Source organism: Sphingobium sp. IP1, assembly GCF_002708645.1.
GTDB lineage: Bacteria > Pseudomonadota > Alphaproteobacteria > Sphingomonadales > Sphingomonadaceae > Sphingobium > Sphingobium yanoikuyae.
The window spans coordinates 1-57,671 of the sequence record NZ_NOIW01000010.1; the positions used below are offsets into that span (position 1 = coordinate 1).

The window sequence follows — 57,671 nt, forward strand, 5'->3', positions numbered from 1 at the left end:
GCCTCACCCCATCGTAATACCAGATTGATCTGGCCCCCTACTCAAGGCGTCAATTCTAATGTTCAAAAGGCAGCTTTTGTCGAGAGCGGCCGTCGGGACTCATTTAACGAACAGCGTTAGTTGGTCGGGAGCAGGCGCCGCTGCTTGCCCAATTAAACGTCAGCTATAGCTACCCGCTGACCAAAAGCGGTCTGGGCAGCTAGCCACCCCTTCTTGCCGTTTCGCTTAGGGTGTCATTTCGCCCTCAGCCGGAACCGACCCCAGCCTGATGGCGGTTGCTACGACGGATTGCAGGTGGACCGCGTGAACCTGAACCAGGGTGCGGAGTCCATCCTTGCCTATCAGTTCGCCGCCCTGGCGATTGCGCGTATCCGCAGCGCTGCCGAGGGTTCAGAGAGAGGCAACGCGCGAGCCGCTGCTTCCGGAGGCGCCGCATGCCGCTGATCCAATCCAGCCTGCGGCTGCTGCCGAACCCAGATCGGGTCGTCGTACGGCCCCTTCATCTCGCTCCGAAGCCGCGGGACATCAACCCGGTCAATAATGATCGAGTGCGGCGGATCATTGCCGCGGTGCGCGCCATGGACGGCCGCACGACTCAAGCCGAGCTCGCCCTTGTGCTCGCGGATTTCGAAAGCCGCCATCGCGAGATACGCCGGGTGTTCGAGGAGCGGTACGATCAGGTGGCGAGCGAGATTGGCCTGGCTGATCCATTGGACCGCGCTCAGCGCCAACTCATCGGCGCCTATTTTTGCCACGAATACTCCTTCGGCGCCGCGGCGGTCATGAACCCGAGCATCGTTCCGCACCCCGACCAGACGGGGCTGACCGAGGGGGCGCTTCGATTCATCCTGTCGCTGCGGGCCGTGGGCGAGGGGCACATTTCCTCTGTGACCTTTCGACAAGGGATCGTTCGTGTCGACGGCACTATCGAGCTTGATCCGGCGCCCGATCTTGCGGTCGCCGCCAAGGCTGAGAGTCAGCCCGACGGTAGTGTCGTCTTTCGCCGGCATGACTGCAGCAACCGTCTCGACGAGATGGTCCTGTTCCCGTTCACGCCGGCCCAACGCAATGGCCTGGAGGATCTGCGTCTCGTCAGGTTCGAGGATGACGATGGGAACCGCGCCTATTACGGCACCTACACCGCCTACAGCGGCGCAGCGATAGCTTCGGAGATACTGCTGACCCGCGACTTCGAGGCTTTCGAGTTGCGGGCTTTGCAAGGGAGTGCCGCGCGCAACAAGGGCATGGCTCTATTTCCACGCAAGTTCGATGGCGATTATCTGATGGTCGGCCGGCAAGATGGCGAGAGCCTCTACCTGCTGCGTTCGCCAGACCTGTATCGATGGGAGCGCGGTGAACTTCTCGCCCGTCCTGAATATGCCTGGGAACTCATCCAAATCGGCAACTGCGGGGCGCCCATCGAGCTCGAGGAGGGCTGGCTCGTACTTACCCACGGCGTCGGCGCAATGCGCAAATATTCAATCGGCGCACTGTTGCTCGATCGAGAGGACCCATCCTGCATCATCGGTCGAACGGCGGTGCCGCTACTGTCGCCTTCCGATGAAGCTCGGGAGGGCTATGTTCCCAACGTCGTCTATACCTGCGGGGCACTGGCGCACGCCGGTCGGCTGATCATGCCCTACGGGGTGGCGGACAGCTCGGTGAGCTTTGCATCGATCGACCTGGCGGAACTACTGGCGATGCTTTGCCCGCCATCCGTCTCCCGTTCCTCGCTAATCCGTGATTTCGGGCAGGTGCGGGATCGAACGGATGCGTGATCGTCGGCAACGAGCATAAGCGCCGGTCCTGGCTTCGACGCGCAATCGGTCGGTTTCACCGCTCGGACCTGTGAAGAGCGAGCTCTGGCCAAGCCGCAATCTCATCAAGTCGACCGCATCCGAGAGTGGGCATCGGCTTCGGGCACCGCCTCAACGCAGCAGCCGACGATCGAAGGCGGACAGGTGGCCGTTAAAGGTAGCCCCGCTCATAACCTTACGACCTAATGCACAGTGGGCTTCAGCTCGACGCCAGCTTCAGCAATAACATACTCGTTCCCTTCCCCGGCAAAGAAGATCTCGACCCGCTCCTCCTCATCCTGCGGCGGAGGCTTGTTGGGGAATTGCTGCGTCCAGGCATCGTTGACGTAAGACAGGAGAAAGGACCAGGCAGTCGCGTGGCAGTGATGCGTCGACCAGAACACCTCGCCAAGATGCTCAATCATGAGAACGACTACGGCCATTCGTCTACCTCCGCGGACGTGATCTGCGAGACCCGTCGCTTGGCCAGGTGGCAAGGAGAGGATCAGGCCATCAAGGGCTTCCAGCCGGCTCGGAAGCTCGAATGCTCGACAGTATTTTCTGGACTTCGAAAGCATCTCGCGGTGTCTCGGCGCCTGGTTGACAGAGGCGGATCAACAGGCGCCCCTCGACGACGCGGTTCCCGATGCGCGAAACTGTGCCGAGGCCGAAATGGATACCCGGCGAGGCGAGTACATTCCTGTAGAGCCGCCAGTAGCGCCGCCACTCCGCTGCGCTCCCACTCGTCGAGATCGTCATGTGACCGGATCGAAGCGGCACGTACGATACATTGCGGTTCAGTTGTGCACGTTCGATGGCGAAGCAGTGTGCTCCGCGGCCGGCTGCGACCTGGGCGGCTTTCCGCAGCAGGCGGCTTCTCACCGGGCGATCGCCCCAACGAGGAGGGGCAAGGATCGCGACTTCAAAGGCGGTTTGATCTCCGCTCACGACCTCGCGAACGTCGTAGACCGGGAGCCGAGCGTCGGTTGTCGCGGGCGAGGGCCTTGCCTGCCCGGCCGAGATGCCGGTCACGCTCGCTAGCGCGGCAAGCCACCAGAGCAACCCGACCGGCCATACCTGCCCTCGCTGCATATCAGGCCGGTTCCGCTGCACCGGAAGAATGAGGGGCGATGGCGTCCCGATGCATCGCATCCGCCCTCCCGCTCAGCCTGCTGAAGATATCACGACGCGTGCGGGGCGGATGAGCCGGCTTCCGACTTTGTACCCCCGCTGCAGGGTCTCAAGCACCAGCCCCTCGGCGGTCTCGGGCTCGGATCGCGAGGCGATCGCATCATGTCTGTTAGGGTCGAACGCCTCCCCCTTCTGTGGGGAGATCCGTTCCACCCCCGCCTTTGCCAAACCATCCACGAACGCCCTGCTCGTCGCCCTGAGCCCGTCGAGCAGGGAATCGACGCTTGGTTGCGCCTCCTCCGTTCGAGATGCCGCCTCGATCGCCAGATCAAGGCTATCGAGCGCTGGAACGATCATCGAGGCTAGATCCGAGATGCCGGTTTCTCGACCCTCGGCGCGTGCGCGATCGCCCCGCTTTCTGGCGTTATCGGCATCAGCCAGCGCACGTAGGAGCCGCTCCCGCAGTTCCTCGACCTCCGATGCAGGAACTGCGCGGTCCGGCCCGGCGTCCTCGCTGCTCGCGCCTGGGGAAGGCACCGCCTCCCTTTCATCAGCAGTGTCGTCTTGGTTCATCTTGCCCAGCCTTCATGCCTCCGGGGGGGGGGCGGCAGGCGCCCCTCTGACCAATGAGCGCCAGCGCGCCGCGGCCCTCATTTCTTCGTGTCGTCCGCCTCCTCGAACTCGGCGTCCACGATCCCATCGTCCGCAGCGGATGCGGTGCCGCTCTCAGCACGCTGAGCATTGACGACCTGCTGGGTGGCGGCCTGCAGGTCCTCGCTTCTCTTGCGGATCTCCTCGATCTGCTCACCCTCCATGGCCGTCTTCAGCTTCGAGACGGCTTGTTCCACCGCCTCCCGATCGGCGGCAGCTACCCGGTCACCGGCATCCGACAGGGTTTTCTCGGACAGGAAAATCAGCGCATCGGACTGGTTCCGCGTCTCCGCGAGCTCGCGGCGCTTCCTGTCCTCGCTGGCGTGCTCCTCGGCGTCTCTGACCGCGCGCTTGATGTCCTCGTCGCTCAGGCCGCCCGACGACTGAATGGTGATCTTCTGTTCGCGCCCGGTGCCCTTGTCGGTGGCAGAGACGTTAACGATACCATTCGCGTCGATGTCGAATGTCACCTCGATCTGCGGCTCGCCACGGGGCGCCGGCGCTATGTTCTCGAGGTTGAACTGGCCGAGCAGCTTGTTGTCCTCGGCCATCTCCCGCTCTCCCTGGAAGACGCGGATGGTCACGGCGGGCTGGTTGTCCTCCGCTGTCGAGAAGGTCTGGCTCTTCTTGGTGGGGATGGTCGTGTTGCGATCGATCAGCTTGGTCATCACGCCGCCAAGCGTCTCGATGCCTAACGACAGCGGCGTGACGTCGAGCAAAAGCACGTCGTCAACTTGCCCCTTCAGCACGCCCGCCTGGATCGCTGCGCCCAACGCCACGACCTCGTCAGGATTGACGCCTTGGTGTGGCTCCCGTCCGAAGATGGACTTCACCGCCTCGACGACCTTCGGCATCCGCGTCATGCCGCCGACCAGCACGACTTCGTCGAGCTGATCGGCCTTCAGGCCGGCATCCTCGAGTGCAGCCTTGCAAGGGCCGACTGTCCGCGAGATGAGATCATCGACCAGCGCTTCGAGCTTCGCGCGGGTGAGACGGATGTCGAGATGCTTCGGGCCGGATTGGTCGGCGGTGATGAACGGCAGGTTCACGCTCGTCTGCGATGCCGAGCTGAGTTCGATCTTCGCCTTCTCAGCAGCTTCCTTCAGTCGCTGCAGGGCAAGCCGGTCCTGACGCAGGTCGATCCCCTGCTCCTTCTTGAACTCATCGGCGAGGAAGTCGATTATCCTCTTGTCGAAGTCCTCGCCGCCGAGGAACGTGTCTCCGTTCGTCGACTTGACCTCGAAAACACCGTCGCCGAGCTCCAGAACGGAGACGTCGAAGGTGCCGCCGCCGAGATCATAGACGGCGATCGTGCCGGTCTTCTTCTTCTCGAGGCCGTAGGCCAGCGCCGCAGCGGTCGGCTCGTTGATGATGCGCAGAACCTCGAGACCGGCAATGGTGCCTGCATCCTTGGTCGCCTGGCGCTGCGCATCGTTGAAATAGGCGGGCACCGTGATGACGGCCTCGGTGACCGGCTCACCCAGGTATTTTTCGGCCGTCTCCTTCATCTTGCGCAGGATGTGGGCGGAAATCTCGCTAGGGCTGGACTTCTTGCCGTTCACTTCGACCCATGCGTCACCGTTAGCGCCGGGGACGATCTTGTAGGGCACCATGCCCTTGTCCTTCTGGACGATGGGATCGTCGTATCTGCGGCCGATCAAACGCTTGATCGCGAACAGCGTCTGCTCCGGATTGGTGATGGCCTGGCGCTTCGCCGCGGCCCCGACCAGCACCTCTCCGTCAGGGCGAAAGGCCACCATCGAGGGGGTTGTCCGCGCCCCCTCGGCATTTTCGATAACCTTGGGCTCCTTGCCCTCCATCACGGCGACGCAGGAATTGGTGGTGCCGAGATCGATGCCGATTGCTTTCGCCATGCCAGCCTCCATGAGATATCGAATGCCGACGATGGAGAGTATCGGGCCGGTGAGTCCTGACCTAGATCAGTGGTGCTACCAGCAGTGCTAGCTTGGCCCTCGACAGAGCGGCGTACCCATTGCAAGCGGGGGTCAGCTTATCCGGGCAATCGAGCGGGCTGCACGACGTTCAACCCCCGCCCCGACCTTGGCATCGAAAAGCCAGGGGGTCACGGCAGGAACGCTTAGGCTCCCCTATTCTCCGACCGGTCGAACTTCAGCAGAATATGGAATCGCCATCCAGACATAACCGGTGCCGCTCCGAACGATATGCCCCAGCCCAGGGAAGGAGATGTGGGGCGCGGCGGCCGGCTCGTGCGTCCTGGCGAGCTCCGCGAGCGCGGCCGCTCTCGTCTTCGCCGCCAAAGCCTCGTCGGCATCGTAGTCGACCGTAATGTCGGGCCTGGGTAGCTGTACCTCGGCTGCATGGATGATGTCGCCGATTAGCCAGCCGCCATTAGCGATGCCGGAAGACGACCGCAGCAGTCACCAAAGAGGCGCCCCGCCCCTGCCTCGATCAGGATGCGACGCTCACCGGTGTCAATCAGGAAGCTGTTGATCGACGTCTCTCGATCAAGCGACTCGCCGGCTTTGCGGAATGCATCCGCCAGACTTTCCCTGGGGCGCCATGGATCAGGTCTCCGAACGGATCCGGTGTGGTACCGTCGGGGAGGACGGTGATCTTATAGTCACCGAGCGTCACTCGATAGTAACCGGGCGCCTGCACCGCAGGGGGCTTTATTGCGGTTGCAGCCGCCTTGCGAGGCCTGAGATGTATCGCTAGCTCTCCTACAGGAAGTACACACCTACGGGTAAGTAATGGAGAAAGTTGAGCCGTTTCGAGACCTGCAATGTGACGTCTTCCTGGCCGACTGTCCGGCGAGAAAGGTACTGGGCATCCTTGCGGAGAAGTGGACGCTGCTCGTCATCCACGCGCTCAGCGAGCGCACGTACCGCATGGCCTGGTAGCGCGCCGGAGCTATCCGGAAGTCCCGCCGCGCGTGGAATATTCGCTCACACCGCTGGGCTTCTCGCTCAGCAGTGTCGTGCGTGAGCTTGATCGCTGGGTTGAGGCCCACGCTATGGAGATCGCGGACTGGACCGCGCCGCCGCCGTCAACTGACTGACCCTTCCGCGCCACCGCTTCAGGGTCGCCACTCGCAGGAGCTCCCGGCACCGCGCGCCCTTACACTCCCATCGAAGCGCGCGGGTTCTCGTCGTGGTGCTTTGCCCAGGTGCGTGCGAGCTCCTCGAGCTCGGCGTCGCCGGACGGCAAGTGGACCATCAGGCGTACCAGCTGGTTGCCACGGCTGCCGTCCGCGCGATGAAAGCCCTTGCCCTTGATCCGTAGCGTGCGCCCCGAACTCGAGCCTTTGGGGACGGTCAGCAGCACCGGGCCATCAACGGTCGGTACCCGCACCTTGGCGCCGAGCACGGCTTCATCCCAGCGCACCGGCAACTCCACTCGCACATCGTCTCCTTCCCTTGTGAAGAAGCGGTGTGGCTCGATCTCGAGAATCACGATTGCATCACCGGCTCCGCCGGGGCCCTCCTCCCCCTGACCGCGCAGGCGCACCTGAGTCCCGGACTCAAAGCCGGCGGGCAGCTTCAGGTCGACTGCCTTTCCCCTTCCGAGCTCGATGTGCTGCGGACGCAGCGCCGCTGCATCTTCGAAGCTAATGTTCAGGCGGTAGGCGACGTCCGCTCCCCGGGGACGGTAAGACCGTCGACGGCCGCCTCCAGCGGCCTCTGCTCGGCCAAACATGTCGCCGAAGATGCTGGCGAAATCGGCTTCGTCCCCGGTGAACTCGAAGGTCGTCGTGCCTCCATCGGCCCCGGCGCGGAAGCCGCCGCGGCGCGCAAAAGGACCGGCGCCGTTGAAATCGGAGAAGCCGTAGGGTGCCTTCGGATTGCCATCCTCATCGATCTCGCCGCGATCGTAGCGCGCGCGCTTCTCCTTGTCGGTGAGCAGGTCATAGGCGGCCGTAATCGCGGAGAAGCGCTCCGCCGCTCCCGGCTTATCCGCGTTGCGGTCCGGATGATATTCCTTGGCGAGCTTTCGATAAGCCTTCTTGATCGCCGCCTCGTCCGCATCGCGCGGCACGTTCAAGGTCTGGTACGGATCGGCCATTTCTGTTCAGTCCCTGTGTCGGTCCCTCATCGTCTGCCGTTGCGTATGGTCGAAGATGAGATGACCAATCTTGTTGTCATAAACACCGCGCCTGGTTCTCGATCCGAAGCTTGCGCCATCGGCATGCAACTTCGCGGCGGGTCCCATGGCGAGATCATGCCTCAAGCCACAGGGTGAGAGCATGAAGGATGCTCTTCGTCTCCTGCACGTCGCGGACGGCGTGGCACCGCCCGCACTTGGCCGTGAGCTGCTGACGATCCGTGGGCACCGCGTTGGTCGCATCGCAATGCGGACAGACGACCCGGATCTTCTCGGGCATCGATCATTTCTCCAATTTCTTCGGTCATCGCGGCAGACATTCGCTGCCGCGATGGACCAACTCATGCCGCCTCGGCTTCAGCAGGCTGTTCCGCGCGCGTCTTGAACACCAGTTCGCTGTCGCCCTCGTCGATCGTGACGGTCGAGCCATCCGGCACCTCGCCCCGCAGCAGGAGGTCTGCCAGAGGATCCTGAAGATATCTCTGGATCGCACGCTTCAGCGGGCGAGCGCCATAGACCGGATCGTAGCCGACGCGGCCAAGCCACGCCCGTGCGCGATCGGTGAGGTCGAGACGGATCTTGCGGTCCTTGAGCAGGTTCTGGACACGCGTGACCTGGATATCGACGATCGGCCCCATGTCGGCCTGGCCGAGGCGATGGAACAGGATGATCTCGTCGAGTCGGTTCAGGAACTCCGGCCGGAAATGGGCGCGGACCACCTCCATTACCTGTGGCTCGACGCTTTCGACAGTCTGTCCTTCAGCCAGGTTCGAGAGGAACTGGCTGCCGAGATTGGAGGTCAGGATGATCAAGGTATTCTTGAAGTCGACCGTGCGGCCCTGCCCGTCAGTCAGGCGGCCATCGTCGAGCACCTGCAGGAGCACGTTGAAGACATCGTTGTGCGCCTTCTCGACCTCGTCGAACAGGATAACCTGATAGGGCCGCCGCCGGACCGCCTCGGTTAGAACGCCGCCCTCCTCATATCCGACATAGCCCGGTGGCGCCCCGATCAACCGGGAGACGGAGTGCTTCTCCATGAACTCCGACATATCGATACGGACCATCGCCGCGTCGTCGTCGAACAGGAAGCCGGCGAGCGCCTTGGTCAGCTCGGTCTTGCCGACGCCGGTCGGACCGAGGAACAGGAAGGAGCCCATCGGGCGATCGGGATCCTGCAGCCCGGCTCGGGCCCGGCGAATGGCCCGACTGACCGCTGCGACAGCCTGCTTCTGGCCGATGACGCGCTTGCCAAGCGCTTCCTCCATGTGGATCAGCTTCTCGCGCTCGCCCTCGAGCATCTTGTCGACCGGGATGCCGGTCCAGCGCGACACGACTGATGCGATGTCCTGGGCGGTCACCTCCTCGCGCAGCATGGCTCCCTGGCTCGCCTGCTGGGCATCGGCGAGCTGCTTCTCGAGCTGCGGGATGCGACCGTAGGCGAGCTCGCCGGCCTTGGCCAGGTCGCCGCTGCGTTGCGCTTGGTCGAGCTCGAGGCGGGCTTGATCGAGCTGCTCCTTGAGCTTGGCTTCGGCCTGGATCTTCTCCCGCTCAGCCTGCCACCGCTGGGTGAGCTCCGCCGATTCCTGCTCCAGCTGCGCAAGATCGTGCTCGAGGTGCGTCAGACGGTCCTTGGACGCTGCATCCGACTCTTTCCTGAGCGCCTCTCGCTCGATCTTCAGTTGGATGATGCGTCGATCGAGGGTTTCGATCTCCTCCGGCTTCGATTCGACTTCCATTCGGATCCGGCTTGCCGCCTCGTCCATCAGGTCAATCGCCTTGTCCGGAAGGAAGCGGTCGGTGATATAGCGGTTGGAAAGCGTGGCGGCCGCGACAATGGCGCCGTCGGTGATGCGCACCCCGTGGTGCAGTTCATATTTTTCCTTGAGCCCGCGCAGGATCGAGATCGTGTCTTCGACCGTCGGCTCGCCGACGAAGACCGGCTGGAAGCGCCGCTGCAGCGCTGCGTCCTTCTCGACATATTTCCGGTACTCGTCGAGCGTGGTCGCGCCGATGCAGTGGAGCTCACCGCGGGCAAGCGCCGGCTTCAGCAGGTTGCCGGCATCCATCGCGCCCTCGGTCTTGCCCGCCCCGATCAGCGTATGCATCTCGTCGATGAAGAGGATGATGTCGCCCTCGCCTGCCTTGACCTCATCGAGGACGCCCTTCAGCCGCTCCTCGAACTCACCGCGATATTTCGCGCCGGCGATAAGGCTGCCCATGTCGAGCGACATCAGCTTCCGGTCCTTGAGCGTGTCGGGAACGTCGCCGTTGGCGATTCGGAGCGCCAGCCCCTCGACGATGGCCGTCTTGCCGACACCCGGATCGCCGATCAGCACGGGATTGTTCTTGGTGCGGCGTGCGAGGATCTGGACCGTGCGGCGGATCTCCTCGTCGCGGCCGATCACCGGATCGAGCTTGCCGTCCTTGGCGGCCTGCGTGAGGTCCCGAGCGAACTTCTTCAGCGCGTCGTAGCGGTCCTCCGCGCTCGCAGTATCCGCGCTGCGCCCACCGCGCAGCTGATTGATCGCCGTGTTGAGTGCCTCAGCAGTCAGGCCCGCGCGAGCGAGCGCCTTGCCGGCCGCCGCGTTGGAAGCGAGGGTGAGTGCCAGAAGCAGCCGCTCGACCGTGACATAGCTGTCCCCCGCCTTCTGAGCGATCTGCTCCGCCTGATCGAGAAGGCGGACGGCATCATTGTCTAGCCCCGGCGGCTGGGACGCTCCGCTTCCCGTGACCGATGGAAGCTTGGAGAGGGCCGTATCGACTTCGCTGGTCGCCAAGTCCGGATTGCCGCCGGCAGCGCGGATCAGGCCCGATGCCATGCCCTGCTCGTCCTCGAGCAGGGCCTTGAGGATATGCTCCGGTGTGATCCGCTGGTGGTTGAGCCGAATTGCGACGGTCTGCGCAGCCTGGAGAAATCCCTTTGCGCGATCCGTATACTTTTCAAGATTCATCCCATTTCCTCCTGTTCCACGAACCAGACCGGCGAAAGTGCGGAGCGAGCGGAGGCATCGCGCGCTGACATTCCGTCGGCGGATCGATCGGCAGGTCACTTCCGCGTTGAAGCGGAGGGACCGTCGGCCGCATGGTCCAACACTCAAGGCGCAAAGAAGTGCCGGGAACCTGTTCTCCTGCCCGCCTCACGATCAGGAGCGCCCCGTCAACTCGATGCCGACTAACCGCGCCGGCGCCGAGCCGCGCTTGACCAGCAGCAACACTTGCTTGCGCCCCGCCTTCCGCGCGGCCGCAATCAAGCCCAAGGCATCTTGCGCGCTGCGCACGGGTTGCTGGTTGATCGAGAGGATGATGTCTCCTTCGCTGAGTCTTTTGGCCGCGGCGTCGCTGGAGGGGGCGATCCCGACGATGACGAGGCCCTGCGTTGCTGGATCGACCCGGAGCTCGTCGGCCAAGGCGGGGTTAAGGGGCCTGACAGACAAGCCGAGCCCGGCCGATGCGCTCGGCTGCCCGCTGCCATCGTCGTCGAGGTCGAACTCCTCATCCTGCCCATCAAGCTTCGCCGCGGCCGGCCGTTCAGCGACGACTGCCGTCAGCGTCTTCCGTGCGCCCTGACGGGGCACCTCGAGCGTCACCCGGGACCCGCCCGGCGCGGCGGCAACCAGGCGGGCGAGAGAGCTATCCGGGGTGATCTCGGTTCCGTTCACGCGCAGGATGATATCGCCCTGCTGGAGGCCCGCACGCGCCGCCGGGAGATTCGGCTGCACCTCCGCGACGATCTCACCGTGGTTTTTCTGCAGGCCAAGCGCTGCGGCGACATCCTCGGTAACAGGCTGCAGAAGGAGCCCGAGGTAACCACGCTGAACGCGGCCACCGGTTCTCAAAGTCTCCACGACCGGCTTGGCGATCTCCGCAGGTATGGCGAAGCCAAGGCCGACATTGCCGCCCGTTGGCGAGATGATGGCCGAGTTGATACCGATGACATTGCCCTGCATGTCAAAGAGCGGACCGCCGGAATTTCCCGAGTTGATCGAGGCATCCGTCTGAATGAAGCTGTCATAGGGTCCGGCTCGCAGGTCGCGATGCAGGGCGGACACGATGCCCGCGGTCACAGTCCCTCCCAGCCCGTAGGGATTTCCGATCGCGAGAACCCAGTCACCGGTGCGCGCACTGGATGAGTCGCCGAACCGGACGAACGGCAGGTTCTTGGTCTCGATCTTCGGGACGGCGATGTCGGAGGCCTCGTCCCGGCCGACCACGCGCGCTGGAAACTCCTGCCCTCCTGTCAGCGTGACCTTGATTGCCTGGACCTGTACGCCTGCGCCGCGACCGGCAACGACATGGTTGTTGGTCACCACATAGCCGTCCGCCGAGATGAGAAAGCCCGACCCGAGCGACGTCGCATTGCGCGGCATGGGTGGTCCGCCCAGTCCCGGGAAGGGGAATAGCTCGCCGAAAGGGAAGTCCCCCGGAATGTTCGGCATCTTGCGGGCCTTGATGCGCGAGGTCGTCGAGATATTCACGACAGCCGGGGAGAGACGTGCCGCCAGGTCCGCGAAGCTCGCGGGAGCGCCGCGTGGGGACTCTTGGCGCTGACCTGCGCCCTGCGCGTTGAGCGGCGCTGGCTGTGCGTGTCGCAGACGACTGCAAGCAACAACGCTGGAACGAGAACGAAGCTTCGCATCCAGGATCTCCTGTCAATCAGCTCGAGCAGCCGCCCGGCAATCCTCGGCGAGCCGTTCGAGCACCAAGACGGGCGCAAGCTAGCAGGCCGACCCGCTGAAACGCTGATCTTTGTCAGTTCTTGCGCGAAGCCGGCGTCGAGGTGCTTCTGGGGCTCCGAAGTCCACGGACGCCCGCGTTAATTCGACCTTGGCGTGCCCCGCGCCGCGCACGTCCGTGGCTGCCGTCCGGATATGCGCCCTTTCGCCCCTGAAGAGCCGCGGGCTACAGACGCGCCGGACCTCGAGCGAACCCTTAGCGGCTCCAGAAGAGGTCTGGCCGGCAACGCGCGCGCGCCATGACGATGCCGAGCGGCATCTGCGACTCTTCGCCCTCGTCGAGCGCTCGCTTGATCACCTCAAGCTTGTCTCGACCGCTGCCGGAAATGAGCAGTCGCTTGGCACCGAGGATCGCGCTCAGGGTCAATGTCACTCTTGGCACGGGTGCCTCGGCCGGCAGCGGTTCGGGCCTGATGCCGGCGATGCGCCGCCAGTCAGGGACACGCAGCGCGTTGTCCAGATCTGGCCCTGGCAGGAGCGAGCCGACATGCCCGTCCAGGCCGAACCCCAGCCAGACAAGGTCGAGCGGCCAGGGGAGATCCGAAAGCCTCAGTTCGGAGGCGTCCGCGACCGCTGCGGGATCGTCGAATGGCGGCCTCGCGATAGGAAGCAACTGCGCCTCCCCACCCGCGAAGAACCTCTCCAGCAAACCAAAATTGGAGAGTGGGTCGCCCGGCGGCACCAAGCGATCGTCGGTGGGAATGATGGTGACCCCGGACCATCCGCTGCTGCGTGGCCCGAGGAACTCAAACGCGCGGACGGGCGATCGCCCGCCGGGGAACGCGACGAGCGCGGCTCCTCTCGCGTGCACCGCATCCGCGATGATGCCGGCCGCTTCCCGGACCAGGCTTTCAGCCATATGATCCGGAGTAGCAAAGCCGTGCCAAAGCGGATCCGGCGGGCCGAAGACGTCCGAATCGAGCGTCACGACTGAGGGCGTCGCCGATGGTGTTCGTACCAGAAGCGATGATACGGATAGGGCCTGTAGATCCAGTGCCCGCCATACCAGACCCAGGGATCATACCAGGGTGGCGCAACATAAACGACGTGCGGGTGGACCGGCGGCAGATAGAAGGGTTCGGGCGCTGGCTTGATCACGTATCCGGGCGGGCAATCCGGGCTGGCGTTCCTAGCTGTCTGGTTGCGACACATCATTGGCATAATATAGGACGTCGTCGACTTTGGCCATAAGATCGTCTGGCGCCGTGGGCTTGTAAAGAGGATTGGCGAGCGCGGGTGCCTGCGCGATCTGTTCCTCCACCTTCTAGCGTGGTGAGTTGCCTTGGAGCACGCGCTGTCGTCGTCGATTGTAGGCGCGGTTGAAGCCGGCCAGCAGGATTTCGAGATCCGCGTGGCCGGCGACGTTGATGCCCAGCACCTCGCTGGCGATGCGGCCGTTGAAGCGCTCGACCATGCCATTGGTCTGGGGTGTATAGGGTCTTGTCTTGCGATGACTGACCTTGATCTTGGCGCAAGTGCGTTCAAAATCGTCGGCGGTGAAGCAGGATCCCCGGTCGGTCAGGACATGGGTGATGCGGAAAGGGAATGCCTTCCTGTCGGCATTAAGAAAGGTGATAGCGTTGGCGGCATTCTCGGCGTCATAGACGTTGAGATGGACGAACCGTGAGCAACGATCGATGGTCACATAGAGGAAGCGCTTGCGGATCTCACCGTCCGCGGTGCGCAGCTTGGGCAGATGTTTTACGTCGATGTGGACGAAGCCCAGATCATAGTCCTTGAAGCGGCCTTGCCCTTTGCGCGGCTGCGTCGTGGGTTTGGGTGGGCGGCGGTTGAGACCCTCGGCCTTAAGCACTCGATAGATGCTGTCGCGATTGAGGTGTGGCAGGAAGTGCCGGAGCACGAAGGTGAGATCATCCAGGGCGAAGCCAGTCGACCTGCGCACAGCGCAGATGATGGCGCGCTCTTCCTCGGTCATGCACCAAGCCAGGCGCTTAGGCCGGCTTGAGCAATCCTGGACCGCCTGCTCGCCACGTCTGCGCCACTTGCGGACGGTTTCGTCGCTGATGCCATAGCGCTTTGCGAGAACCCTGGCGGGCTCGCCAGAACGAGCGATTTCCGCCCGCACAACAGGCGTGGTTCGGGCCTGGGGATGTATCTGCACCATCACGAAACCTCATCAGCAAGAGCGGCAAAGCGCCACGCGTGATCCGCGATAGCGCTACTTACCATGTCCCAATGATGTGTCGCAACCAGACAGCTAGCGAGCCATCCTGAGACGAAGCCGCCGATATGCGCCCACCAGGCAACCCCGCCGGTGGCCGTATCTCCGAGCGACATCAGACCGGGGATGAGCTGCATGACGAACCAGATCATCGCGAACGCCAGCGCGCTGATCTCAAAGAACAACGGGATGACCAGGATCGGCACGATCACGACCAGCCGCGCCGCCGGAAACATCCGCGCATAGCACCCGATCACTCCCGCGATCGCGCCTGATGCTCCGAGGGCAGGCACGACCGAGTCGGGGTTGGCGAGGGCATGCGCCAGCCCAGCGGCCAGGCCGCAGAACAGATAGAACAGTGCGAACCGCACCGGCCCTAGCCGGTCTTCGACCGCTGGGCCCAAGATCCAGAGCGTCCACATGTTGAGGATGAGATGAAGCCATCCCGCGTGCAGGAAGATGTTTATCAGGAACGGCGTCCAATCGGACGGGGCGATGAGACGGAGCTGACCGAAGACGCGCGACGGCACCAGCGCGAAGTCGAACGGGAACCGGTTGAGCGCACGCGGCGGCAGGCCGCTCTGGTAGAGGAAAGCGAGAAGGCTGATCCCGCGACTGACCAGACGGCCACGGGGGGGTATCTGCGAGCAACGGTATCGGCCCATGGAAACATCTCATTTCCCCGAGCGCATGCAGCTGGCCGTCATCACGTCGTCTTTCTTGCAATTGTCACACCCGTCCACGCCGGAGGATCAGAGGCGGGGAAGGATTCGAGCGAGGCTTCGAGGACCGGATCGAAACTCTCCCTGTCGCTGGTAGACGGGTCGGCCGTGCTCTCATGCTGGACGCCTCTTGAGAGGCGGCGATCGGGGCGGAACGGGACCCGGAAGGCTCCCAGGGCATCGACGCCCCTGTGCAGCCGGTGGCGCGTCTCACCCGCCCAAGGGTTCGCCATCCGGGCTCCCCCAGCGTCCTCGCGCACGACATAATGCCAGTCCCGCCGCTCTGCGAAGTCCACGGCGCTGTCGCGATCTGGAAACTTCAGCCGGATCGGACGATAGGGATCGCCTGGACGTGTATCCCATCAGCGGCTCGATCTGCGGCGGCCGGGACGGCTCGAACTCGAGGACCCAGTAGTTGGGCCGAGGCGCCGATGTCATCGCGGAACGGGCAGGACGGTAGATGATTGCCGTCGGCACGTCCCAAGATGGCCGATCGGTTCCGGGAATTTTCGGCGGGAATGGTTGGCGATTATGGCCGCGCATATCAGTTCTCCCGGGTGTCGGTGGATACGAGAAGGTGACGTTCGAGATCGTCGAGTTTTTCCATTCGTCTCGAATTCAGGCGAACGGCGCGTTCGGTGTTCTGCGAAGGAAAGGCAGCAGCGTGCAGGACGTCCGACCGCATCGCTATCGTGAGATCGGCGACGGCATCCATCACGCCCTCTCCGTCCCCGTCCGAGAGCGAGCCGTCAGCAAAACCGGACTGCAAGCTCTCCAGTACCTGCTCGAAGCTGGACACGACCCCTGCACTCGCGACCACAGCCAGCTTGTGGCTGAGAACACGCAGTTCATCGATCAGCTTCGCATCGTGCCTTGCGGTTTCCACGATCTCTGCGACCTTCTCGATACAGGCCATGTAAATGTCGCATTGCTGCTGGAGGATGATGACCCTTCCTTCCTTGCGAAGCTCGAGATCGGTCTGGCGATTGAGAAGCGCCGCGGTCAGAATGATCGTCACGACAGCGCCGAGGAAGATGAGCGTCATCTCCTGCGCGAAAGGCAGTATGTCTTCGGCAAGATACATCGAACGAAAAACGAAAACGATGCCGATGCCCAAAGCAGCGGCCGCAGCAGCAAATGCCAAGTCAGGCAGGCGGTTCGACATCAGCACCTCGCATTTTGGTGTCAGGTGGCATGCACGGCTTTGCATCGGCGTCCGGCGCCTCTGCGTCCCGGTGCCGCAGGAAGATTGGCGTCGGACCGCTGCCGAACGGATTGAAGCCGGTGCTCAGGCAACGGTCGAAGATCGTTTCGTCCCATCGGGTGAAATCGTGCTCCTCGCCGGCAAGTCGCCCGTCATCCACCACAGGGCACCTCACGCCTTTGCCGATGGGGGAGCGTCATCGAAGGCCGCACCGTCCGAACGATCCGCCTTGCGAAGCCGTAGCCCGAGGAGGATCATCATCACCCCGAAGACCGCGGCGTAGAAGCCGATCAGCCAGCCGAGCGCGAGGAAGCTTTCGACCGGGCGCGTCAGCAGCATCCAGGTCACGACGACACCGAGAACGACCGAGAGAACGCCGCTCAGGATCAGCCAGATTTCGCCGTTGATTTCCTTTCGCAGGCGGATCGCTGCCGCGATCTCGAGGGCACCCGAGAACACGGACCAGAAGGCAATACTGGCCCAAAGGTACGTCGCTAGGACAAGTGTGGCAACGAAGGGCGAGATCACGATGACGATTCCCGTGGCGATGCCGAGCAGGCCGCTCACCATGAGCCAACCCCACCGCCGGCCCTTCCGGATGTTGCGAATGGCGGAGATCAGGCCTAACACGCCATCGGCGAAGGAAAAGGTGCCGAATACCAGCGTCAGAGCCAGGAGCGATTCAGCCGGCATCAGGAACGCAAGCGCGGCGATGATCAGCGCCAGCACGCCGCGCAGGATGAACAGCCACCAGTTGCGCGTCAGCGTGCAGAGCATGTCTTCGATGTCCCGGGCCGGGTTGAGCGAGTTGATGTTCATTCGATGCGTCCTCCTGGATGATCGGGTGAGCTTTCGGCATGCGACAGGATAGCCGCCTCGCCGTGCATCGCAATGACGATCCGCTGCCGTTCGAGGATCGGTTGGGGCAGGCGCGCCGTGCGGGCGATTTCCTGTTCCAGGTTCGCGGTTTCGCCCGCGAACCCGGCCTCGATCAGTTTCGCGCGAAGAAAGGCGGCCGCGGACAGGGCGATCCGGTCGACCTCGGCCGGATCCAGGCCGAGCGCCGCGGCGGCCTCGGCCGGCGTGCTGTCGGCAAGGTGGATCCGCTCCAGCACGCGGCGCCAGAGCGCCGGAAGCTGGGCCATCGCGCGATGCAGCGACTGCGCCAGTTCATGCCGCTCAGCTTCTCTCTCGGGATCGGTCACGCTGTCGTCCGCGACGAGATCCTCGAGCCGCAACACGTCGTCGGGCTGGTGGAATTCGGACAATTCCTGATCGGTTTCGGTCGGATCCTCTGCGGGCTTCTCTGGCTCGGCGTCGAGCGAGGCGGCGTCCTCGGGCAGGGCCCGGCGGGCCGCACGTCCCTCCTCCTCAATGGTCTCGTGGGCCAGCCGCAAGAGCCAATCGCCGACCGAGAATTCCGTCGGCCGCGTCTCGAACCGTTCGAGCCCCTTCAGAACCATCGCATCGACCAGGTCGTCGACCCCGAGCCTGCCCGGCGGCACCGATCCGCCGGCTTCGAGATAGGTCAGTTCGCGCCGGACGGCGTCATGGACCCGGTCCAGATGATCCTCGATCAGGTCGAAATACATCGCCCGCCGGTTCGACTCGGCCGCATCGCGTGCCGGGGGCAGAAGCGCGCCGATGCGGCGGCGGCGGGCCGGGCGCTTCCAGTCCGGTTCATGCCTGATGCGCGCCACATGCCGGTCGAGCCTGTGGCGCAGGTCGGCAAAGGCTTTGCGCAGCACAGGCTCGACCTCGAATCCCTCTTCCTGCGCCGCGATCACCCCTGAGGGCAGTTGAAGGCGCAGGCTGACATGGATGCGCTTCTTGCCCTTCGTCTGCGAGACGGTCGCCTCGAGTCGCACGAGATCGTCGCGAAAGCGCTTCAGGTGCGACGCGAGCTGGCGGGCCTCCTCCTCGATCACTTCAGGGGCGCGGTGCTGGCCATGACGGTCTAGGTTACGGAATGCCTTCAGGATTTTCATGGGTCGCGTGCCTTTCGTGGAAGACCGGGCGCGAGATTGCGTCGCGCCCGGTCTGGGTGGCTGGCTCAGTCCGCCGTCTTTTCGTCCGCTGCGCCCTGCGGTGCATCCGCGCCGGCCATGCTGGAGGGTGCAGACTTCTCGGCAGCGCCGTCAGGCACTCCGGCCTGATCGGCCTGGCTGTCCTCGTCGGCACCCTTCGTGAACGTCTCGAGCGCCCTATGCTGCTGAGCTCGTCGGCGAGGCGATCGTAGTCAGCCTTGGTGGCCATGATCGTCATGCGCCGGCGGCGGCCGCCTTCGAGGCGTTCAATCAATACCTCTTGCCGGTGCTTCGACATATCGCTGGCTACCAGCACGGCGTCGGCGGGGGTAGAACTGCGCTTGGTCATGGTCGGTCCGTCTCCAAAGGGTTGAGTCGACAACTTCACTTTAGAGACCTGCTGGCCGGTCATGGCCGCCTTCCAAGGAGCCGCTTCCCAATGTGCTACGGCACGGAGATGACCAGTCGGGCGATGCTCGAGTGACCGCGCCAGCGGCGACGTTGCTGCGACGGTCAGCAACACAGTTTGCCGCTGCCCAGCGCTCGGCCGCGCGGCTGTAGCGATCATCCTCCTCACGCTCCCGGTCGGCTTGCACGAAGCGACCCGTGGGCGGTTTGTAGCCTGGGGGCGGCGGCACGTTGTACTGGTCATGCGGGCGTGTGCGATCGCTGTCGCCGGAGGGCGAGCCGGTCGAGGTCTGCGCTATCGCGGCATCCGCGCCCGCAAGAAGCAACGTGGCGACAATGGCACTGCGGAGCGGGCGTGCACGCATATGAGAGCTCTTCCGTTCGATGGGCCGACGCGACCGAGATCACTCGCTCCGCTAGGCTCGCGCTTGCTCCCCAACACTGATCTAGCTCACCTTGCGAGGTAATCCTGCGGGACCGGCTGACGGGTTGGCGAGCGACGACGGTCTCTCCACGGGCAGAGTGTACGCCGCGCACACAACCTATCCGACAAGCGGATGCTGCACCGCCGCTCGAGCCGACCTCAGCGATCAGGCGATCAGCTGCTCGTGCACGTTGCCGCCGGAATAAGCGACGAGCAGCTCGCACGAGCCGGGCAAGCTGACGTCTACCTGCTCGGTGACGATCCAGACGCCGCCGTGCCCGATCGGCTGCGATCCCACCAAGGCCTCGGCTCGCAGCGGGATCAGCCAGACTGGCTCACCTTGGCGCGGCGACAGAACGCCCGAACATGCAAAGGACCAGCGCTCCACAACGAAAGGCCCGTCGGCGGCGAGAACGCGCCTGCCTGGTGCGACATCGAACGGGAGAAACGGCGCGACATAGGGAACCGGGCTCGCTGCCTCGATTGCCTCGTCCAGATGCAGCTGCCGTCCGCTACCATAGTCATAGAGGCGATAGGTTACGTCGACATTTTGCTGGATCTCGAGCAGGCTGAGACCGGCGCCGATAGCGTGGATCGTGCCGGCAGGCGCGTACCAGAAGTCGCCAGCCTTGACCCTCTTCCAGTCTAGCAGGGAGACAATGGAGCCGTCTTCTGCAGCAGCGCGCAGGTCCTCCCTGGTCACCGGTTCGACAAGCCCCATGGCGATGCTCGCGAACGGTTCGGCCTCCAGGATGTGCCACGCCTCGCTTTTGCCCCGCGGCAGGCCATGCGCGCGCGCAATCTCGTCATCAGGATGCACCTGGACCGACAGTCGCTCGCTTGTGAACAAGCGCTTCACCAGGATCGCGGGGTCCACGATACCGCTGTTCGCCGGAGCCTGGAACCAGATCTCGCCGATGGGCTCTTCACCATCGGAAACCGTATCGAACCCTGGTCCGAGCACTCGTCGACCCCAGGGCTTCCTCACGACCTTCGTCTCCATGCGGACAACCTGCACGACGGGCTCCTTCACCTAGAAGTCGGTGCGGCAGCGGCGGGCGTGATGCACCCCCCTGAGAAAGCCGCGCCTTGCATAGCCGGCATCGATGGCGGCGTTCAGGCGGCGCTGCGCTGGTGCCGCGCCGGTAATCTCGCGCACGATGCCCCGGAAGGGGATCAAGGCGTTGACGACTGACCGACCACCAGCCTCCGCGATCTTTCCGGCCCGGTTTTCTCGGCGTTGGCGCGCGGTCGTGAAGTCGGGACCGAGGACGTCATTCAGCTCCCGGATGGCTGCAGTCAGGGCGGTGCAATTGCCAAGCCCCTCGATGCCGTAAGGGTCATCCGCAGCCTTGAGGAGCAACGGCGGGATTTCAGTCTTGGCGACACCCACATCGTGCGCAGGCTGGGCGACGATCTTGCCCGCTCGGTTCAGCGTCTCTGCCGCAGGGCTCTGAGGCTCCCGATCCTGGCCTGTCGCGGAGGTGCTGGCCACCGTCGCAATCAGCGCTAGCGCAATGGAACGCGTGCGCGGTTGAGGGCCGTTCGACACCTTCCTCGACTCCTATCCTGGGTGCTGAAGCGGACCTTCGCCGCGCTGAACACCCGCACAGGCTATAGGGCCCACCATCGGGATAACTGATCCATGTCAGCCTGAAACAGGCGTCTTGCTGTCGTATCGAGATGGGCGACACCTGCCCGAACGAGACCTTCCAAGCTGGGCTAGGATCGACACCAGTGCGTTGGTTATGGTGCTTTGGTTCATGGGTGGCAACGAACAAGAGACGGCAGCACATGCGGCTGAAAATGGCACTGGTTTTAGCCATCTTCGGTGGCCACTGCTTGCGGCAAAAGCGATGAGGGGGGAAACCTGGTCAACCAGACGAGCGCCGTGGCTGGCGCCAGGAGGGACGTTGGCGGGGCTCAATCTGGAGCAATTCCCTCGCCGGCCAGGCCGTCAACAGCTCGCGCGCAATCAGAGGTGGAACCATCGATGCGGCTCTCATGCTCGGCCGAGATCGGTGCTGCGGCCGCCGCGAAGAAGGTGGCATTGTGCCGCAACGTTTCGCCGGCCACCCATCCGCCCTGCAATGCGGCAAACAGTTGCGCCCTCATCGAGGATAAAATCGCACGCGGCTGCGCGTTCCTGGCGAGTGGCGATCGCCCGCTGCCAGCCAGTTGCAGCCCTGATCCCAGGAGCCCTGAGGCAGCTGCAGACGTTGTTCGCCGCTATTATGCCGCTATCAACGCCCACGACTACGAGACCGCATGGTCGCAGTGGGGCGCGGACGGCCCTCGCGGCCAGACTTTCGCGGCCTTCCAGGAAGGATTCGCACGCACCAGAGAGGCAGGCGTCGCAATTGGAGAGCTGGGGCCGAGCGAAGGCGCGGCCGGCACAATATATCAGTCCGTGCCGGTCACCGTGGATGCCACTTTGGTGGACGGCACACGGCAACGCTTCCAGGGACGGTTCGTCATACGGCGGGCGAACAATGTCGACGGGGTCGTCGAGCCGCGCTGGCGGATCGATTCCGCTCAATTGCAGCCCGTAGGACCGTGAACGCCACTTGCGCCCAGCATGAGGGGCACGGACGAGCACGAGCCGATAGGCTCCAGAGAACCGGCTGCTACTCCATTGCTGCCAGGAGGGCATCGAGGCTCAGAGTCGAAAAGGCTGTGAAGCTGTCTGCGACACCATAAGGCAGCAGTATCTCGTTGCCACTGAGCAGCGCCCCACAACTGTAGACCACGTTTGGAACGTAGCCGTCCCGTTCTTCAGGTGAGGGTCGTAGCAGCGGCTCGCGTGTGCGGGCGATCACGCGGCTCGGATCCGACCGGTCGAGCAGGCATGCGCCGATGCAATATTCCCGCATCGCGCCGACGCCATGCGTGAAGACGAGCCAGCCATGCGCAGTCTCTATCGGCGACCCGCAATTCCCCAGCTGGGTGAATTCCCACGTCCATCGGGGATCGACAATCCTGACGCCGCCGTCCCACCGATGAAGGTCATCGGAACGCAGGAGCCAGATGTTCTCGTTGTCGTGACGACCGAGCATCGCATAACGGCTCTCGATGAGACGCGGGAACAGCGCCATTCCCTTCGAGGCGGCGATCGGCCCCTCCAGCCGATGCATCTTGAAATCTACGAAGTTGCTTGTCGTGAGGAGCTCCTGCGCGATCCCGTGACCCCCGACGGCCGTATAGGTCCCGGCGAACAGCATCGAACCGTCCTCCCGGTGCAGCCTGGTGAGCCGGAGGTCTTCGATACCGCCGCGCTGCCGCTCCAGTATGGGAAAGAGGACGGTTTCGGACAGGTCATGACTATCTTCGCAATGGAGGTGCACGACGCCGTCCTCCGTCTCCGGGAACTCGATACGGGGCGTCGCCGATAGCCGGCTCGCGGCGTCGAGGACAATGTCGCCGCCCGGACGCCAGCTTCCGGTTCGGAACGCAATCGAGGAGAGGTGTCCTTCGCCGATTGCGCGTAGCGACAGAATGAATCGCAAAGACCCGGGGGCACAGCCGAACTGCTCGGGGTGCATCACGATGCGTGGATTGAACAAAGCAGCGGACTGGTAGGAATACTCCTCGCTGAAATAGGCACCGATAAGCCTGGCGCGCGTTCCGCTCGCCAAGCAGCTCTCGCGTGTTCTCGTATCGTTGGAGGAAGACCTTCTCGAGTTCTCGATGGCGGCCACAGAGGACGGTCGGCAGCCGGGAATACTCCACCGAAAGATCATCTTCGGGCAGGCTGAGGACGCGTGCGATGATGCGCTGAGCACGGGTTTGTTCTGCCTCGATCGCATTGGGCGAGTCCCCCGGCATGAACGTCCGAACGACCGTTCTACGATGATCGGGGCGGATGAAGTGCGGACTCCGTCGAACCGGAACATCCGCACTCATCCCTCAGGGCGCTCCCCGCGGAAGCGTCACTTCTTCTGCGGTGGCTGGCTCGACTCGCCTGCCTTCTTGAAGAGGCCGCGGATCTTGTCAAAGATGCTGGTCGCCGCGCCTTTGTTCTTGGTGCCGTCCTCGATCTCGTCGACCTTTTTCAGCAGCTCCTTCATTTCGCTCTTGCTTGCATAGCCGAGCGCCTGGCCGAGCCGTAGCTGTTCACGCGCCGTCGTCAGCAACTGCTGGATCTTCGTGTCGTCGCCGGCACCGCGCTTTGCGTTCGCCGCCAGCTTCCGGGCCTCCTCGATAGCCGCGCTGGCACGGGCGAGTGGCAGCGGGTGAATCACTTCGCGAATGACGATCGTGCTGAGCGCCGCCTCGAGTGCCGCCTTCGCTTCCTCCAGCTTGTTCTGCGAAACGAGAACCGCGGCCGCCTTGATTGCATCGGGGTAGGTTGCCAGCGGGAGATTGCCGAGCCGCACAACGGTTTCGCTGGCAAGCCCATCGATCAGGTGGCGTGCCTCCTGTACGCGCCCATCTTCGAGTGCGTCTTCGGCGGACTTGCGCAGGGCGTTCACAGCGTCGACCGAGCCGAGAACGTCGTAGGTGACGACGCTGACGTCGACGGGCGCAAGCGCAAGATTGGGATTGCGCGCGAGAACGATTTCCAGCTTGCCGGTGGCGCGCTCGAGTGCCGCCGTCGCCGCCTTGCCGTCCTTCTTGTCGAGGGCGGCCAGCGCATTCTCGGTCTCCTGCAGCGCTGCGACAGCGTCCTGCAGAAGTTCTTCGCGATCGACCGGCGGCGGCGCTGTCACATTCGCCGTCGTGGTCGGCTCCGCCGTCGCATTCGTCGCGGCGGCCTGGTTCTCGTTGTCCTGTTTGGAGCAGCCCGCAACCAGGATCAGTGCCGAGGCTGCGGTCGCGGCGAATAGACTGCGTTTCATGATCATCCCTTTGTTGGTTGAGAGTACAGGCTCATTGGTCAGGGCCCGGCAGCGCGAGTGGCCGCTTCAGCTTGATGAGGTGGTTGGTCCCGTCCCGGTCGATCACGGCGATCGCGGAGAGACCATCGGGCGAGGCCTCGACATAGATCGATTGCGGGTGCCGAATCATGTGATCCAGCCCTTCGAGGGTTACTCCCACCAGGTCATCCTTATGATCGTAGAAGATGCCGGTAATCGGGAGGTATTGCGCCTCGATCTGGTCCCCGAGCTCGAGCGATGTGACTTCGATCTCGGCTCTTAGGCCGATCATGGCTCGAGAAGCGCGGTTCAGATATTCCGACCATTCCGCTTTAGGAACGACGTTCACTGTTCGACTCCTGTAAGTTGGCAAGAGACTTCTCGCCGATGTTTCCATCTGGCCGAGAATAAGGCCGACCAAGCCTTGTTCCTCCGTCCGAAGTGGCTCGACGCATGGAGCGTTCGCGAGCATTCGGCAGGAAGTCCGAGATCGTTGTTCCGGTTCTGTGCAGCCCATGTGGGATCGGCAGCCCGCGGCACAGGAAGCCCGTGACAGGCGAGTTAGCGATCCTGGCCGTTTTCCAGCTCAACGCGCTCATCGAGATACTCCAGGTCGCACCTAGAATCGCAGGGCTCGCCGCGGCCTGCGCTGACATACCTCAGATTCTGAGCGGTCGGACTGTGACTCCACGGCCTTAGAGATTGCCTTATGCCGTGACATATGTTACGTGCACTGACACGCTGGCCGCTGATGGTCAGGCATGGGCAGGGAGACGAGCGCGATGAATCGCGGGAGAAATGTCGTTCCTCCGCCTCTTGGGAACGGCTTCAACTCCAAGCTCATTATTCTGAAGGACCGGCAGGAATTGCCGGCACGGCCCGAGTCGGACGGCCTGTACTGGGTCCTCTCCGGAGCGCTCCAGACCAGCATCATCTCGGAGGACGGCCGGCGCTGGATCGGCGGCTTCTACCTGCCGGGAGAATTCATTCTTCTCGAGCGCGACGAGGTGCGCAGCCAGTTCGCGCAGGCTCTGTGCCCGACGTCGCTGATCATGACCGACCGAAGCGTGCTCGAGGGCCTGTCGCAATTTGATCACTTCACCCGCGCTACGATCACGACGTGGTTTCTTCGGACGTACCGCGTTGCCCTTCGCACGGGCTTTCTCCTGGGCCGATCGAACGCCATGGAAAGGCTGGCGTTCTTCCTGCTCGACCTCATGCAGAGGCTCGATGGACGCCGGCACTTCCATTTGCTCATGTCCAGGGCCGATATCGGCGATCACCTGGGGCTCACGAGCGAGACTGTCACGCGGACGTTCACGCTTCTCCAGCGGCACAGCTACGTGCAGGTGAATGGTCGTCACCTGGAGATCCTGGATCCGGCCGGTCTGGCCCGCCTGGCCTCCGCAGTGATCACAACCTGAGCTCCTCTCAGCCGAGCGCCGATTGTGTGACATGTGTGCCTGCCTCTGCTATAGCGCACTCGCTATGCAGAAGGGGTCAGGACACGAATGAAATTCATACCGTGTGAAGACTGCGCGCTTCGCCGGTTGGCGCTGTTCAAGCAATTTACAGCGCCCGAGTTAGGCTTTGTGCGAGCGCTCAAGAGCAACCAGGTGGATGTTCCCGCCCGGCGCGTCATCATCGAGCCCGGTCGCTTCGGCGGGCAACTCTACACGCTCTATGCTGGCTGGGCTTATCGTTACAAGCTGACACCGAACGGCCAGCGACAGATCGTTGACGTCCTGCTCCCCGGCAGCCTGATCGGGCTTCAGCAGCTGATGCTGGGCGATTCCGAAAGCGGCGTCGAAAGCCTGACACCGGTGACGCTCTGCGTGTTGACCGGGCGGCATATCGACGAGCTGTTCCACCAGCACAGCCAACTCTCCGAGGCGATGGTCTTCGCGCTCATGGAGGATCAGCGCCGCGCCGATCGGCGCATGGCGCTGGTCGCCAAGCAGAACGGCCCGGAACGTCTCGCCTACTTCCTGCTTGAGCTCGTCGACCGATTAGCGGCGCTTGGGCTTGGCCACGACGCGATGTCCTACTTCCCGCTGCAGCGCCGTCACCTGGCCGATCTGCTTGGACTGTCCGAGACGCATGTCAGTCGCTCGATGCAGGAACTGCGCCGCGATGATCTCGCGGCAATCGCCTCGAACTCGCTCATCATCCGTAACCGATCGGTCATGACCACCTTGTCGGGCTATACGCTGGCCACCCGACAGCACCCTCGCCTCCTGCTCTGAGCATCGCAAGAAGCTGGGCGACTTGACCCAGTTCCGCGGCCCGAACGCCGCGATCGGCGTGACCCGCCCGCAGGGCCCTCCCCACGGGCGGGCAGTCGTCATGCCGCAGGCGCGTTGACCGGGATACGACGAACGTTCTCGCTCGCCGCTGCGGCCTTCGGCACCGTGACGGTGAGGACGCCGTTCTTGAACGTCGCACTGGTCTTTTCCTGCTCGATGTCCCGAGGCAGGCCGATGCGCCGCTCGAAACGCCCATAGCTGCGCTCGGAGTAGCCGCGGTCCTTGTCCTCGACCTCCGACTTCTTCTCGCCGCGCAGCGTGAGGACGCCCTCCTCCACGATCACTTCAACGTCCTTCTCGTCGAGCCCGGGGAGTTCGGCGGTCACGCGGATTTCCTTGTCGGTCTCGGCAAGCTCAACACTTGGAGCGAGCACGCCACGGCCGGCGCCGGCGAGCGCGGGCACGCCGAAGCCGCGGAAAACGTCGTCGAACAGTCGATTCACCTCCCGGTGCAACGAAAATAGCGGGTCGCTGACGTCGCCCGCAGCGCTGACCTGCGCGGGAACGCGGGTCTCCTGACGGCTCCAGGGGATCAGATCACGAATGGCCATGAATCCTAACTCCTTCTCACAACGTCTTCATGTGAAGGCCGCTCGAGCGCTTCCTTGGCGGCCTCAGGTGCCCTCACCGGCGCGAGACTGCCCCTTCCAAGCATTTGGACTGAGAACTTCAGGCCTCACCTTCAAAGCCTCTGCTTTTCAGCAACGCGGTCGGTTGAGACAGCCATTCCTAAGCTGGCGCCTCATGCTCTCACTGATCTAGCTCAGTCCAAGATCGTCAGCGGTTGCGATATCCTGCAACGTAAGAGCGCGACCGTAGTTCGGAAGCAGCGGCCATCGAAGGAGTGGTCATGGACATCGCAGTCGTCTTGAACAGTACCCCCGATCCATTCGTCGGTGAGTCGGACATGGTGATGCGCGGCATGGCGCAGGATCTCGACAACATGCTGGCGGTGATCGCCTCCGGGCTGGTCTCGATCGAACGAGGGGCTGATCCGCAGCAGCTGTCGCGGCTGCTGGCCGGAATGAGGCGCGCGATACGAAATGCCGCCTCTATGAGCGACGATATAGCGGAACTCAGTGTCGGTCCGGTAATGACGCGCGAGCAGGTTTCGCTGGCCGTGGCCCTGCGGGAGTTGGAGGACAGAGCCCGTGCCATTCTGGGAGAGGGCGTCGATCTTCGCACGGAGATCGCACGGGACCTGTGGAGGGTTCATGTCGTGCCGAGCTACCTCCGCTTTGCCCTGTGTAATCTCCTTGCGAATGCCGCCGACGCGATGCCCAAGGGCGGCGCTCTCGTCGTTCGGGCCTTCAACACGTTCCGCCGTGCCCCCACCGCCGCCGGAGGGGCCGCCGGCGACTTCGTCCGGATCGAAATCATCGATTCCGGCGAAGGGATTGCACCGGATGTCCTGAGCCGCGTCTTCGATCCCTTCTTCACGACCCGACAATCGCTTGGCCGGACCGGCCTTGGCCTCCGCCAGGTTCAGCGGTTCGCACGTCAATTCGGCGGCGACGTCGTAATCGAAAGTGATCTCGGATCTGGAACGCGGGTCATCCTCCTGCTACCTCGAGCAGCGTCTCGTACTTGAAAGCGCAGCCCTTGAGCGCCTGCTCCGCACACTGGACCTGAAACCAAGACGAACGCTGCCCACCGTCCTCATGGCGCCTACTTCGGATCAAGGTGCTCCCCTCACAGCCAGATCTTGGACCCCCGCCTGTGTCACTCGGGAAGCCTTCGTGCGCTGATCAGGCGATCAACCGGCTCCACGATCCATAGCGCCCCACAATCGCCCCTCTCCTGACGCTCAGTCCGATCAATGCCAGGCCCAGCAGCACATCATAGACGGCGTGCGTAGCCCCTGCGCCGAAGACGAACGGCGTGACGCAAAGCGCCGCTCCGATGGGGATGAGCAGGACGCGCACGGGTCGAGCGACCTCGGCAGCCGCTATCGAGATCAGCGTCAACGCGAGCGATCCGAGAAGATGATCCCAATCAGCGATCGGCGGCTCCGCGCCGAATGTGAGCCGCGTGAACAGAAGCGATGCCGCCAGCGCCGCCGCGATTGCCAGGTTCCACGGTAGGCTAACGCCCCCGATCGCCACATCCTTCATGATCACGCGGGCCGGTCGGTCGAACTCATCAGGCACATCCCGGCTGTCGCCTTCATCGGTGTCTCCGAACAGGAACACGCGAAGCACATTCTTCCCCGCTCGTGCGCGTCGGCGGAGGAACTGGCCGACGGCCACCATCTCGTCCAGGGAGTAGGGTATCTGGATCAGCATCGCCGCGGCACCGATCAGCGCAAGCGTGCTCCAGGTCCCGATCCAGATGGGCTGGATGATGATGAAGAAAATCGAGACCACGCCGAGCGGAGCGATCATCAGTCCGAACAGAAGGACGAGCCATGGCATCGTTCTCCAGCGCGCACGCGAACCGACGATCCCCGTGAGGATCTCCAGGGCATAAGTGTAGCCCCCGAGTGCCGCATCCGAAACTGGCCATGCCTCGGAGACGTCACTCGTGATGATCTCCTCGGTGCCGTTCCGCGGGTCATCGGTTCTGCCCTGGAAGAACGGCTCCCAGACGTCCTCGACATAACCAAGCTGGTAAGCCGCGAGGTAGCGCGAGACATAAAGACCAACCAGTGCGAGGCCGATGATCGGGATGCGCTGGGTCCAGCTCGAGGGGTTGTACGACCACCCGGGAGGAACTTCGGGTCCGTTCACGCGCGCCAGCGCAGACGGTCCGACCTCGGGCTTCGTTCCGACCGCGAAGCCGAAGATCAACATTCCGACCAGCGTGTCGGACAGATAGGCGGTCGAATTGCCTGTCCACAGCACAAAGGGAGCCGCCATGACCACAGCGCCGATTGCGGCCGAGATCCAGCGCGCCCATCCCGCATGCCAACTCAGTGACAGCGCTGCGACCGCAATCAGCAGCAATCCCGAGCCGATCTCCGTCCACCGCAGCATGGGCTCGACCACGCCGATCAGTGGCGGTTGCGTGACCAACCAGGTTCCCAACATGATGTTGACGAAGTGGGCCCAGCGCGTCTCGCTATGCTCCTTGCGGTAGCGCTCGTCGCTTGCGCGCCTGACTTCCTCGGGATGGCTACCCAGCGCGGCCGCATCTACGAGGTCCTGGGGTGGCTGCAGACCGTTTCTGCGATACCAGGAAAGGGGGTCGCGCTTTAGTGCCTCGATCAGTTTCGGAAGCTCATCCTTCAACCGGTGGCGCGGTCGCCAGCCCAGGAGCTTCTCCGCGCGGCCGATAGCGAGCGCGTAATGGTCATCGGCGAGGCGGATCATGAAGGGTTTGATGAACGGCTTCTCGCCCTGATCGATCGCATCCGGCACGACCGGCTCGAGCTTGTCCTGTGCCCATACTCCGACGGCCGCGATGGGCTTCGGAACGCGGAGCGTCGGCCAGTCCTGGATACCGTGGATGAGGTATCCAATCTCATCCTGCAGCGCGTCATATCCTAGCGACTCCGGCTCGCCGATCAGGATCTCGGTCTGCGGAGGCAGCTCGCCGCGACGTTCGACCGTAAGGCGGACCGCCTCGACAAGATCCTCGCGGTGCACCATCGACTGCCCAACCAGGGGCGAGCCCGAATAGAAGAAGCTCTCGAACTCCCGCTCATAGATGCGGGCGATCTGATTGACGAGGGTGGGGACAGCCGTCTCCTCGTCATACACGCCAGCAAAGCGCAAGATCGCATACGGGATCGAACCATGCTCTTCACGAATCACCTGCTCGGCCTGCGCTTTCGACTTCGGATACGCCCAGCCCGGCGCGATCGGCCAGCTCTCGTCGATCCGATCGCCTGGCGAGCAAGGCGCGTGCACGAGCATGGTGCTCGAGTATACGAACTGTTCGACCTCGAACTCCTGCAACCCGCGGATCAGCCGGCGAGTCCCCTCCACGTTTACCGACCGGTAAAGCGGGTGCTCCTCCCCCGTGAAGTCGAAGTAGGCAGCCAGATGGATGACCGACGCGATGCGATCGCCATAGGTTGCGCGAATGGTCGAGAGGACGTCGCGGACTGACTCGTCCGACCCCAGGTCCACCTTCATTACCGGAAAGGCCAGCGCATCTTCCCGCCGGTCGAGGCCGACGATCCGGTAATCCGACGATAGCGCAGCAGCGACCGAGCGGCCGAGATTGCCTGTGGCGCCGGTTACGATGACAAGAGGCTTCTCCATGTGAACGCTTCCCGATCTGTCGCGCGTTTCCTGCCTGGCCAGACCGTCCCGACCGAAAGGTCGAAGCGGCGGTGGCGCGGTCACGCTGGCATGAAGAACCAGTATCATGCAGGAGCGCCAAGCTGGAGCTGGCGCGATCATCGCATCCGCCCCGACCCCGCGCAGCGCATCACGACCTTGCTCCGGCCCTTCATCCCCAAGAAGCTTCGTGCTTGCGGTTCCGAAGGGGCCGGCATGGATCCCATGCCAATCGTTCGGGCACTTGGTCCTGAGCTATGTCAGGGCGGCTCCATAACCGTCGTGAGACTCCTTGGCGCTTTTCCGGAGGCGACGATGAGAGAGCTGATGCCGATGAGCGCCACCTGGGCATTCGGACGCTCGCAGCCAGGCCTCCTCACCGGCGATTCCGGCAGACGCGCCTGAGTCCGCACCGTGCAGAGCGCACCACCACTCTCCTCAGCTTACGCTGCGCTGCGCTCAAGCGGACGGCCGCATTCAGCGAGCATCGTGCGACAGCGGCCCGGCGCAGGGCTAGTCGGCCGCCTCCGGGCTTTTATGTCGCCCGGTGCAGGGTGTTGATTGTGGCTCCGGCTCTCGAATGGTTACTCGCCGGAGCGCCTTGGGCCATTCGCATCGGTGCCTTGATCGTTGTTCCGTTTAGGCGATCGCCGGCGGCAACGCAGAGCTGGCTTCTTCTTTTCTTCGTCGCCCCTTGGGCAGCGCTCGTTCTGTACCTCGTGATCGGCCGTCCGACCCACCCTCGTTGGCGTCGGGAGCGAGTGGCGCAACTCTGGCCGATCATCGGCAGGGCAGTCGGCAGTATCGATCGGGTGGCCCTACCCGTCGATCTGCCGCTCGTCCAAGCCTCCACAGCGTCCCTCGTGAGCGGCATCGGCCGAATGCCGCCACTACCGGGCAACGCGATCGAGTTCCTGACGGACTACGAAGCGACCGTGGACCGGCTCGTTCAGGATATCGATGCCGCCACCAGCCACGTTCACCTCCTCTTCTACATCTTCGCTACGGACGACACCGGGTGGAAGATCATGGCCGCTCTCAAGCGAGCGGCTTCACGAGCGGTGGAGTGCAGGGTCCTGGTCGATGCGATCGGGTCGCGTGCCTGGGCCGAGCGCCTCGCCCGCGAGTTGCGGACAGCTGAGGTGGAGGTTGATGAGATCCTACCGCTCAGGGTGCTCGGCCGCACGACGCGCTTCGACCTTCGCAACCACCGCAAAATCGCCGTGATCGACGGTCGCATCGGCTATACCGGCTCCCAGAACATCATTGATGCCGATCACGGTTGGGGCTGGCCGAACCGCGAAGTGATGGCGCGAGTTAAAGGTCCCGTTGTTGGGGAACTGCAGGCCGTGTTCGTGGCCGACTGGTTCCTTGAGACCGAAATCGAACTCGCTGACGGCTACCTCTATCCCTCCATCGAGGATGCCGGCGCCAGCCTCGCCCAGGTTCTACCGAGCGGCCCCGATCTCGAACATGGCGGCATCGACGAGCTCTTCGTTGCGCTGATCCATTCGGCCCGGGAGCGCGTCCTCATCACGACTCCCTACTTCATCCCCAGCGAGCCGCTGCTGCAAGCCCTGCAGATTGCCATCCTGCGAGGAGTCGAAGTCCATCTGCTGCTGTCCGGCCGCTCCGATCATCCGCTCGTGCACCTCGCCCAGCAGTCCTACTACTCCGAGCTGCTGTCGGCAGGCGCGGTGATCCACCTGTTCCAGCCGGGCTTTCTGCACGCCAAGCACATGAGCGTCGATGAGGCAGTCGCCGTCGTCGGATCGAGCAACGTTGACATGCGATCATTTGCCCTAAATTCGGAGATCAGCCTAGTCCTTTACGACCGCGAGGCGACACTTATCTTGCGCCAGATCGAGCGCTCAAGGCTGGAACAATCCGTCCCGCTGAGCGCAAGCGACTGGGAGCGCCGCAATCTCGCGCGCAAGTGTGCCGAGAACGCCGCGCGGCTCTTCAGCCCGTTGCTGTGATCTGCTCAGGCCAGCTGAGCCGGAGAGAGAACGAGACTTTGCTTTTGATGGAATGACCATGCACCATGACGCACCATTGATCGCCACGATTGTCGCCGGCCTTGTCGCTGCTTTCATCGCAGGGACCTTGGCGCATCGGCTCAAGATATCCCCGATCGCGGGCTATCTGCTCGCTGGTGTCTTCGTCGGGCCGTCGATGCCCGGCTTCGCGGCGGACCCGAAAGTAGCATCGCAGCTTGCCGAGATCGGTGTCATTCTCCTGATGTTCGGCGTCGGCCTGCACTTCTCGCTGCGGGATCTCCTGTCAGTGAAGAAGATCGCGATCCCTGGTGCCTTGATCCAGATCGTTGTCGCGACGCTATTGGGCATCGTGCTGGCCTGGGCGCTCGGGTGGCGCGCTGGCGAGGCCCTGGTTTTCGGTCTCGCGTTATCCGTTGCGAGCACCGTCGTGCTGGTGCGGGCTCTTCAGGTCCACAACCTCGTACAGACCGATCAAGGCCGTCTCGCGGTCGGCTGGTTGGTCGTCGAGGATCTGGTGATGGTGCTGGCGCTGGTGCTTTTGCCGTCCGTCGCCGCGATCCTGGCGGGCACCTCTGCGAATGCGGGCACTGCGGCCGTGAGCGCCGTGACCACCACACTCCTGAAGGTAGCAGGGTTCATAGCGCTGATGCTCCTCGTCGGCCGCCGCGCGATACCGGCACTCCTTCACTGGGTGGCTGATACCGGATCCCGGGAGCTGTTCCGCCTGGCAGTGCTCGCAATTGCCCTCGGCGTCGCCTTCGGCGCCGCGTTCGTCTTCGACGTCTCGTTCGCTCTCGGCGCCTTCTTCGCCGGCATGATCCTGGGCGAGACCCAGCTCAGCCGGCTTGCGACCGAGGAGATCCTTCCGTTCCGAGACGCCTTTTCCGTCCTGTTCTTTGTTTCCGCTGGCATGCTGTTCGAACCAGCGGTGATCCTCGAGCAGCCGGGGGCGTTGCTGGCGACGCTCGCCATCATTCTGGTGGGGAAGTCCGCGGCTGCCTATGCCATCGTCCGATCGTTCGGATATCGGGACCAAACCGCAATTATGATTTCGGCGAGCCTGGCTCAGATAGGCGAGTTCTCGTTCATACTTGCCGGCCTTGGCGTAAGCGCCGGCATCCTGCCTCCAGAAGGACGGGACCTGATCCTCGCCGCCGCTATGATCTCAATCTTCCTCAATCCCCTGCTCTTTTCGTTCGTAACCAGACAGGGGATCCGGCCGCTTCGGCACACCGGCCCCGCGGAAGGTTCTTCAGAAGAGCCAGAGCCGGGGCAGGGCTCGCCACCTGGGCATGCCGTTATCGTGGGCTATGGCCGGGTAGGCCGCTTCATCGCTGCAACGCTCGGGGCCTCGGGGTACGCGCTGAGCATAGTCGAGAACAGCAGAGAGGCCGTGCAAGCAGCGCAAGCCGAAGGACTGCGCGTGGTCCTGGGTAACGCGACCGAAGCTTCCATCCTCACGCGGGCCGGCATCACCGGGGCATCGACGCTGCTAATCGCGATTCCTGAGGGGTTCGAAGCCGCGATCATAGCGAAACGTGCCCGCGGCATGAACCCGGACTTGCGCATCATCGCGCGTGCCCATTCAGAGGCGGAGGTGGATCACCTGCAGGCGATGGGTGCTGACGAGATCGTCCTGGCGGAACAGGCGGCAGCAGCCAAGATGGCGGCGCTGGTCTCTGAAGGGGGATCGGAGGACGTCGACGAACTCGTTCACATGATGGAGAGGTGATCGACCATGACTCCGTCGCGGAACCCCGCCGTCTTGCAAAGCAAATACCGGCGACGGGTCAGATCGTGCGCAAAGCCCGAAGCTCCGGATTGAGGCGGAGGCGGATCGCCCGGACGCGGGCGAGCGCCTCTTCCGGAGAGACACCAAGCGCGACGAAGGTCTGCACGGCCAGCCCCAAGCCCGCAGCCAAGTTCTCCGGGAAGATGTAGGTCGCGCCGGCCTTGGCGATGGATGCCAGACCTCGATTGTCTCTTGTGCTGACAAGGACTGGCACCGCCGGATTGAGTTGCCGGACCTGGCGTACCAGCTGCTCCAGCCTTGGCTGGCTGTTCAGAAGGGCGACCACCACTGCCGCTGTATCGATGTTGGCTGCCTCAAGCACGCCGCGGCGTGTTGCGTCACCGAAAATGACCTGATGCCCCTCGCGATGGGCAATCCGAAGCCGGTCAACGTCGCGCTCGATCGCGATATAGGGTATCCCGCTCGCCTTCAGAACCGTACCCACCAGCCGTCCGACAGGGCCGCACCCCGCCAGGATGACGTGATCGCGTAGATCGCCCGCTGAGCCGTCGATGATGTCGTCTGGTTCAGCGACCAGCTGAGGCGTCGACAAGACCTCGGCCGAGATGCGACGATTGAACTGGATGAGGAACGGAGCCAGGAAAATGCTCACGGCCGTCCCTGCGAGCGCCGTTTGCGCCACAACTTCGGGCAGCAGGCCGCCACCGATCGCCTGGGTCAGGATGAGCAGGGAGATCTCGCCGCTGTGCGCCAGGACCAGCGCGGTCTGCAATGCCGCATTGGTTGCAATGCCGCTGAATCGCGCGAGAGCGAAGATGATCGCGAGCTTCACGAGGACGAGGATAGCCACAGCGCCGGCCGTCGCTGCCGGCTCGGTGAGAACGATCGACCAATCGACGCTCATACCGATCGTCAGGAAAAAGAGACCGAGGAAGATATCCCGCAGCGGCCGGAGCTCGTCTGCGAGGTGATGGCGGTAGTTGCTCTCGGCGACGACCATGCCGACGATGAAGGCTGCCACCGCCAGGGAGAGTCCGATCAGCTCTGCGAGAAACGCGACGCCTGCGACCAACGCGAGCCCGGCAAGCATCAGCGGCTCGTTGGATCCGGTTCGCGCGATCCAATCGAAGATACGGCCGATCGTCTTGCGCGCGAAGAGCGCGGCACCCGTGAAGACAAGCACGGCTGCGCCCAACCGCAACATCAGGCCGGCAAGGTCCTCCTCAGCGCCTGAGGCGACAGCGCCAACCAGGAGCAGGACAGGCAGGGCGGCCAGATCCTGGAAGAGGAGGATACCCGTCGTTGCTATGCCATGACTGGTCGTCACCTCGTCCTGGTCCAGCAGCTGTTTGTGAACGATGGCGCTCGACGAATGCGCAAGCGCAAAGCCCAGGATCAATGATGCGGTCAGGGACAGTCCCGCGAGGAGGGCGACTCCGGCTACGAGCAATGCGGTGACGACGACCTGAAGCGTGCCCAGCACAAACACCAATCGACGGGCCGCGACAATGCGTGGCCAGGAGAATTCAAAGCCAATGACAAACATCAGCGCGGCGATGCCGAGCTCACCAAGGAAGCGGGTTCCCTCATTCGCTGAGACGAGGTGAAGTCCATAGGGGCCGACGACCGACCCGGCGACGAGATATCCTGCAATTGAAGAGAGGCGGAACTTCGTGAAAAGCGCGACAAACGCCAGGGAGGCAAAAATCAGGATCACCGCATCGGCGAGAAAATGGTGAAGCATAAACCGGGACGCCTCTCGCGGGGATCAAGTGCTTTCCGCCGAGGGCGGCGGGTCGGGGCTGCTCAGCGAGCCGTGGGATGCAGCGACGCTCGGGCGTGGAGAGATAATCGGTTGAAGCGGCCTTCCCACGTTCGCCGATGGCTGTGAGCACCGGCACTCAGCGCCCAGGATCGATCACGCCCGCGCGCGGTAGCGCTGGAAGGACGTCGTCGAGCCTCGTCCCTTCGATCGGTGCCAACCGCCGCGCCCCCCACGGTCTTCGGGCTCTGAGCTGGCAGCACTCGTCACCTCCGTCTTGGGCAAGTCACCAAGCAATCGCTCAGGTCGAGAGGACGCACACTGACATACCTCAGCCGGGTTCTGTCCTGCTGCGTCAAGCGCCTCTTCAGCTTTTCGACGGCGGCTGCGACAGCTCCAGGGTGAGCGCGATCCTGGAGCCGTCGGTTCGGCTGAGCGGACGTCAACAGCGCCCTAACCGTACCGCAGCGTCGCTTCGCTATGCTCCGGGTATCTCAAGGCACTCGACGACCTCGACCGCTTCGCCCGGAAAGATCGTGAAATGAGGATGGTTCTCGAAAAGGCGAGCGGCAGCCTCGTGCGTGTCGGCTTCGACGATGATGTAGCCGGTGAGGCTATTTCGTGCCGCCTCGACGCCCGACGAGGACACCCGCATGGTCCGGCCGAGCGGGCCGCCAGCATCCTTTATGTATTCAGCGTTCTTGCCCATCCACGCCCCCCAAGCAGCCATCCCCTCTGACTGCTTGTCAGGACTTATCGGTGACGCGGCTTTTTCCGCGTCCGTTGCTGATCCGATGTACAACGCCAGGAACTTTGCCATGCCAGATCCTTCGCCTCGCTCGCTCCATCCAGTTAGCAGAAGTATCGCGTGCGCCCGCCATCAGATAGCGTCGACAAAGGCAGCTTCTAGCGGTGTCCGACTAGCTCTTCGAGATCGTTGGTGGTGCATGTTCTCCTTCCGGCCCGGACCTCCGGCGCGAGAGCGCCCGCCGCCAATGTTCAAAGCGTCCAACTCGGCGGATCGCTTGCGGGAAAAGACTCTACGATCGCTTCGTCGACTGGGTCGAGCTCCGTTCCCTCCTGCTCTTCCTTGGCCACGCTCTCATCAGGCGCCAGATCCGGCTTCTTGTCCTTGTCAGGATTCATCGACGCTTTGGGGTCCGTCATCTTTTCATCCTCCATTAAAGTGAGCGCGCTGCACCTGTGCATCCGCGCGAACCGACTGAACATTCTGCCTGTCGGGAACGACTAGGCCCTGATTCAGATCAGCGCCGCTCGGCTTGTCTCAAGCGGTCGCCGACAAGGTCATGCGCGCGTCGTTCCGGACGGACCACGGCCACAGCCTCAAGGCCGCGATAGAGCGCCTGCAGCGATCTACGCCGGTTCGCCCGTCCTTTCGATGAGGCCTGCCCAAACGGCCAGGAGAAGCGCGGCCAGCGCTGCGAACCAGAGGCCGTCGACACCCAATCGGTGAAAGCTAAGCGCGCCTATGATCGCACCTGTGACGAGGCTCGACCACAGCAACAAGTGTGGGAGCCAGTCCCATCTGGGTCCGCCCAGCAGTGCCATGCCGATCCGCTGCCCCGCCTTCACGACCGCACCGGTCATATAGGTGAGGCCGATGCTCACTTCGCCATCGCGCTGGAAAACAAGATTCTCCGCTCCCATCGCAGCGGCCATGAGCAGCGGTGCAAATGCGCCTGCGCCGACGTGCGCGAGCGTAGCGCTCGAGGCGAGCAGCAATGACACTAGTGCCAGAACAGCGGACTTGCGGCGCTTCTGAACCCGGGCGGCCACGAGCGTGGCGGCGACCACTCCCGTGAGGAAAGCACCAATCAACCCCAGCGCGAGCAACGCCGTCACCGACCCTTCGGCCGCGCCGATGGCGAGCCGTGTGGAGTTGCCGCTCATGAACGACACAAACATCCCGCCTGCGGCCAGGAAGCCCAGCCCGTCGACGTAGCCCGCCAGCCCAGCAAGACAGAAGGCGAGCCACTTTCGTCGCCGTCCAAGCACGCCGATCATTGAACCTACATACTCCTGCTGCACGCACCTGATGCCCGTGCGAGGAGGTTGCTTCCACTCCGCATCGCCAGACTGCGCCAGCGTTAGAGGGTTCATCAGGCGGATCGCCAGCCACACAGGCGCCGGGCGCAAGCTCCCTAGGCTTTGCGACCGGGCCGATGCAATGTGAGTGTCTCGCAGGCGGCACAGCGCCTGCTGCTGGAACCGGTCGGCAGGGAACGCCGAACGCTTCCCTGCCGCCTTAGCGAGACTGCTGCGACCTCAGCCGATCGCGATGCGCCGGCTATCAAGCCCGGCGAAGCTTGAACCCGAGCCCGAGAAGCACAACGCCAGTGATAATCGCGTACGTTCCGATCACCCAGGCGGCAGACGGCAAGGTCGTGAGCGGATCGATGACCAGCAGGACGACGATCATGATCCCCAGAGCGACCGATAAAGCGCCAGACAGGCCCATCAGCCATTCGCCGCGGATCACCTTGCGCAACGTCACTGCCGCGCCGATTTCGAGGGCACCGGTGACGATCGCCCAGACCGCCAGCATGATAAGCGTAACCAGGGCGTATCCCGCGGTCATGGCTGCGGGCATCAGCACGAACAGGACCGCTGTTGCGATGCCGATGATCCCGCGGAGCACATAGGTCCACCAGCGCTCCTCCTTGCGGCGCGCGCCGCGAACCGCGGCGACCAGGGACAAGATCCCGTCCACGCCCGCATAAGCTGCGAAAACGGTGGCAAAGGCGAACAGCGCGCTGACAGGAAACAGGAACGACACCACGCCGAGCGCGAGCGCGAGCGCGCCGCGGATGACGATCCAGCCCCAGTTCCGGCGCAAGGTCCCCAGCATCGGCAGACCGCCGGATTCCTGCTCGTCGGATGCAGCATTGATTTTGACTCGAACCACGAATGCCTCCCTTCTCTGCCGCGCGCCAATCGGCAGCGCGACGTCGCTATGCCCTTTGCCGCTCGCCGGTGAGATTCAGCAGCAGCTGGAACAGGTTGATGAGATCAAGGTAGAGGGACAAAGCCCCCAGCACGGCGAGCTTTTCCAGCGACTGAGTGCCGGCGTAGGCAACGTACTGGCTTTTCAGTCGCTGGCTGTCCCAGGCCGTAAGGGCGGTGAACACCAGAACCCCGATGATCGAACCGGTAAACTGCAGGGTGTCCGAGGCGAGAAACAGGTTGATCAGGCTGGCGACGACCAGACCGACAAGACCGACCATCAGGAACGTCGACCAGCGTGAAAGATCGACCTTGGTCGTGTAGCCCCATAAGCACATCGTCGCGAACAAGGCTGCGGCGGAAAAGAAGGCCAGGGCTATGCTGGTGCCGGTGAACACCAGAAAGATGCTGGCCAGCGACAGTCCCATGACGGCGGAGAATGCATAGAAGCTGATCCGCGCCGTCGCGACGCTCATGTGCTCGACGCGGAAGGAGAAGAACAGCACGAACGCGAGCGGAGCAAGAATAACCAGCCACTTGAGGGGCGTGTTGAAGATGGGCTGATAGAGCCCGGGCGTGCTGGCAACGATCAGGGCGACGATCCCCGTCACCCCAAGACCCAGAGCCATCGTTCGATAAATGCCAAGCAAATACTTGCGAAGGCCCTGATCAAATGCGGCGGCAGGCACGGCTGAGCTGCGCAGCCCAGCACCCGGACTTCCAAGTGGCGTGTTCATCTGCGCTCCTCCGATCGAAGTTGCAGCGATCCAGCCAGACCGCTCCGGTCAGGGCCTTGGCAGTTGCGTAGCGAATCGCTGGCGTGAGGCTGCTGATCTAAATCACCCCGGACGGGCGACTCCTGAGGCAATTTGCGCGTCGTGCGATGCGCAACGCCGCATCCGCACGCAATGCGAGTGATCTCAGCACCAACCAGGTTTGGCAGCACTCTTGATGGTCGAAAATCATCTTCCTAACTCTGCCGAAACCGACCGTTCCACGCGAACGGGAGGCCCATCACATCATGATCTGCTTAGGAGGTAATGCATGCATTTCCGTCCCCTGCACGACCGTGTCGCTGTCCGTCGTATCGAAGCCGAGGAAAAGACGGCCGGCGGCATCATCATCCCCGACACCGCCAAGGAGAAGCCGCAGGAAGGCGAGGTCGTTGCCGTCGGCCCCGGCACCCGCGACGAGCACGGCAAGCTCGTCGAGCCCATGGTGAAGGCCGGCGATCACGTCCTTTTCGGCAAATGGTCCGGAAGCGAGGTCAAGATCGGTGGCGAGGAACTGCTCATCATGAAGGAAAGCGACATCCTCGGTATCGTCGAGAGCGAAGCATAAGCAACTCAAGCCAGCTTCGGACCAACTATTCACGCGAACATAGGAGGTAAGGGTACAATGGCTGCAAAGGAAGTCCGTTTCTCGACCGACGCGCGTGACCGCATGCTTCGCGGCGTGGATACGCTCGCGGATGCGGTCAAGGTGACGCTGGGCCCCAAGGGCCGCAACGTCGTCATCGACAAGAGCTTCGGTGCACCGCGCATCACCAAAGATGGCGTGACGGTCGCCAAGGAGATCGAACTCAAGGACAAGTTCGAGAACATGGGCGCGCAACTGATCCGGGAGGTCGCGTCCAAGACTAATGATCTCGCCGGCGACGGCACTACCACCGCCACCGTTCTCGCACAGGCGATCGTTCGGGAAGGCGCCAAGGCGGTCGCCGCCGGGCTGAACCCGATGGACCTGAAGCGCGGCATCGATCTCGCTGTCACCGCGGTGGTCGACGATCTCAAGGCCCATGCACGCAGCATCAGCGCAAACAGCGAAATCGCTCAGGTCGGCACCATCTCGGCGAACGGCGACACCGAAGTCGGTCGGATTCTTGCGGAGGCGATGGAAAAGGTCGGCAACGAAGGTGTCATCACCGTGGAGGAGGCGAAGAGCCTCGCGACCGAGCTGGAGGTGGTCGAAGGCATGCAGTTCGACCGCGGCTACCTCTCGCCCTATTTCATCGCCAACCCGGAGAAGCTCCGCGTTGAGCTGGATGATCCCTACATCCTGATTCACGAGAAGAAGCTCTCGAACCTGCAGGCGCTGGTGCCGCTGCTGGAGAAGGTGATCCAGTCGGGCCATCCGCTGCTGATCATTGCCGAGGACGTCGAGGGCGAGGCCCTGGCGACCCTCGTCGTCAACAAGCTGCGCGGCGGGCTTCACGTCGCCGCGGTGAAGGCGCCGGGCTTCGGTGATCGCCGCAAGGCGATGCTCGAGGACATCGCCATCCTGACCGGCGGCAACGTCGTCAGCGAGGATCTCGGCATCAAGCTCGAGAACGTCACCGTCAACATGCTCGGTCGGGCCAAGAAGGTGGTGATCGACAAGGACGACACGACGATCATCGACGGTGCCGGCCAGAAGGCGGACATCGACGGCCGTGCGGCGCAGATCCGCCAGCAGATCGAGACGACGACGTCCGATTACGACCGCGAGAAGCTTCAGGAGCGGCTGGCCAAGCTCGCCGGCGGCGTCGCGGTGATCCGGGTCGGGGGCGCCACCGAGGTCGAAGTGAAGGAGAAGAAGGACCGGGTGGACGACGCACTCCACGCGACCCGGGCTGCCGTCGAGGAGGGCATCCTGCCCGGCGGCGGCGTGGCGCTGCTGCGCGCGGTCAAGGCGCTGGAGAACCTGTCGCCGGCCAATGACGACCAGAAGGCGGGCGTCGAGATCGTCCGGCGCGCCTTGAAGGCACCGGCGCGGCAGATCGTCAATAATGCCGGCGAGGACGGCGCCTATGTGGTCGGCAAGCTGGGCGAGGGATCAGACTATAACTGGGGCTTCAACGCCGCCACCGGCGAGTATGAAGACCTCGTCCGGGCAGGCGTCATCGATCCTGCCAAGGTCGTGCGCACCGCCCTTCAGGACGCGACCTCGGTCGCCGGCCTGCTCATCACCACCGAAGCTCTCGTGGCGGAGCTTCCCAAGGACGACAAGGCCGCGCCCATGCCGGCCATGGACTACTGACAGGAAGGGGGGGGCTCCGGCCCCCCCTTCGCTTGCTGGACGAAGCGACGGAGATCAGGCGACGGCTCCGGCGGCTTTGGATCGGGCCCGGATCTCGGCGAGCTTCACTGATAGCTCGTCCTGCCGAAACGGCTTCATGAGACGCGCCAAATGCGGCTCGATCTCGCTGTTCTCCGCGTAGCCGGAGACGATCAGAACCGGCGTCCGTGGACCCAACTCGCGGCCAAGCGCCGCGCCCGACATACCGCTCATCAAATGGTCGGTCACCACGACGGTCGGGCTCAGACCGTCCTTCACCAGCTCTAACGCCTGCTCTGCCGATTTTGCCTCGACCACCTCATAGCCGATCGCGTTCAGCATCTGGCTGACGCTCGACCGAACGAGATCGTCGTCGCCAACAAGGAGGGCTGTTCCTTCCTGCGGCGTCTGGCGCTCGACGATCGGTTCTTCACGGCGCGGGAGCTCCGTCGAGACAGGAAGAAGAATCTCCACCCTGGTTCCTGCGCCGGGAGCGGTCGTGATGGTGAGGGTCCCCCCCAGCTGTCGGGCGAGACCGTGGGCCATCGACAGGCCGAGCCCGGTTCCCTTGCCCAAGCCCTTGGTCGAGAAGAAGGGCTCAATGGCTCGCCTGGCGGTCTCCTCATCCATGCCGCTTCCGGTGTCCGAGACAGAGAGGCTGATATACGGTCCGGGCGTCAGGCCCCTGGCGTCATCGCCGGCCACTGTCTGCGCCGATACGGCGATCTGCAACGTGCCCCCATCGGGCATGGCATCACGCGCGTTCACGCAAAGGTTGAGCAAAGCCATCTCGAGCTGGTTGTGATCGGCACGTGCGGGCGGCAGCTCCGCAGGCACTTCGAGCACCAGCTTGATCTTCGGCCCGATCGTCGAGCCGACCAAATCGGCCATGCCGCGAACCAATGCGGCCATGTCGATGGCGCGAAGCTGCAGCGGTTGCTGGCGCGCGAAGGCCAGGAGCCGCTGGACGAGGGCCCTGGCTCGTTCGGCCGACTGCATGGCGCCCTCGATCAGCCGGCGCTGGCGCTCGGTGCCCACACCGCTGCGGATCAGGATGTCCAGGCCGCCGACGATCGGCGTCAAAAGGTTGTTGAAGTCGTGCGCGACGCCGCCGGTCAGCTGACCCATCGCCTCGAGCTTCTGAGCCTGCCTGAGCGCCTCCTCGGCCCTCTTGCGGTCGGTGATGTCGATGGCTGTAGCGCGACAAACAGGATGAGGATTCGTGTTGCCTCACGAAGGAACCTTCCCGAACGACGCGACCGTTGCCTCACGTAATTGTTCCTTACAGGTCCTCGCGCATCAATGCCATTGCATGTGACGGATTGCCGTGCAGCTGAGCCGTATGCGAGGCGGAACGGTAATCCGTCACATGGCCGTAAGGATGGTTTCCGTGTCGCCTGGGGCGGCATTGGCCAGCCCGGAAGAGTGGCTGAACACCAGCGCTCGCGCGTGTTCGGTGCGCCAGCCTTTCAGACGGCGCTGGATAGTCCGCAGGAGGCCGTCCGGGTAGATGTTCGGCTGCTCGGCTTGCAATTTCTCCAGTAACTCCCGCCCGGTACGCCAAGGCTCGTCTTCGAACCAAGCCTTTAATTGGTCGGTAACCTGAAGCAGTGGATCCGGTCGACGCCGTTCTCGCTTGCGCGGCGCTTTATCAACCGCCGTGGGCCGCGCCTCACCATTGTGCCATAAAACTTTCAGGCTCGAGAGGAACGCCCCCAGCGGTGGGGGGGACGTTTCGGTGGAATCTGCCACGACGACGGCGTCGGCCAGGACCACCAGTTTCTGCTGCGCGGTGCGGATGTCTCGCAGCAGTCGAACGGGATCCAGCCTGGCGGCGAAGTCCCGTAGCCGTTCGCGTGTTTGCTCGCTGGTCCGCGGGTCATCCATCAAACGCTGGAACGGCGTCGCGGGAGCGTGATAGCGCTTGTGGACTTTGGCGCCGTCGCGGCGCTTTTCCGCCAACTTGAATGAGGGCTGGAAGAAGTTCACGAACAGGCGCGCCGCCGCATACAATTCGGCGAGCAGCCCAGCTGCTTCCAGTCCCTCGAACCGGCGATAGCCCACCAGACGGCGCACAACCGAACCGTTCTTCTGCTCGACCCAGGCCTGATCGTTCTTGCGATAGGGGCGGCAGCGGGTAAAGGCGATTTCCGTCGCCGCGCAGTAATCGCGCACGGTTTCATTGATGAACACGCTGTCATTGTCGGAATCAAATCCCAGCAACGGGAACGGCATCAGCTTGCGCAGCTCCTCGAGGACCTCCACCAACAACGTTTGCTCGCGCACCAGCAACGGTGCGCATTCAGTCCAGCCCGTCGCAATGTCGGTCAGCGTAAGCGTCCACGCCCAACTCCCCTTCGCCACCGGGCCGCTGTGCGACACCAAGTCTGCTTCCATATGCCCCGGCGCCGGATCGCCCCAGTCATTGAACGTCCGGATCGGGACGCTACGCCGCAGTTCCGATCCGCCCACACCGCGCCGCCGGACCTTCTGACTGTTCCCTTTCGCAGTCTGCAGAGCACGGTCGATCGTTGCCGGGCTCATCTGCAACAACCTCGCCTTGATCGCCGGATCGAGATCAAGGTGGCCATGACCCTCCATCGCCTCGACCAGAACCGGAATAAGCGGCCGCAGTCGCTTGCCGCACAGGCGGTCGCTAGCTTCCCACAACACGAGCAACGCTTCGCGCACCGCCTCGTTGTAAAGCCTGCGCTCCGGTCGCGTCGTTTCCCTGACCAACGGCTCCGAGCCCAATAGTCGCATTGCATGCTTCCGGTGGAAACCTGTGATCGCGACGAATTCGTCGAGAACCTTGCTCTTGCTCGCGCGATCGGCCGAGCGATACCGCTCGCCGACTGCTTCAATCAATTCCCTTCGCGTCGTCATGCTCACCTTCCGCATCGTTCCCTCCCGGCATTGGCCGGGAGCAGTTTAGATGAGGCAACGGCAGGTTTGCCGGGAGCAATTCAGGCGAGGCAATGCGTTTCTCACCCTGAATGTCGCGCGACACGCTCCGATCTGTGCTCATTCCAAATAGCGAAAGGCCTCGATGCGACGGGTATCAGCAACTAAGCGGACGCCGATGATCCACTAACGAATAGCCATAAGTGGTCGACATGCGACGCAGCAACGATCAGAACCAAGGCCTCTGCCGTATCAGGCGCCAGGACTGGGGCCGCGTTCTGTCGCGAGGCTGAAGGTGCAGTTCGCTATCCCGCAGATGCGACGATGCAGTGATATAGAGCCCCGTTGTCTTATGCCGGATCAGAAACGCATTGACTGGCTGATCCACAAACTCCCAAATCTGAGTGACGCCACCGCTGATTGGGCGCTGCTGCAGCGTAGTCGGACCGACGGCGTGAGCAGCTGGTTCCACTGCCTTGGCGGTGTAATAGTTCTTGAGCCGGTAGCTATTTCCTTCGATCCGGAGGAACTCCCATGTCAGGCATTTCCAGGCATGATGATTGTAGAGGATGACGCGGTTGCGATCTTGTTTGCTGGCGTCGAATGGGCGCAGGTTCATGCCGGTCGCGACATTCTGGATGGCGAACGTCCCCTGAATCCCATCTGCCGCCACGATTGCCGGCCCGCAGGCGAAGACAGGCGCCACGGCCATGAAAACGTTCTTCAGATATGCGAGCATGATGAAAGAGCCTCAAAAGACGCGCCCGGCCCAAAGGACCGAACGGTCGAGTGCTGGGAGGAATGCGATCCGATCAGGATCTTGGTCGCGCGGGAAGTGGAGGCTTTGCCTTGCCCGCCGAAGGACGACGGTCCGAGCGCGGCGCCGCAATATAAACTGGATCAGAGGGTGGAGAGCGCCGGCACGAGACCGGTAAGGCGGGCCGACACCTCCCACAGGCGGCGGCGCGCAGCATCGTCCTGGGCCTTGGCGGAAATCGAGGCGAGCTCAGGTGGCCCCTTTGCCTCGAGGAAACCCTTGGGACCATAATATTCTCCGCTCTGGACGGCAGGATCGGTCGCGGCTCGCAGCGTAGGTAGCGCGCCAGCGGCCGATGATTGGCCGAGCAGTCGTTCGATTAAGTGGGAGAAGAACTGCAGGACCGGACGACCAGCGGGACCGTTGTTCATCAGTTCGGTCCGCGCGATACCGGGATGTGCGGCAACGCTGATGAGGTTGGCGCCGGCTTCGCGGGCACGGCGATCCAGTTCGAGCGCGAACATCAGCATGGCCAGTTTCGACTGGGCATAGGCCGCGCTGCCGCCGTAGGATTTCTCGAGTTGCAGATCATCGAAATCGATCTTGCCCATCTTGTGCGTGGTGCTGCTCAGGCTCACGACGCGGGGCGCTTTGGCGCTCAGCAGCAAAGGCATCAAGCGCATGGTGAGCGCGAAGTGGCCCAGATAGTTGGTCCCCAGCTGAAGCTCGAACCCGTCCTGCGTTTCCTGCCGCTTCTGCACGATCGCGACGCCGGCATTGTTGATGAGCACGTCGATCGGCCTGCCATCGGCCAGCAGCCGACCGGCGAAGGCCCCGATCGATTCCAGGCTGGCAAGGTCCAGCTCCTCGAAGGCGATGTCCGCCGTTGGCGTCTCGGCACGAATACGTGTGATGGAGTCCTTGCCCTTGGCCGGATTGCGACCGGCCAGGATGACCTTCGTCCCCTTGCGAACGAGTGCACTGGCGTCTTCAAAGCCTAGCCCGCCCGTCCCTGTGATCACGAACAGCTTTCCCGCTTGCGAGGGAATATCAGCTTCGCTCCAACTCATTCCATATTCCTCCTGCGCGACCGCCTCGTGAGACGAAGCGCTATATAAGACCATCGGTTCGTTAAATAGCAAATAAGATACCATCGGTCTGATGACAAGTGGCCATCGGTGCCTTATTTGAAAGTCGGTCGCTAGCGGCATGCTGTCCGCACCGCGATAAAAGGCAGGAAGTGACGTCGAAATGGACTTTCAGAGAGCCCGCAGCGCTGAGCAGCGCGATCAACGTCGCCGGGTGATTTTGGCGACGGCCTCGGCGATGCTTGCCGAAATGTCGGTCGCGGAGATCAGCCTGAATGAATTGAGCCGGCGCGTCGGCCTCGCGAAATCGAATGTGCTGCGCTATTTTGAGTCCCGAGAAGCCGTGCTCCTCCAATTGCTCAACGACGAGATCGACGCGTGGATTGCAGCACTCGATCTGTCCGGCATTTCGTCCGACGCGGATATTGCTGCTCGGGCAAACCTGCTGGCGCAGGCGCTGGCAAACTCCCTCGCGGCGCGCGCTACCCTTTGCGATCTGATCAGTTCGCAAGCTGCGGTGCTTGAACGCAATGTGTCAGCCGACGTTGTGCTTCAGCACAAGCGCGCCGTGAACGTGTCTGTTGGTGTCTTGGGTGAATTGCTGACAAGCAGCCTCCCCGAAATGCCGCAAACGGACATTTATCACCTCATCGTCACGCTGTTCCTGACGGCCGCTGGAGCCTGGCCACATGGCCAACCAACTGAAGCATTGTTGGCGGCCTATGCTGCCGATCCAGGGATCGGCGCTCACAGCACCGACTTCGTCGCTTTCATGCGTAACAGCCTGGAACTGACGATCCTTGGCCTCCATGCTCGGCGATCATGCAGCGAGGACAAAAGCAACGTCTTTGAATGAATGGCAAGTTTTCGGAATTGCGGCCGTCTGACCCGGGATCAGGGAACGACGTATTTTGGTCGGGAGCAGACGGAAGATCGTGGGACAAAGCGACCGTTCGTCGGTCGCGCTTTGAACGTCAGCTATATCGACTGCGTAGAGATGTCGGTCGCTGAAGCTCCCGATCAACGGCGACTGTCCCAGTTTGATGGTTTGATGATCCTAAAACAATCGGCTACCATTGACTGCCCCGGAGATGGTCGTGAAAGGAGGGTGGCAGTGCGAGTAGGCTATTTCGACCCCACTGCACGAGCGGCCGAGAAAGCTGCGGCCCGTCGAGCCGATAGCGAAGCGCTTGCATCGGGCCGCATTTCCGCTGCTGAACTCAACAAACGCAATTTTGCCTTAGCACACGTTGATTTTTCCAATGTCCGGATCGATGTTAGCGAGCACAACCCACGTCTTTGACGGCCGAGGCACACGTCCTGCTTTCAATCGTCTTTTTAAGACGCTCAAAAGTCACGCGAAGCCTCTTTGTCGGGGGTCTCGCGCGCAGCGGAGCGGACTAAGGACCGGCATGGATCGTGACCTATATCTTGAGCCGACAGCCGTTCAACTGTCATCGCGAATGGCCTTTTCCCTCGTATCAAAGCTAGTGCATAATATAAAAGATATGCCTGTACCGGACCCAAATACGCACGCAATCTTGGATCGTCAGAGGCTGTTGCAGGCCCGCGAGCAGGTCGAGGCTATGGTGCAAAAACCTGAGTTATGGATTAGAGCAACAGAACACCTCTGCAAGCAGAGGATCGACTTGATTGGGTATCGACTCTGGCGCTTCATTCTGACCCAGCGACCTTTGGAAAGTATGCATCCCGCGAGACGCGCCTTGTCGTGAGGTAGGGGCCTGCTCTTAAGAACGCTCTCGAGAGCACGCTTAGGAGCAGTGGATGCGGCAGATCACGGTGATGACCGGGCCGGAACGGCGGCGGCGCTGGAGCGACGAGGAACGGCTCCAGATTTTGGCAGAAGCCTTTGCGCCTGGGGCCAGCGTTTTGGCTGTGGCGCGTCGGCACGATATTTCCACGGCGCGCATTTACACGTGGCGCAACAAGCTGCGGCAGCCGCCCGCCCTGACGGAGTTCGCCGAGGCGGGGTTGACGATGGCGAACAGCAGAATGCGCACCAGGCCGCAATGCCGGTGATCATCGTGGATCTGGGTGGCAAAGGGCGCGTGAGCATATCTGCGTCGGCACCAGCTGCCTTGGTGTCGGCAGCGCTCAAGGCCCTGCGATGATCCCAGCTGGCGCGCGGGTGTGGATTGCGATGGGCCACACAGATATGCGGTGCGGCATGCAGAGCTTGGCAGCAATGGTGCAGCAGAGCTTCTCGCGAGACCCATTTGCCGGCGATCTTTGGGTCTTTCGCGGGCGCAGCGGGGCGCTTGTGAAGATAATCTGGCACGACGGCCTCGGGATGTCGTTATATTCGAAGCAATTGGAACGAGGGAAGTTCATTTGGCCCGCCGCGAAGGACGGCGTGGTGTCGCTGACGAGCTCACAGCTGGCCTGTCTGCTCGACGGAGTGGACTGGCGGAACCCGCAATATAGCTGGCGCCCACAGAGCGCAGGATAGGCGCAGATTTTCTTGGCGGAGGCTGCATTTTCCGCTTCATCCGGGAGGTTTTCTATGATTCCATCCAAGTTGTGGACGCCGCCGTTTCGCCCCTGCCTGACGATATCGAAGCGCTCAAGGCGTTGGTACGGCTCAGTGCGCAGCGCGCCGATGAAGCCGAACAGCGGGCCACGAGCGCTGAAGCCGAACTGGCCAATGCCCGTGCCCGGGAGAGCGCCACCGAGGCGTTGATCTCGCACTACAAGTTGCAGATCGCCAAGCTCAGGCGCGAGCAGTACGGCCCCAGCGCCGAACGCACCCGCCGGCTTCTTGCGCAGATGGAGTTTGAGCTCGAAGATTTGGAGGCCGACGCCGCCGAATATGATCTGGCCGCCGAGACCGCCGCGACAAAGGCGACGAACGTCACCGCCTTTGAGCGCAAGAGGCCAGTTAAAAAACCGTTCCCCGACCATTTGCCCCGCGACCGCGTCGTTGTTCCGGCGCCCTGTTCCTGTCCGGCCTGTGGCGGCATGCGCCTGTCGAAGCTGGGCGAGGATGTAACCGAGACGCTGGAGGTAATCCCGCGTGCCTGGAAGGTCATCCAGACCGTACGCGAGAAGTTCTCCTGCCGTGACTGCGAGAAGATCACGCAGCCGCCCGCGCCATTCCATGTCGTGCCGCGTGGCTGGGCAGGGCCAAGCTTCCTCGCCATGCTGCTGTTCGAGAAGTATGGGCAGCACCAGCCGCTCAACCGCCAGGCGGAGCGCTTCGCTCGCGAAGGCGTGCCGCTGAGCGTCTCCACGCTTGCCGATCAGGTTGGTGCGGCGTCCTTCGCCTTGATGCCCATCTTTCGGCTGATCGAGGCCCATGTCTTTGCCGCCGAGCGCGTGCATGGCGACGATACCACCGTGCCGGTCATGGCCAAGGGCAAGACCGATACCGGTAGATTATGGGATTATGTCCGGGATGACCGCCCGTTCGGCGGCGCCGATCCGCCGGCGGTGGTTTTCTATTATTCGCGCGACCGGCGCGGGGAACATCCCCAGGCGCACCTCGCGTCCTGGTCCGGGATACTGCAGGCTGATGCCTATGCGGGCTATTTTGAGCTGTACGCTCCCAACCGCCAGCCTGGTCTCATCCTGGAGACAGGATGCTTTGCTCACGCGCGCAGGAAGTTCTTCGAACTTGCTGACGTCGAGGGCGCTGCGCGCAAGAAGAGCCGCGGCGAGCGGACTGGCCCGATCTATCCGATTGCGCTGGAGGCGGTGCAGAAGCTGGACGCCCTGTTCGACGTTGAGCGCGGTATCAACGGCAAGACACCAGCGGAGCGGCTTGCCGCCCGTCAGGAGTTGAGCGCGCCACTGATCGCCGAACTGCACGACTGGTTGCACGCCCAACTCGCCAAGCTGTCGCGTAACCATGATCTCGCCAAGGCTATCAACTATATGCTCCGGCACTGGGACTCCTTCACCCGCTTCCTCGTCGATGGCAGGGTATGCCTCACGAACAACGCAGCGGAACGGGCGCTACGCTGTGTGCCACTCGGGCGGAAAGCATGGCTATTTTGCGGCTCCGATCGCGGTGGTCAGCGCGCCGCCATCATGTTTTCACTCATTCAGAGCTGCCGCCTCAACGACGTCGATCCCCAGGCTTGGCTCGCTGACGTCCTCGCCCGCATCGCCGATCATCCGGCTAATCGGCTTGGCGATCTACTCCCATGGAATTGGAAACCAACAGCGTTGAAGCTGGAGCCGTGATCTCATAGCATCACGGCATGGAATTTGGCCCGCAACCCGAACTGATTGAATCCTATCTCTGCCGGTCCATCGAACAGGCGGGCGTACGGCTGACCATCAACATCGTGCGGCTCGCCACCGAGCGCGGTTGGTCCCTCGAGGTCGTCAACGAGCACGGCACCTCGACGGTCTGGGACAATCTATTCCCCACCGACCGCGATGCCGATGCTGCATTCCGCGATGTGCTCGCTCAAGAAGGCGTCGAGGCCTTCCTCGGCAAGTAAGATGCCAAATCCCCCAGCAAACCGTCAGTAACCGCGCTCCTCACCGGATGCGTACTTTGGAAACGGGATTAAGGCTACTCGTTGAGGACAGTCCGCTTGGGCGAGAACTCCGCAGCAGCAATCCAATCTCATTGATAGAGCAGTCAACGGAGGAGGCGCGCCGTCGCCTATATCGTCAAGCGAAAGCCGATATGGAACGGTTTGCTTCGCTTAGCGATATCAACTTAGATCAGTTAGAATGTCATAATGTAGAAATGACAAACAAATCTATCATCAAGGTTCTGTTGGCAATCGACCAAAATTGAATATCTCAGGCTATAGAATGCGTCACTTCGCCTGAGCGGCCTACAAATAAATTTAATGCGCGTCTAAAAACCGTCTTACTTTTGCCGCATGTTTGGCGCTCCTTCATGCTGCGCTGACCGCACTATGCAGTCCGGAGCATCGCAACAGCATCGAATTTTCTCAGCTGGAAACATTGGAAGCTCCGGAGGTTCGCGCCATCCACGACCATGTGCGGCACATCTAACTTGATACACCCCAAAGTGGTTCTGCCTGAGAACTCCATCTTTTCCACATAGCTGGCAAACAGTCCTCGACTCTCTAGTCGCGCGAGCAATTAGCTCCTCAGATCGAGGTCCACTGCGCGCTACATAGACATACAGGGCGCCAGCTTTTTGCTGAGCATCCAGAAGGAGAACGGATGGGTTATCCTTTTTGAGCTCACGGATGAGCTTCTTAAATATGCCATCCCAACCCAAGTCGACCCCCCGGTATCGATCAACAGCGTAGCTACGCATCCTCGTTACCCTTCTTGTTTTCGGCGAGCGCGGATTGAAGCTGTTGCGCGACGATCGGATTGATCCCGTGGCCGGCGGTAATGCCCGCTGAGTTCAAGATTTCTGCAACAAGCCCCCAGACACCATCGCTTCGCTCGCGAAACGCAAGGACATATCGATCAATCGCTGCAGTAGAGAGATGCTCGCTGCAATTCTGCAGAATACGCGCCTCGTAAGCCGAGGCACCATCTATATCTGCCTCGTTAGATGCAAATATATATCCGATCTCATGTGATTTGCTTTCATCACCATCCGGCCAAATCTCCGCTGTCACAACCAGCATGAGAAACCCCTGTTTGAAGGCAGGGCGAGATTTGATTTACGGATACTCAGACCGAGCGAATACAATCGGTGCATCAAGCAAATATCGATTAATAGTAGCATGATGGTCCCCACGAGCCAGATCCGGGCGTGGTTAGTCCCTGCGCGCGTGTCGCAGGCGCTGCACCTTTAGGCAGAACCTTGGACATAGCGCAGCCACCCGGACGAGAGTATCTCGTCGGGCACGCGGCAGTTGAGGTAACCAGCCTCACTCATCCGATTTTGCGGACGAGCCATGCAACCAATAGCGTCACCGCAATTTTCTTCAACACCGCAAAGGATCCTCAGGGATAAGTTCCTTGATTGAACGGTGAACAGTTTATCTTCGCGTTTGACGATATCACCCTATCAGCCGCCTGCGGCGGTTGCGAATGACCGAGTTCGAAGATGAACTTCGAACTCGGTCATTCACTCGATAAAGCGTCGTGTTTCCGGACATGTCGGGGTGAGAAAATCTGGCTGTTTTGAGACTACAGATTGAGATGACATCTATGAGTCACCATTATGTCGAGCGTCATCATGGCTATGCCAGGCGGAGGGATGCTGGATGAGAGACTCGAGACACTCTGGAGAGAATATCGGCGTGCTGTTCCTGGATGAACTGCCGGAGTTTCAGCGGGTGGTGCTGGATTCGCTGCGCCAGCCGCTGGAGAGTGGCGAGGTCAGCGTGGCGCGGGCCAACGCCCATGTCACCTTCCCGGCGCGGGTGCAGTTGATCGCGGCGATGAACCCCTGTCGCTGTGGCCATCTGTCCGACCCGGCGCTGGCCTGTTCGCGCGCGCCGCGCTGCGCCAGCGATTATCAGGCCAAGGTATCCGGGCCGCTGCTCGATCGCATCGACCTGCATGTCGAGGTGCAGGCGGTGACGGCGGCTGATCTGGTGCTGCCGCCGCCGGCCGAGGGATCGGCGGAGGTGGCCGCGCGCGTCGCGGCGGCGCGCACGCTGCAGACCCGGCGCTATGCCGGCAGCAAGGTGCGGACCAATGCCGAGGTCGATGGCGAGCGGCTGGAGGATGTGGCCGGGCCGGACGAGGCCGGGCGGCAATTATTGGCGCAGGCCGCCGCCGCGATGAAGCTGTCGGCGCGCGGCTATACGCGGGTGTTGCGGGTGGCGCGGACGATCGCCGACCTGGCCGGCGCGGAGCAGGTCGGCCGGGTGCATGTCGCCGAGGCGCTGAGCTACCGGCGGCGTGCGCCGGTCAACTGAGCGCTTAGGCTGCGCTGTCGCTGGTGATGAGCTTGAGGTCGGCGGCCGCGACCGGGCCATTATCCTTGTGGGCAAAGCGGCCTTCGACCCGGCTGCCGGCCTCGATCGTGATCCGTTCATAGGTCACGTCGCCGGTGATGCGGGCGGTGCTTTCGACCACCAGTTCCTCGGCGCTGATCGACCCGTCGACCAGGCCGGCAAGGCGCGCGCTCTGGGCGGTGACATGCCCGATGATGCGGCTGTCGGGACCCTGAACCAGCGCGGCGCAGCAAATGTCGCCGTCGATCACGCCATCGACATGCAGGTCGACGGTCGCGGCGAGATTGCCGGTGATCGTCACGTCGCTGCCGATCAGCGAGAAGGGGGTGTGCTTAGCCCCGGTTGCCGACATCGGCGAGACGGGCCGTTGCGATTTGCTGGACTTGGAGAACATCTTTGCGGGCCTCGAGGAAACGGCGGGGATTGATGGGATCGCCGTTGACGCGCACTTCGAAATGAAGATGCGTGCCGGTCGAGCGGCCGGTGGAGCCCATGCGGGCGATCTGGTCGCCGCGCGCGACCTGCTGGCCGACACGGGCGTTATAGCCGGACAGATGGGCGTAGCGGGTCATGATGCCATTGCCATGGGTGACTTCCACGACATTGCCATAGCCGCTGCGCTGACCGACATAGCTGACCTTGCCGGGGGCGGCGGCCAGGATCGGCTGGCCATAGCGGCCGGGAAAGTCGAGCCCGGCATGGAAGGCGGCGTGACCGTTGAACGGGTCGCGGCGATAGCCATAGGAGCTGCTGAGCATCGGCGTGCCGGTCGGCTGGCCCGACGGGATGCGCAGCAGGCTGGTTTCCAGAAATTCCATGCGGGAAAGCGCGGTGGCGAGCTTTTCCAGCTCGGCCGGCATCGCATCTTCATCGCCATGCCAGGGGACGAACGGGCCGCCCTGGGCGCGGGCCGCGTTGCGAGCGAGCGCGTCGGGATTGAGGCCGAAGCTGCGGATCGCGGCGGCGGCCTTCTGCTTACGGGCTTCGACGGCGCTGGTCAGCAGGGCGGCGAAACGGCGCTGGCGGGCATCGACCTGCATCAGCGGCGCGGCTTCGGGCGCCATGCTGATCTTGGCGTCGAGCTTGCCCTGGCCGCCCTTTTCAGTGGCGGCGTCCGCCTTGCCGACCGGGGCATTGGCCGCGGCGTCGCCGGGCTCGCCGAAATGGGTCTTGTAGAGATCGTCGATGAAATCCTGGCGCGCTTCCAGGTCATGGGCGAGGTCGTTCACCGACTTGCGATAGCCATCGACCTTGCGTGCCTTGCTGGCCACGGCCGCGCCCTTGGCATCCAGCATCGCGCGGTCATGGGCGACGGCGGCGCTGCTGGCGAGCATCGACACGGTGACGGCACCCCAGCCGACCAGGCCGGTCGACAGTATGCCGAGCGCCAGCAACTGGGCGCGCTTGGAAATGCGGATGAACTTTACCTGGCCGCCCGAGCGCAGGAAGATTTCCCGCTCCGGGCACAAGGCACTGAGCCTGGCCCAGAGGGTGGCGACCCCCTTCTTCTTGCGCTGCGACAATTGCGACCCCGTAACTATTTATTTCGGTGAGTCGGGCCGGTAGCAAAAGAAGATCGGACGCGCGAATCCGCAGCCGCGGACTCGTGACGAGTCGAAGCTAAACCGGGACGAAATGATCTTCGTCCCATTTGGTTCCCTGGCTTTGAAAATATTTTTCGCGATGCGCTTCAGCTTCTGCGGGCGAAGCGGGAAGGCTCAAGAAAGCTGGGTAATTGCGATGCCGGAACGGCAGCGCTCCAATAATAGCCCTGGCCATAATGGCAACCACCTGATCGCAAATATTCCAGTTGTTCAATCGTTTCGACGCCTTCTGCGACGGTCTTTACGCCCAGGCTGTAGGCGAGGTTGAGCACGGTGCGCACGATGGCGGCATCATCCGGGTCGGTTTCCAGGTCGCGCACGAAGCCCTTGTCGATCTTGATGACGTCGATCGGAAACTGCTTGAGGTGGGACAGCGAGGCGTAGCCGGTGCCGAAATCGTCGAGGGCGATGGCCATGCCCGACTGGCTGAGGCGCTGAAGATTGCGCTCCACCACATCGACATTGCGGCCGAGGAAGACGGATTCGGTGACTTCCAGCTCGATCCGGCGCGGTTCGACATCGGCATGGGCGAGGCGGGCGAGCAACCGGTCGGGGAAGGCGCGGTCATGCAGTTCGACGCCGGGGACATTGACGGCGACATGGCCGAAATCGATGCCGGCGCTGGTCCAGGCCCGGCAATCGGCCAGCACCTGATCGATCATCCGCTCGGTGATCTTGCGGCCCAGTTCGGGATGTTCGAAGGCGGCCAATATCTGGTCGGGCATCATCAGCGTGCCGTCCGGGCGGGCGCAGCGCAGCAGCGCCTCGAAGCCGATGACGCGGCCGTCCTGCAGGTCGACCTTGGGCTGATACCAGGGCACGGGCTGGGCATGGGCGAGCGCGTCGCGGGCCCGTTCCAGCATCCGCGCCTCGGTCTGCCAGCTTTCCAGCAGGCCGGGCTCGAACAGGCAGGCGCGACCGCGTCCGCTATTCTTCGCCTCATACAGGGCGATGTCGGCATGCTTCATCAGGTCGATCATGTCGCCGGCATGGTCGGGGTAGAGGGCCACGCCCATGCTCACGCGGCAATCAATGTCCCGCCCGCCATGGCGCAGCGGCATGTGCAGGCGCGCGATCATGCGGCTGAGGATGGTGTCGAGATCGGCCAGGCCGCGCAGGCGGGTGAGGATAACGGCGAACTCGTCGCCGCCCATGCGGGCGATCATGTCGGCGGGGCGCACCGAGTCGCGCAGCCGTTCGGCCACGGCGCACAGCAGGGCGTCGCCGGCGTCATGGCCGGCGCTGTCGTTGATCCGCTTGAACTCGTCGACGTCGATCAGCACGACCGCCATCTGGCCGCCGGATCGTTCGGTCGACTGGGCCGCCTGCATCAGGCTGGCCATGAAATGGGATCGGTTGGCGAGGCCGGTGAGGGCGTCGGTCATCGCCAGATGGGCAAGATGGCGTTCGGCCTGCTTGCGGTCGGTGATGTCGACGATGCTGGCAAGGATGCACTGTTCGCCGGCGAGCAGGATCGGGCGGGCGCCCAGCAGGACATCGCGGATGATGCCTTCGTCATTGGCGAGGCAGCATTCGTCATTGTCGATGCTGTCGCCCCGCGTCAGCCGGTCGAGCAGGCGCAGCGGCGGGGCGTGATCGACGATCAGCGCCAGCCGGGCGACACGGTCCGCGGTGCCCAGGTTGCGTGTGGCGGAATCGTTCATGCGCAGGACGGTGCCGTCGTCGCGGATGACGATCAGCGGCAGCGGCACGGTCATGAACAGCCGTTCGAGCGCTTCGCCATTGGCGGCGAGGGCGACGCGGGCGGCCTGCGCGTCCTGGCTGGCGGTCCATTCCAGGCGTTGCAGCCGGTTGGTGCGGGCGATCGCGATCCACATGCCGCAATGAAGCATCAGCACCGCCATGATCATGCCGGGCATGGTCGGCGACAGAGGGGCAGGGGCCAGATAACCGATCAGCAGGGCGACGCCGCAGCCCAGGCCGCCGCCGACATTGCCGCGGAAGCTGGTCGGCACCACCAGGTAGAAGACGAGCGGCAGCATCACCAGGACGAAGATGGCGATGTCGCTGCGCGAGGAGACGAGGAAGGCGACGCCGATGGCGGTGATGCATTGCCAGACGAAACAGATGCGTTCGACCGCCTTGAAGCTGTGCATGTAGCGGCACAGGCCCAGGCTGACGAGCGACCAGAAGACCACGACCAGGCGGGCGGGCACCG

General features: G+C 63.1%; 52 protein-coding genes and 3 pseudogenes (1 of these 55 running past the window's edge). 18 read left to right on the forward strand and 37 right to left on the reverse strand.

Annotated features, from left to right (window positions below; genetic code table 11):
- The first annotated feature begins 434 nt into the window (after positions 1-434).
- On the forward strand, positions 435-1,778 hold the full coding sequence (locus CG471_RS04975) for a glycoside hydrolase family 130 protein (protein ID WP_099230962.1): 1,344 nt from the start codon (positions 435-437) through the stop codon (positions 1,776-1,778).
- Positions 1,779-1,999: 221 nt separating this feature from the next.
- Here the strand turns inward: CG471_RS04975 and CG471_RS04980 are convergent, their stop codons facing one another.
- From CG471_RS04980 to dnaK, 3 genes are all read right to left on the reverse strand, one after another.
- A complete protein-coding gene (locus CG471_RS04980) occupies positions 2,000-2,239 on the reverse strand; it encodes a hypothetical protein (RefSeq protein WP_099230964.1) in 240 nt (79 codons plus the stop codon).
- Between the two features lie 721 nt (positions 2,240-2,960).
- Complete coding sequence (locus CG471_RS04990) at positions 2,961-3,500, reverse strand: nucleotide exchange factor GrpE (protein ID WP_099230968.1); 540 nt, start codon at positions 3,498-3,500, stop codon at positions 2,961-2,963.
- A gap of 77 nt (positions 3,501-3,577) precedes the next feature.
- The gene (gene dnaK, locus CG471_RS04995; protein ID WP_099230970.1) at positions 3,578-5,452 is read right to left on the reverse strand and encodes a molecular chaperone DnaK; all 1,875 of its coding nucleotides are present in this window, start codon (positions 5,450-5,452) and stop codon (positions 3,578-3,580) included.
- An 858-nt stretch (positions 5,453-6,310) separates the two neighbouring features.
- Here dnaK and CG471_RS31140 point away from each other — a divergent pair.
- Complete coding sequence (locus tag CG471_RS31140) at positions 6,311-6,460, forward strand: hypothetical protein (protein ID WP_257211424.1); 150 nt, start codon at positions 6,311-6,313, stop codon at positions 6,458-6,460.
- 32 nt (positions 6,461-6,492) lie between these two features.
- Positions 6,493-6,618: a hypothetical protein gene (locus tag CG471_RS31145; protein WP_257211425.1), complete on the forward strand. Its 126-nt coding sequence runs from the start codon at positions 6,493-6,495 to the stop codon at positions 6,616-6,618.
- Positions 6,619-6,677: 59 nt separating this feature from the next.
- Here CG471_RS31145 and CG471_RS05010 read toward each other — a convergent pair whose 3' ends face one another.
- The 15 genes and pseudogenes from CG471_RS05010 to CG471_RS05080 form a co-directional block, all read right to left on the reverse strand.
- Positions 6,678-7,622, reverse strand: coding sequence for a DnaJ C-terminal domain-containing protein (locus CG471_RS05010; RefSeq protein ID WP_099230972.1), 945 nt, complete (start codon positions 7,620-7,622; stop codon positions 6,678-6,680).
- A 154-nt stretch (positions 7,623-7,776) separates the two neighbouring features.
- Positions 7,777-7,941, reverse strand: a complete 165-nt coding sequence (locus CG471_RS31150; protein WP_257211426.1) for a hypothetical protein — start codon at positions 7,939-7,941, stop codon at positions 7,777-7,779.
- A gap of 61 nt (positions 7,942-8,002) precedes the next feature.
- Positions 8,003-10,612 carry an ATP-dependent chaperone ClpB gene (gene clpB / locus CG471_RS05020; RefSeq protein ID WP_099230974.1) on the reverse strand — a complete coding sequence of 870 codons (2,610 nt, stop codon included), beginning with the start codon at positions 10,610-10,612 and terminating at the stop codon, positions 8,003-8,005.
- A gap of 192 nt (positions 10,613-10,804) precedes the next feature.
- The gene (locus tag CG471_RS05025) at positions 10,805-12,304 is read right to left on the reverse strand and encodes a Do family serine endopeptidase (protein WP_306552726.1); all 1,500 of its coding nucleotides are present in this window, start codon (positions 12,302-12,304) and stop codon (positions 10,805-10,807) included.
- Between the two features lie 286 nt (positions 12,305-12,590).
- On the reverse strand, positions 12,591-13,253 hold the full coding sequence (locus CG471_RS05030; RefSeq protein WP_099230978.1) for a 6-phosphogluconolactonase: 663 nt from the start codon (positions 13,251-13,253) through the stop codon (positions 12,591-12,593).
- Positions 13,254-13,523: 270 nt separating this feature from the next.
- Positions 13,524-14,519: pseudogene (locus CG471_RS05035) on the reverse strand (IS481 family transposase).
- Positions 14,519-15,241, reverse strand: a complete 723-nt coding sequence (locus CG471_RS05040) for a rhomboid family intramembrane serine protease (protein WP_257211427.1) — start codon at positions 15,239-15,241, stop codon at positions 14,519-14,521. The pseudogene CG471_RS05035 and the gene CG471_RS05040 overlap by 1 nt, the downstream one beginning before the upstream one ends.
- Before the next feature lie 267 nt (positions 15,242-15,508).
- A complete protein-coding gene (locus CG471_RS31735) occupies positions 15,509-15,841 on the reverse strand; it encodes an NADH dehydrogenase ubiquinone Fe-S protein 4 (RefSeq protein WP_218964231.1) in 333 nt (110 codons plus the stop codon).
- 1 nt (position 15,842) lies between these two features.
- Complete coding sequence (locus CG471_RS05050) at positions 15,843-16,463, reverse strand: hypothetical protein (RefSeq protein WP_099230980.1); 621 nt, start codon at positions 16,461-16,463, stop codon at positions 15,843-15,845.
- Positions 16,444-16,665, reverse strand: a complete 222-nt coding sequence (locus CG471_RS05055; RefSeq protein ID WP_072493522.1) for a hypothetical protein — start codon at positions 16,663-16,665, stop codon at positions 16,444-16,446. The genes CG471_RS05050 and CG471_RS05055 overlap by 20 nt, the downstream gene beginning before the upstream one ends.
- 8 nt (positions 16,666-16,673) lie before the next feature.
- Positions 16,674-17,321: an HdeD family acid-resistance protein gene (locus CG471_RS05060; RefSeq protein ID WP_099230982.1), complete on the reverse strand. Its 648-nt coding sequence runs from the start codon at positions 17,319-17,321 to the stop codon at positions 16,674-16,676.
- On the reverse strand, positions 17,318-18,490 hold the full coding sequence (locus tag CG471_RS05065; RefSeq protein WP_099230984.1) for a sigma-70 family RNA polymerase sigma factor: 1,173 nt from the start codon (positions 18,488-18,490) through the stop codon (positions 17,318-17,320). Before CG471_RS05065 ends, CG471_RS05060 begins: the two co-directional genes overlap by 4 nt.
- A 211-nt stretch (positions 18,491-18,701) precedes the next feature.
- Positions 18,702-18,878 (reverse strand): annotated as a pseudogene (locus CG471_RS31645) (IS110 family transposase); the annotation flags it as partial.
- A gap of 649 nt (positions 18,879-19,527) precedes the next feature.
- On the reverse strand, positions 19,528-20,379 hold the full coding sequence (locus tag CG471_RS05075) for a class I mannose-6-phosphate isomerase (protein ID WP_257211429.1): 852 nt from the start codon (positions 20,377-20,379) through the stop codon (positions 19,528-19,530).
- Positions 20,380-20,394: 15 nt separating this feature from the next.
- Positions 20,395-20,913, reverse strand: coding sequence for a hypothetical protein (locus tag CG471_RS05080; protein WP_099230986.1), 519 nt, complete (start codon positions 20,911-20,913; stop codon positions 20,395-20,397).
- Positions 20,914-21,354: 441 nt separating this feature from the next.
- Between CG471_RS05080 and CG471_RS05085 the strand changes: the two genes are divergently transcribed.
- Positions 21,355-21,921, forward strand: a complete 567-nt coding sequence (locus tag CG471_RS05085; protein ID WP_218964232.1) for a hypothetical protein — start codon at positions 21,355-21,357, stop codon at positions 21,919-21,921.
- Positions 21,922-21,988: 67 nt separating this feature from the next.
- On the opposite strand, the gene CG471_RS05090 is transcribed toward CG471_RS05085, so the two are convergent.
- From CG471_RS05090 to CG471_RS05100, 3 genes are all read right to left on the reverse strand, one after another.
- Complete coding sequence (locus CG471_RS05090; RefSeq protein WP_306552724.1) at positions 21,989-22,996, reverse strand: glycoside hydrolase family 130 protein; 1,008 nt, start codon at positions 22,994-22,996, stop codon at positions 21,989-21,991.
- Between the two features lie 294 nt (positions 22,997-23,290).
- Entirely contained in the window at positions 23,291-24,199 is a 909-nt protein-coding gene (locus CG471_RS05095; RefSeq protein WP_099231039.1) for a YfdX family protein, read from the reverse strand.
- 31 nt (positions 24,200-24,230) lie between these two features.
- Positions 24,231-24,566, reverse strand: a complete 336-nt coding sequence (locus CG471_RS05100) for a DUF5335 domain-containing protein (RefSeq protein ID WP_099231041.1) — start codon at positions 24,564-24,566, stop codon at positions 24,231-24,233.
- A gap of 433 nt (positions 24,567-24,999) precedes the next feature.
- Here CG471_RS05100 and CG471_RS05105 point away from each other — a divergent pair, with 433 nt between their 5' ends.
- Positions 25,000-25,641, forward strand: a complete 642-nt coding sequence (locus CG471_RS05105; protein ID WP_099231043.1) for a helix-turn-helix domain-containing protein — start codon at positions 25,000-25,002, stop codon at positions 25,639-25,641.
- Between the two features lie 87 nt (positions 25,642-25,728).
- A complete protein-coding gene (locus CG471_RS05110; RefSeq protein ID WP_099230988.1) occupies positions 25,729-26,463 on the forward strand; it encodes a Crp/Fnr family transcriptional regulator in 735 nt (244 codons plus the stop codon).
- A 98-nt stretch (positions 26,464-26,561) separates the two neighbouring features.
- Here CG471_RS05110 and CG471_RS05115 read toward each other — a convergent pair whose 3' ends face one another.
- Positions 26,562-27,074 (reverse strand): Hsp20/alpha crystallin family protein, encoded by a 513-nt coding sequence (locus CG471_RS05115; protein ID WP_099230990.1) that lies wholly within the window; start codon positions 27,072-27,074, stop codon positions 26,562-26,564.
- 299 nt (positions 27,075-27,373) lie between these two features.
- Here CG471_RS05115 and CG471_RS05120 point away from each other — a divergent pair, with 299 nt between their 5' ends.
- Entirely contained in the window at positions 27,374-28,114 is a 741-nt protein-coding gene (locus tag CG471_RS05120) for a sensor histidine kinase (RefSeq protein WP_099230991.1), read from the forward strand.
- A gap of 157 nt (positions 28,115-28,271) precedes the next feature.
- On the opposite strand, the gene CG471_RS05125 is transcribed toward CG471_RS05120, so the two are convergent.
- Complete coding sequence (locus tag CG471_RS05125; RefSeq protein WP_099230992.1) at positions 28,272-30,731, reverse strand: vitamin K epoxide reductase family protein; 2,460 nt, start codon at positions 30,729-30,731, stop codon at positions 28,272-28,274.
- 581 nt (positions 30,732-31,312) lie between these two features.
- Here CG471_RS05125 and cls point away from each other — a divergent pair.
- Together cls and ybaL are read left to right on the forward strand one after the other, a co-directional pair.
- A complete protein-coding gene (gene cls / locus CG471_RS05135; protein ID WP_257211430.1) occupies positions 31,313-32,728 on the forward strand; it encodes a cardiolipin synthase in 1,416 nt (471 codons plus the stop codon).
- 58 nt (positions 32,729-32,786) lie between these two features.
- Complete coding sequence (gene ybaL, locus CG471_RS05140) at positions 32,787-34,481, forward strand: YbaL family putative K(+) efflux transporter (RefSeq protein WP_099231045.1); 1,695 nt, start codon at positions 32,787-32,789, stop codon at positions 34,479-34,481.
- A 58-nt stretch (positions 34,482-34,539) separates the two neighbouring features.
- On the opposite strand, the gene CG471_RS05145 is transcribed toward ybaL, so the two are convergent.
- From CG471_RS05145 to CG471_RS05170, 6 genes are all read right to left on the reverse strand, one after another.
- Entirely contained in the window at positions 34,540-36,246 is a 1,707-nt protein-coding gene (locus CG471_RS05145; protein ID WP_099230995.1) for a cation:proton antiporter, read from the reverse strand.
- A 496-nt stretch (positions 36,247-36,742) separates the two neighbouring features.
- Entirely contained in the window at positions 36,743-37,084 is a 342-nt protein-coding gene (locus tag CG471_RS05150; protein ID WP_099230996.1) for a hypothetical protein, read from the reverse strand.
- A 179-nt stretch (positions 37,085-37,263) separates the two neighbouring features.
- On the reverse strand, positions 37,264-37,431 hold the full coding sequence (locus CG471_RS30530) for a hypothetical protein (protein WP_180275606.1): 168 nt from the start codon (positions 37,429-37,431) through the stop codon (positions 37,264-37,266).
- A gap of 207 nt (positions 37,432-37,638) precedes the next feature.
- Positions 37,639-38,289 (reverse strand): YoaK family protein, encoded by a 651-nt coding sequence (locus CG471_RS05160; RefSeq protein ID WP_099230997.1) that lies wholly within the window; start codon positions 38,287-38,289, stop codon positions 37,639-37,641.
- 286 nt (positions 38,290-38,575) lie between these two features.
- On the reverse strand, positions 38,576-39,190 hold the full coding sequence (locus CG471_RS05165) for an HdeD family acid-resistance protein (RefSeq protein WP_257211431.1): 615 nt from the start codon (positions 39,188-39,190) through the stop codon (positions 38,576-38,578).
- Between the two features lie 46 nt (positions 39,191-39,236).
- Positions 39,237-39,965 carry a Bax inhibitor-1/YccA family protein gene (locus CG471_RS05170; protein ID WP_180275607.1) on the reverse strand — a complete coding sequence of 243 codons (729 nt, stop codon included), beginning with the start codon at positions 39,963-39,965 and terminating at the stop codon, positions 39,237-39,239.
- 307 nt (positions 39,966-40,272) lie between these two features.
- Between CG471_RS05170 and groES the strand changes: the two genes are divergently transcribed.
- Together groES and groL are read left to right on the forward strand one after the other, a co-directional pair.
- The gene (gene groES, locus CG471_RS05175) at positions 40,273-40,569 is read left to right on the forward strand and encodes a co-chaperone GroES (RefSeq protein WP_099231001.1); all 297 of its coding nucleotides are present in this window, start codon (positions 40,273-40,275) and stop codon (positions 40,567-40,569) included.
- A 57-nt stretch (positions 40,570-40,626) separates the two neighbouring features.
- On the forward strand, positions 40,627-42,246 hold the full coding sequence (gene groL / locus CG471_RS05180) for a chaperonin GroEL (RefSeq protein WP_099231003.1): 1,620 nt from the start codon (positions 40,627-40,629) through the stop codon (positions 42,244-42,246).
- A 54-nt stretch (positions 42,247-42,300) separates the two neighbouring features.
- Here the strand turns inward: groL and CG471_RS05185 are convergent, their stop codons facing one another.
- From CG471_RS05185 to CG471_RS05200, 4 genes are all read right to left on the reverse strand, one after another.
- On the reverse strand, positions 42,301-43,392 hold the full coding sequence (locus tag CG471_RS05185; RefSeq protein WP_306552725.1) for an ATP-binding protein: 1,092 nt from the start codon (positions 43,390-43,392) through the stop codon (positions 42,301-42,303).
- Positions 43,393-43,629: 237 nt separating this feature from the next.
- Positions 43,630-45,165 carry a DDE-type integrase/transposase/recombinase gene (locus CG471_RS05190; RefSeq protein ID WP_099231005.1) on the reverse strand — a complete coding sequence of 512 codons (1,536 nt, stop codon included), beginning with the start codon at positions 45,163-45,165 and terminating at the stop codon, positions 43,630-43,632.
- Positions 45,166-45,397: 232 nt separating this feature from the next.
- The gene (locus tag CG471_RS05195; RefSeq protein ID WP_143560145.1) at positions 45,398-45,907 is read right to left on the reverse strand and encodes an RICIN domain-containing protein; all 510 of its coding nucleotides are present in this window, start codon (positions 45,905-45,907) and stop codon (positions 45,398-45,400) included.
- Between the two features lie 161 nt (positions 45,908-46,068).
- On the reverse strand, positions 46,069-46,995 hold the full coding sequence (locus CG471_RS05200) for an oxidoreductase (RefSeq protein WP_099231009.1): 927 nt from the start codon (positions 46,993-46,995) through the stop codon (positions 46,069-46,071).
- A 181-nt stretch (positions 46,996-47,176) separates the two neighbouring features.
- Between CG471_RS05200 and CG471_RS05205 the strand changes: the two genes are divergently transcribed.
- From CG471_RS05205 to CG471_RS05230, 6 genes are all read left to right on the forward strand, one after another.
- Entirely contained in the window at positions 47,177-47,869 is a 693-nt protein-coding gene (locus CG471_RS05205) for a TetR/AcrR family transcriptional regulator (RefSeq protein WP_099231011.1), read from the forward strand.
- Between the two features lie 111 nt (positions 47,870-47,980).
- Positions 47,981-48,316: a hypothetical protein gene (locus tag CG471_RS30050; protein WP_143560146.1), complete on the forward strand. Its 336-nt coding sequence runs from the start codon at positions 47,981-47,983 to the stop codon at positions 48,314-48,316.
- Between the two features lie 482 nt (positions 48,317-48,798).
- Entirely contained in the window at positions 48,799-49,053 is a 255-nt protein-coding gene (locus CG471_RS05215) for a transposase (protein ID WP_099231015.1), read from the forward strand.
- Between the two features lie 88 nt (positions 49,054-49,141).
- A complete protein-coding gene (tnpB, locus tag CG471_RS05220; protein WP_099231017.1) occupies positions 49,142-49,483 on the forward strand; it encodes an IS66 family insertion sequence element accessory protein TnpB in 342 nt (113 codons plus the stop codon).
- A 71-nt stretch (positions 49,484-49,554) separates the two neighbouring features.
- Entirely contained in the window at positions 49,555-51,219 is a 1,665-nt protein-coding gene (locus CG471_RS05225; RefSeq protein ID WP_099231019.1) for an IS66 family transposase, read from the forward strand.
- A 17-nt stretch (positions 51,220-51,236) separates the two neighbouring features.
- The gene (locus CG471_RS05230) at positions 51,237-51,482 is read left to right on the forward strand and encodes a hypothetical protein (RefSeq protein ID WP_063141591.1); all 246 of its coding nucleotides are present in this window, start codon (positions 51,237-51,239) and stop codon (positions 51,480-51,482) included.
- 792 nt (positions 51,483-52,274) lie between these two features.
- On the opposite strand, the gene CG471_RS05235 is transcribed toward CG471_RS05230, so the two are convergent.
- Positions 52,275-52,604: a hypothetical protein gene (locus CG471_RS05235; protein WP_069335569.1), complete on the reverse strand. Its 330-nt coding sequence runs from the start codon at positions 52,602-52,604 to the stop codon at positions 52,275-52,277.
- A gap of 612 nt (positions 52,605-53,216) precedes the next feature.
- Between CG471_RS05235 and CG471_RS05240 the strand changes: the two are divergent.
- Positions 53,217-53,849: pseudogene (locus CG471_RS05240) on the forward strand (ATP-binding protein); the annotation flags it as partial.
- Positions 53,850-53,853: 4 nt separating this feature from the next.
- On the opposite strand, the gene CG471_RS05245 reads toward CG471_RS05240, so the two are convergent.
- The 3 genes from CG471_RS05245 to CG471_RS05255 form a co-directional block, all read right to left on the reverse strand.
- Positions 53,854-54,240 carry a polymer-forming cytoskeletal protein gene (locus CG471_RS05245; RefSeq protein ID WP_180275608.1) on the reverse strand — a complete coding sequence of 129 codons (387 nt, stop codon included), beginning with the start codon at positions 54,238-54,240 and terminating at the stop codon, positions 53,854-53,856.
- A complete protein-coding gene (locus tag CG471_RS05250) occupies positions 54,221-55,411 on the reverse strand; it encodes a M23 family metallopeptidase (RefSeq protein WP_099231023.1) in 1,191 nt (396 codons plus the stop codon). The genes CG471_RS05245 and CG471_RS05250 overlap by 20 nt, the downstream gene beginning before the upstream one ends.
- A gap of 167 nt (positions 55,412-55,578) precedes the next feature.
- Positions 55,579-57,671: the 3' portion of a bifunctional diguanylate cyclase/phosphodiesterase gene (locus tag CG471_RS05255; RefSeq protein WP_099231025.1), read on the reverse strand. It continues 184 nt past the right edge of the window; 2,093 of the gene's 2,277 nt are visible here — the last part of the coding sequence; its start codon lies beyond the right edge, outside the window; the stop codon is at positions 55,579-55,581.

Excerpts from the sequence above, each read along its gene's own strand:
- CG471_RS04975 (WP_099230962.1), top strand. The coding sequence starts at position 435 with ATGCCGCTGATCCAATCCAGCCTGCGGCTGCTGCCGAACCCAGATCGG.
- CG471_RS04980 (WP_099230964.1), bottom strand. The coding sequence starts at position 2,239 with ATGGCCGTAGTCGTTCTCATGATTGAGCATCTTGGCGAGGTGTTCTGG.
- CG471_RS04990 (WP_099230968.1), bottom strand. The coding sequence starts at position 3,500 with ATGAACCAAGACGACACTGCTGATGAAAGGGAGGCGGTGCCTTCCCCA.
- dnaK (WP_099230970.1), bottom strand. The coding sequence starts at position 5,452 with ATGGCGAAAGCAATCGGCATCGATCTCGGCACCACCAATTCCTGCGTC.
- CG471_RS31140 (WP_257211424.1), top strand. The coding sequence starts at position 6,311 with ATGGAGAAAGTTGAGCCGTTTCGAGACCTGCAATGTGACGTCTTCCTG.
- CG471_RS05010 (WP_099230972.1), bottom strand. The coding sequence starts at position 7,622 with ATGGCCGATCCGTACCAGACCTTGAACGTGCCGCGCGATGCGGACGAG.
- CG471_RS31150 (WP_257211426.1), bottom strand. The coding sequence starts at position 7,941 with ATGCCCGAGAAGATCCGGGTCGTCTGTCCGCATTGCGATGCGACCAAC.
- clpB (WP_099230974.1), bottom strand. The coding sequence starts at position 10,612 with ATGAATCTTGAAAAGTATACGGATCGCGCAAAGGGATTTCTCCAGGCT.
- CG471_RS05030 (WP_099230978.1), bottom strand. The coding sequence starts at position 13,253 with ATGGCTGAAAGCCTGGTCCGGGAAGCGGCCGGCATCATCGCGGATGCG.
- CG471_RS05040 (WP_257211427.1), bottom strand. The coding sequence starts at position 15,241 with ATGGGCCGATACCGTTGCTCGCAGATACCCCCCCGTGGCCGTCTGGTC.
- CG471_RS31735 (WP_218964231.1), bottom strand. The coding sequence starts at position 15,841 with ATGCGCGGCCATAATCGCCAACCATTCCCGCCGAAAATTCCCGGAACC.
- CG471_RS05050 (WP_099230980.1), bottom strand. The coding sequence starts at position 16,463 with ATGTCGAACCGCCTGCCTGACTTGGCATTTGCTGCTGCGGCCGCTGCT.
- CG471_RS05060 (WP_099230982.1), bottom strand. The coding sequence starts at position 17,321 with ATGAACATCAACTCGCTCAACCCGGCCCGGGACATCGAAGACATGCTC.
- CG471_RS05065 (WP_099230984.1), bottom strand. The coding sequence starts at position 18,490 with ATGAAAATCCTGAAGGCATTCCGTAACCTAGACCGTCATGGCCAGCAC.
- CG471_RS05085 (WP_218964232.1), top strand. The coding sequence starts at position 21,355 with ATGCGGCTCTCATGCTCGGCCGAGATCGGTGCTGCGGCCGCCGCGAAG.
- CG471_RS05095 (WP_099231039.1), bottom strand. The coding sequence starts at position 24,199 with ATGAAACGCAGTCTATTCGCCGCGACCGCAGCCTCGGCACTGATCCTG.
- CG471_RS05105 (WP_099231043.1), top strand. The coding sequence starts at position 25,000 with ATGAATCGCGGGAGAAATGTCGTTCCTCCGCCTCTTGGGAACGGCTTC.
- CG471_RS05110 (WP_099230988.1), top strand. The coding sequence starts at position 25,729 with ATGAAATTCATACCGTGTGAAGACTGCGCGCTTCGCCGGTTGGCGCTG.
- CG471_RS05115 (WP_099230990.1), bottom strand. The coding sequence starts at position 27,074 with ATGGCCATTCGTGATCTGATCCCCTGGAGCCGTCAGGAGACCCGCGTT.
- CG471_RS05120 (WP_099230991.1), top strand. The coding sequence starts at position 27,374 with ATGGACATCGCAGTCGTCTTGAACAGTACCCCCGATCCATTCGTCGGT.
- CG471_RS05125 (WP_099230992.1), bottom strand. The coding sequence starts at position 30,731 with ATGGAGAAGCCTCTTGTCATCGTAACCGGCGCCACAGGCAATCTCGGC.
- ybaL (WP_099231045.1), top strand. The coding sequence starts at position 32,787 with ATGCACCATGACGCACCATTGATCGCCACGATTGTCGCCGGCCTTGTC.
- CG471_RS05145 (WP_099230995.1), bottom strand. The coding sequence starts at position 36,246 with ATGCTTCACCATTTTCTCGCCGATGCGGTGATCCTGATTTTTGCCTCC.
- CG471_RS05150 (WP_099230996.1), bottom strand. The coding sequence starts at position 37,084 with ATGGCAAAGTTCCTGGCGTTGTACATCGGATCAGCAACGGACGCGGAA.
- CG471_RS30530 (WP_180275606.1), bottom strand. The coding sequence starts at position 37,431 with ATGACGGACCCCAAAGCGTCGATGAATCCTGACAAGGACAAGAAGCCG.
- CG471_RS05160 (WP_099230997.1), bottom strand. The coding sequence starts at position 38,289 with ATGATCGGCGTGCTTGGACGGCGACGAAAGTGGCTCGCCTTCTGTCTT.
- CG471_RS05170 (WP_180275607.1), bottom strand. The coding sequence starts at position 39,965 with ATGAACACGCCACTTGGAAGTCCGGGTGCTGGGCTGCGCAGCTCAGCC.
- groES (WP_099231001.1), top strand. The coding sequence starts at position 40,273 with ATGCATTTCCGTCCCCTGCACGACCGTGTCGCTGTCCGTCGTATCGAA.
- groL (WP_099231003.1), top strand. The coding sequence starts at position 40,627 with ATGGCTGCAAAGGAAGTCCGTTTCTCGACCGACGCGCGTGACCGCATG.
- CG471_RS05185 (WP_306552725.1), bottom strand. The coding sequence starts at position 43,392 with ATGGGTCAGCTGACCGGCGGCGTCGCGCACGACTTCAACAACCTTTTG.
- CG471_RS05190 (WP_099231005.1), bottom strand. The coding sequence starts at position 45,165 with ATGCGGAAGGTGAGCATGACGACGCGAAGGGAATTGATTGAAGCAGTC.
- CG471_RS05195 (WP_143560145.1), bottom strand. The coding sequence starts at position 45,907 with ATGCTCGCATATCTGAAGAACGTTTTCATGGCCGTGGCGCCTGTCTTC.
- CG471_RS05200 (WP_099231009.1), bottom strand. The coding sequence starts at position 46,995 with ATGAGTTGGAGCGAAGCTGATATTCCCTCGCAAGCGGGAAAGCTGTTC.
- CG471_RS05205 (WP_099231011.1), top strand. The coding sequence starts at position 47,177 with ATGGACTTTCAGAGAGCCCGCAGCGCTGAGCAGCGCGATCAACGTCGC.
- CG471_RS05215 (WP_099231015.1), top strand. The coding sequence starts at position 48,799 with ATGCGGCAGATCACGGTGATGACCGGGCCGGAACGGCGGCGGCGCTGG.
- tnpB (WP_099231017.1), top strand. The coding sequence starts at position 49,142 with ATGATCCCAGCTGGCGCGCGGGTGTGGATTGCGATGGGCCACACAGAT.
- CG471_RS05230 (WP_063141591.1), top strand. The coding sequence starts at position 51,237 with ATGGAATTTGGCCCGCAACCCGAACTGATTGAATCCTATCTCTGCCGG.
- CG471_RS05235 (WP_069335569.1), bottom strand. The coding sequence starts at position 52,604 with ATGCTGGTTGTGACAGCGGAGATTTGGCCGGATGGTGATGAAAGCAAA.
- CG471_RS05245 (WP_180275608.1), bottom strand. The coding sequence starts at position 54,240 with ATGTCGGCAACCGGGGCTAAGCACACCCCCTTCTCGCTGATCGGCAGC.